The 56,872-nt window shown below is 69.9% G+C and carries 50 protein-coding genes (1 of these 50 only partly in view); 24 read left to right on the forward strand and 26 right to left on the reverse strand.

Features of this window, described 5'->3' with window-relative positions; translation table 11 throughout:
• On the reverse strand, positions 1-235 hold the 5' portion of the coding sequence (gene sfsA / locus FV233_RS00320) for a DNA/RNA nuclease SfsA (protein WP_147896285.1). 479 nt of this gene lie to the left of the window's left edge; the window shows 235 of its 714 coding nt (coding positions 1-235); it begins with the start codon at positions 233-235; its stop codon lies beyond the left edge, outside the window.
• 164 nt (positions 236-399) lie between these two features.
• Between sfsA and FV233_RS00325 the strand changes: the two genes are divergently transcribed.
• A complete protein-coding gene (locus FV233_RS00325) occupies positions 400-1,140 on the forward strand; it encodes a molybdopterin-binding protein (protein WP_147896286.1) in 741 nt (246 codons plus the stop codon).
• 41 nt (positions 1,141-1,181) lie between these two features.
• Positions 1,182-2,051 carry a formate/nitrite transporter family protein gene (locus tag FV233_RS00330; RefSeq protein ID WP_147852905.1) on the forward strand — a complete coding sequence of 290 codons (870 nt, stop codon included), beginning with the start codon at positions 1,182-1,184 and terminating at the stop codon, positions 2,049-2,051.
• A gap of 48 nt (positions 2,052-2,099) precedes the next feature.
• Here the strand turns inward: FV233_RS00330 and FV233_RS00335 are convergent, their stop codons facing one another.
• A complete protein-coding gene (locus FV233_RS00335; RefSeq protein WP_147896287.1) occupies positions 2,100-3,380 on the reverse strand; it encodes an NAD(P)/FAD-dependent oxidoreductase in 1,281 nt (426 codons plus the stop codon).
• 366 nt (positions 3,381-3,746) lie between these two features.
• On the opposite strand from FV233_RS00335, the gene FV233_RS00340 reads away from it, so the two are divergent.
• Positions 3,747-5,702: a Hint domain-containing protein gene (locus FV233_RS00340; RefSeq protein ID WP_147896288.1), complete on the forward strand. Its 1,956-nt coding sequence runs from the start codon at positions 3,747-3,749 to the stop codon at positions 5,700-5,702.
• Positions 5,703-5,725: 23 nt separating this feature from the next.
• Entirely contained in the window at positions 5,726-6,049 is a 324-nt protein-coding gene (locus FV233_RS00345; protein WP_147852908.1) for a hypothetical protein, read from the forward strand.
• A gap of 117 nt (positions 6,050-6,166) precedes the next feature.
• Here the strand turns inward: FV233_RS00345 and FV233_RS00350 are convergent, their stop codons facing one another.
• From FV233_RS00350 to FV233_RS00380, 7 genes are all read right to left on the reverse strand, one after another.
• The gene (locus FV233_RS00350) at positions 6,167-6,652 is read right to left on the reverse strand and encodes an ATP F0F1 synthase subunit B (protein WP_187277584.1); all 486 of its coding nucleotides are present in this window, start codon (positions 6,650-6,652) and stop codon (positions 6,167-6,169) included.
• A gap of 16 nt (positions 6,653-6,668) precedes the next feature.
• A complete protein-coding gene (locus FV233_RS00355; protein WP_147852910.1) occupies positions 6,669-7,247 on the reverse strand; it encodes a F0F1 ATP synthase subunit B' in 579 nt (192 codons plus the stop codon).
• 149 nt (positions 7,248-7,396) lie between these two features.
• The gene (locus FV233_RS00360; protein WP_007566773.1) at positions 7,397-7,624 is read right to left on the reverse strand and encodes a F0F1 ATP synthase subunit C; all 228 of its coding nucleotides are present in this window, start codon (positions 7,622-7,624) and stop codon (positions 7,397-7,399) included.
• Between the two features lie 107 nt (positions 7,625-7,731).
• Positions 7,732-8,487, reverse strand: coding sequence for a F0F1 ATP synthase subunit A (locus tag FV233_RS00365; RefSeq protein ID WP_147852911.1), 756 nt, complete (start codon positions 8,485-8,487; stop codon positions 7,732-7,734).
• 73 nt (positions 8,488-8,560) lie between these two features.
• The gene (locus FV233_RS00370; protein ID WP_147852912.1) at positions 8,561-8,935 is read right to left on the reverse strand and encodes an AtpZ/AtpI family protein; all 375 of its coding nucleotides are present in this window, start codon (positions 8,933-8,935) and stop codon (positions 8,561-8,563) included.
• A 188-nt stretch (positions 8,936-9,123) separates the two neighbouring features.
• Positions 9,124-9,768: a DsbA family protein gene (locus tag FV233_RS00375; RefSeq protein WP_147852913.1), complete on the reverse strand. Its 645-nt coding sequence runs from the start codon at positions 9,766-9,768 to the stop codon at positions 9,124-9,126.
• 116 nt (positions 9,769-9,884) lie between these two features.
• Positions 9,885-10,367, reverse strand: coding sequence for a DciA family protein (locus FV233_RS00380; RefSeq protein ID WP_147896289.1), 483 nt, complete (start codon positions 10,365-10,367; stop codon positions 9,885-9,887).
• A 127-nt stretch (positions 10,368-10,494) separates the two neighbouring features.
• On the opposite strand from FV233_RS00380, the gene mutY reads away from it, so the two are divergent.
• Entirely contained in the window at positions 10,495-11,835 is a 1,341-nt protein-coding gene (mutY, locus tag FV233_RS00385; RefSeq protein ID WP_147896290.1) for an A/G-specific adenine glycosylase, read from the forward strand.
• 128 nt (positions 11,836-11,963) lie between these two features.
• Here the strand turns inward: mutY and FV233_RS00390 are convergent, their stop codons facing one another.
• Positions 11,964-13,154, reverse strand: coding sequence for a site-specific DNA-methyltransferase (locus FV233_RS00390; RefSeq protein WP_281407986.1), 1,191 nt, complete (start codon positions 13,152-13,154; stop codon positions 11,964-11,966).
• A gap of 613 nt (positions 13,155-13,767) precedes the next feature.
• On the opposite strand from FV233_RS00390, the gene FV233_RS00395 reads away from it, so the two are divergent.
• The 5 genes from FV233_RS00395 to FV233_RS00415 all read left to right on the forward strand — a co-directional run bounded on the left by FV233_RS00395 (position 13,768) and on the right by FV233_RS00415 (position 18,298).
• Positions 13,768-14,079, forward strand: a complete 312-nt coding sequence (locus FV233_RS00395; RefSeq protein ID WP_238260327.1) for a septal ring lytic transglycosylase RlpA family protein — start codon at positions 13,768-13,770, stop codon at positions 14,077-14,079.
• 119 nt (positions 14,080-14,198) lie between these two features.
• Positions 14,199-14,513, forward strand: a complete 315-nt coding sequence (locus FV233_RS00400; RefSeq protein WP_147854969.1) for a polyhydroxyalkanoic acid system family protein — start codon at positions 14,199-14,201, stop codon at positions 14,511-14,513.
• A gap of 80 nt (positions 14,514-14,593) precedes the next feature.
• Complete coding sequence (locus FV233_RS00405) at positions 14,594-14,830, forward strand: hypothetical protein (RefSeq protein WP_147854970.1); 237 nt, start codon at positions 14,594-14,596, stop codon at positions 14,828-14,830.
• A 71-nt stretch (positions 14,831-14,901) separates the two neighbouring features.
• On the forward strand, positions 14,902-16,704 hold the full coding sequence (locus FV233_RS00410; RefSeq protein ID WP_147896293.1) for an ATP-binding cassette domain-containing protein: 1,803 nt from the start codon (positions 14,902-14,904) through the stop codon (positions 16,702-16,704).
• Positions 16,705-16,807: 103 nt separating this feature from the next.
• Positions 16,808-18,298 (forward strand): carboxypeptidase M32, encoded by a 1,491-nt coding sequence (locus tag FV233_RS00415; protein ID WP_147896294.1) that lies wholly within the window; start codon positions 16,808-16,810, stop codon positions 18,296-18,298.
• A 341-nt stretch (positions 18,299-18,639) separates the two neighbouring features.
• Here FV233_RS00415 and FV233_RS00420 read toward each other — a convergent pair whose 3' ends face one another.
• The 4 genes from FV233_RS00420 to katG all read right to left on the reverse strand — a co-directional run bounded on the left by FV233_RS00420 (position 18,640) and on the right by katG (position 27,647).
• Entirely contained in the window at positions 18,640-22,116 is a 3,477-nt protein-coding gene (locus FV233_RS00420; protein WP_147896295.1) for a YhaN family protein, read from the reverse strand.
• Between the two features lie 9 nt (positions 22,117-22,125).
• Positions 22,126-23,364 carry a DNA repair exonuclease gene (locus FV233_RS00425; RefSeq protein ID WP_147896296.1) on the reverse strand — a complete coding sequence of 413 codons (1,239 nt, stop codon included), beginning with the start codon at positions 23,362-23,364 and terminating at the stop codon, positions 22,126-22,128.
• A 308-nt stretch (positions 23,365-23,672) separates the two neighbouring features.
• Entirely contained in the window at positions 23,673-24,692 is a 1,020-nt protein-coding gene (locus FV233_RS00430; protein WP_147896297.1) for a helix-turn-helix domain-containing protein, read from the reverse strand.
• A gap of 633 nt (positions 24,693-25,325) precedes the next feature.
• Positions 25,326-27,647 (reverse strand): catalase/peroxidase HPI, encoded by a 2,322-nt coding sequence (gene katG, locus FV233_RS00435; RefSeq protein ID WP_147896298.1) that lies wholly within the window; start codon positions 27,645-27,647, stop codon positions 25,326-25,328.
• 436 nt (positions 27,648-28,083) lie between these two features.
• Here katG and FV233_RS00440 point away from each other — a divergent pair, with 436 nt between their 5' ends.
• On the forward strand, positions 28,084-28,863 hold the full coding sequence (locus tag FV233_RS00440) for an endonuclease/exonuclease/phosphatase family protein (RefSeq protein ID WP_238260325.1): 780 nt from the start codon (positions 28,084-28,086) through the stop codon (positions 28,861-28,863).
• On the opposite strand, the gene FV233_RS00445 is transcribed toward FV233_RS00440, so the two are convergent.
• The 3 genes from FV233_RS00445 to FV233_RS00455 all read right to left on the reverse strand — a co-directional run bounded on the left by FV233_RS00445 (position 28,781) and on the right by FV233_RS00455 (position 31,537).
• The gene (locus FV233_RS00445; RefSeq protein ID WP_147896299.1) at positions 28,781-30,217 is read right to left on the reverse strand and encodes a phospholipase D-like domain-containing protein; all 1,437 of its coding nucleotides are present in this window, start codon (positions 30,215-30,217) and stop codon (positions 28,781-28,783) included. The genes FV233_RS00440 and FV233_RS00445 overlap by 83 nt on opposite strands.
• Positions 30,218-30,283: 66 nt before the next feature.
• On the reverse strand, positions 30,284-30,598 hold the full coding sequence (locus FV233_RS00450) for a hypothetical protein (protein ID WP_147896300.1): 315 nt from the start codon (positions 30,596-30,598) through the stop codon (positions 30,284-30,286).
• Positions 30,599-30,718: 120 nt separating this feature from the next.
• Entirely contained in the window at positions 30,719-31,537 is an 819-nt protein-coding gene (locus FV233_RS00455; protein WP_147896301.1) for an enoyl-CoA hydratase, read from the reverse strand.
• A gap of 197 nt (positions 31,538-31,734) precedes the next feature.
• On the opposite strand from FV233_RS00455, the gene FV233_RS30075 reads away from it, so the two are divergent.
• Positions 31,735-31,890, forward strand: coding sequence for a DUF5993 family protein (locus tag FV233_RS30075; RefSeq protein ID WP_187278022.1), 156 nt, complete (start codon positions 31,735-31,737; stop codon positions 31,888-31,890).
• Between the two features lie 12 nt (positions 31,891-31,902).
• Positions 31,903-32,544: a disulfide bond formation protein B gene (locus FV233_RS00460; protein WP_147896302.1), complete on the forward strand. Its 642-nt coding sequence runs from the start codon at positions 31,903-31,905 to the stop codon at positions 32,542-32,544.
• Between the two features lie 24 nt (positions 32,545-32,568).
• Here FV233_RS00460 and FV233_RS00465 read toward each other — a convergent pair whose 3' ends face one another.
• A complete protein-coding gene (locus FV233_RS00465; RefSeq protein WP_147896303.1) occupies positions 32,569-33,051 on the reverse strand; it encodes an AMP-dependent synthetase in 483 nt (160 codons plus the stop codon).
• A 272-nt stretch (positions 33,052-33,323) separates the two neighbouring features.
• On the opposite strand from FV233_RS00465, the gene FV233_RS00470 reads away from it, so the two are divergent.
• On the forward strand, positions 33,324-33,797 hold the full coding sequence (locus tag FV233_RS00470) for a hypothetical protein (protein WP_147896304.1): 474 nt from the start codon (positions 33,324-33,326) through the stop codon (positions 33,795-33,797).
• Between the two features lie 4 nt (positions 33,798-33,801).
• On the opposite strand, the gene FV233_RS00475 is transcribed toward FV233_RS00470, so the two are convergent.
• Positions 33,802-34,491, reverse strand: coding sequence for a uracil-DNA glycosylase (locus FV233_RS00475; protein WP_147896305.1), 690 nt, complete (start codon positions 34,489-34,491; stop codon positions 33,802-33,804).
• 224 nt (positions 34,492-34,715) lie between these two features.
• Between FV233_RS00475 and hemH the strand changes: the two genes are divergently transcribed.
• Positions 34,716-35,798, forward strand: a complete 1,083-nt coding sequence (gene hemH / locus FV233_RS00480; protein ID WP_147896306.1) for a ferrochelatase — start codon at positions 34,716-34,718, stop codon at positions 35,796-35,798.
• Between the two features lie 94 nt (positions 35,799-35,892).
• Positions 35,893-36,051, forward strand: a complete 159-nt coding sequence (locus FV233_RS30080) for a hypothetical protein (protein ID WP_187278023.1) — start codon at positions 35,893-35,895, stop codon at positions 36,049-36,051.
• 247 nt (positions 36,052-36,298) lie between these two features.
• Here FV233_RS30080 and FV233_RS00485 read toward each other — a convergent pair whose 3' ends face one another.
• Positions 36,299-37,210, reverse strand: coding sequence for a peptidylprolyl isomerase (locus tag FV233_RS00485; RefSeq protein WP_147896307.1), 912 nt, complete (start codon positions 37,208-37,210; stop codon positions 36,299-36,301).
• A 249-nt stretch (positions 37,211-37,459) separates the two neighbouring features.
• Between FV233_RS00485 and secA the strand changes: the two genes are divergently transcribed.
• The 7 genes from secA (at position 37,460) to FV233_RS00520 (ending at position 50,374) form a co-directional block, all read left to right on the forward strand.
• The gene (gene secA, locus FV233_RS00490; RefSeq protein ID WP_147896308.1) at positions 37,460-40,357 is read left to right on the forward strand and encodes a preprotein translocase subunit SecA; all 2,898 of its coding nucleotides are present in this window, start codon (positions 37,460-37,462) and stop codon (positions 40,355-40,357) included.
• A 12-nt stretch (positions 40,358-40,369) separates the two neighbouring features.
• A complete protein-coding gene (gene bioD / locus FV233_RS00495) occupies positions 40,370-41,041 on the forward strand; it encodes a dethiobiotin synthase (RefSeq protein WP_147896309.1) in 672 nt (223 codons plus the stop codon).
• Between the two features lie 405 nt (positions 41,042-41,446).
• Positions 41,447-43,393, forward strand: coding sequence for a KUP/HAK/KT family potassium transporter (locus FV233_RS00500; protein WP_147896310.1), 1,947 nt, complete (start codon positions 41,447-41,449; stop codon positions 43,391-43,393).
• Positions 43,394-43,532: 139 nt separating this feature from the next.
• Positions 43,533-44,933 (forward strand): adenosylhomocysteinase, encoded by a 1,401-nt coding sequence (gene ahcY / locus FV233_RS00505; protein ID WP_147855052.1) that lies wholly within the window; start codon positions 43,533-43,535, stop codon positions 44,931-44,933.
• A gap of 395 nt (positions 44,934-45,328) precedes the next feature.
• Positions 45,329-47,878, forward strand: coding sequence for a PAS domain-containing sensor histidine kinase (locus tag FV233_RS00510; RefSeq protein WP_147896311.1), 2,550 nt, complete (start codon positions 45,329-45,331; stop codon positions 47,876-47,878).
• A gap of 73 nt (positions 47,879-47,951) precedes the next feature.
• Entirely contained in the window at positions 47,952-49,184 is a 1,233-nt protein-coding gene (locus FV233_RS00515) for an MFS transporter (protein WP_147896312.1), read from the forward strand.
• A 131-nt stretch (positions 49,185-49,315) separates the two neighbouring features.
• The gene (locus tag FV233_RS00520; protein ID WP_147896313.1) at positions 49,316-50,374 is read left to right on the forward strand and encodes a nucleotidyltransferase domain-containing protein; all 1,059 of its coding nucleotides are present in this window, start codon (positions 49,316-49,318) and stop codon (positions 50,372-50,374) included.
• Between the two features lie 24 nt (positions 50,375-50,398).
• Here FV233_RS00520 and tolB read toward each other — a convergent pair whose 3' ends face one another.
• The 4 genes from tolB to tolQ all read right to left on the reverse strand — a co-directional run bounded on the left by tolB (position 50,399) and on the right by tolQ (position 54,323).
• The gene (gene tolB / locus FV233_RS00525) at positions 50,399-51,757 is read right to left on the reverse strand and encodes a Tol-Pal system beta propeller repeat protein TolB (RefSeq protein ID WP_147896314.1); all 1,359 of its coding nucleotides are present in this window, start codon (positions 51,755-51,757) and stop codon (positions 50,399-50,401) included.
• Positions 51,758-51,822: 65 nt separating this feature from the next.
• Positions 51,823-53,124: a cell envelope integrity protein TolA gene (gene tolA, locus FV233_RS00530; protein ID WP_147896315.1), complete on the reverse strand. Its 1,302-nt coding sequence runs from the start codon at positions 53,122-53,124 to the stop codon at positions 51,823-51,825.
• Positions 53,125-53,134: 10 nt separating this feature from the next.
• Positions 53,135-53,581 (reverse strand): ExbD/TolR family protein, encoded by a 447-nt coding sequence (locus tag FV233_RS00535; protein WP_147854680.1) that lies wholly within the window; start codon positions 53,579-53,581, stop codon positions 53,135-53,137.
• Positions 53,582-53,606: 25 nt separating this feature from the next.
• Positions 53,607-54,323: a protein TolQ gene (gene tolQ, locus FV233_RS00540; RefSeq protein ID WP_147854681.1), complete on the reverse strand. Its 717-nt coding sequence runs from the start codon at positions 54,321-54,323 to the stop codon at positions 53,607-53,609.
• Between the two features lie 328 nt (positions 54,324-54,651).
• Between tolQ and FV233_RS00545 the strand changes: the two genes are divergently transcribed.
• Positions 54,652-55,440 (forward strand): aldolase/citrate lyase family protein, encoded by a 789-nt coding sequence (locus FV233_RS00545; RefSeq protein ID WP_147896316.1) that lies wholly within the window; start codon positions 54,652-54,654, stop codon positions 55,438-55,440.
• Between the two features lie 9 nt (positions 55,441-55,449).
• Here FV233_RS00545 and ybgC read toward each other — a convergent pair whose 3' ends face one another.
• Complete coding sequence (gene ybgC, locus FV233_RS00550) at positions 55,450-55,896, reverse strand: tol-pal system-associated acyl-CoA thioesterase (protein ID WP_147854683.1); 447 nt, start codon at positions 55,894-55,896, stop codon at positions 55,450-55,452.
• Between the two features lie 146 nt (positions 55,897-56,042).
• Positions 56,043-56,768 (reverse strand): DUF4142 domain-containing protein, encoded by a 726-nt coding sequence (locus FV233_RS00555; protein WP_147896317.1) that lies wholly within the window; start codon positions 56,766-56,768, stop codon positions 56,043-56,045.
• Between the last annotated feature and the right edge of the window lie 104 nt (positions 56,769-56,872).

Consider the following 56,872-nt stretch of genomic DNA (forward strand, 5'->3'; position numbering starts at 1 on the left):
ATTGCGGGCCGCCCGGCAGGTCGGCCTCCACCAACTCCCAGGTCAGCGGCAACTTACGCGCGGGATTGCTCGAGCGGGAGAGCAGGACCGGCCGACCCGGCTCGTTGAGGCCGAGCATCGCACCGGGATTGGGGCAGTGCGCGGTGACGAGGCCGTCCGCGGTTTCGATGTCGGCGAGGAAGCGCTTGTAGCGCTGCACCAGCAGACCGGGCGCGAGCGGCGCGGCGAACAGCATCGGGGGATATCTCCGGGTTCGTGTGGTCCGGGCCGGCGGCCGCGCTATCTGCAGAGCATCCACCGTCAAAGGTGTCACCGCTGCGGCGGCGAGACCGTTGCGCGCGGGATACCGTCGGCCGGACCGCGATCCGGCCTCGACCTGCTCCTCGCCGACAGAGTTCCATGGACCAGCCTTCCGATCCGATCACGGCCGCGATCCTCGTCATCGGCGACGAGATCCTATCGGGGCGTACCAAGGACAAGAACATCGGCACCATCGCCGATTTCCTCACCGCCGCCGGGATCGACCTGCGGGAGGTGCGGATCGTGCCCGACGAGGCCGCGATGATCGTGGAGGCGGTGAACGCCCTGCGGGCGCGCTACACTTACCTGTTCACCACCGGGGGGATCGGCCCGACCCACGACGACATCACAGCCGATTGCGTCGCCCAGGCGTTCGGGGTCGGCATAGACATCGACGAGCGGGCGCGGGCGATGCTGCTGGAGCGTCACAAGCCCGAGGACCTGAACGAGGCCCGCCTGCGCATGGCGCGGATCCCGTTCGGCGCCGACCTGATCCCCAACGCGGTGTCGAAGGCCCCGGGCTTCCGCATCGGCAACGTCCACGTCATGGCCGGGGTGCCGAGCATCATGCAGGCCATGCTCGATGCCGTCGCGCCGACCCTCAAGGGCGGTGCCGCGATGATCTCCGAGACCATCGAGGCCGTCGGGCTCCCCGAAGGCCAATACGCAGGCGAACTCGGCGAGATCGCCAGGGCCCGGCCGGCCGTGTCGATCGGCTCCTACCCGGCGCTGACGCCGGAGGGGTTCCGCAACCGGATCGTCGTGCGCAGCCGGGATGCGCAGGCCCTGGCGGAGGCGAAGGCGGTGGTCGAAGCGCTCGTGGCGCGGCTCACGACCTGACTCTCTCACGTTCGGTCGCGTGGCGTCAGGGAGCTGAACGGATGATCCAGGATCAGAGGGACCGGGCCGACAAGGAGGCGCGGCGGGACGAACTGCTGAAGGAGGTCTCCGAGATCGGCCGCCCGGATGCCTACGTGCTTCACGAGGTGATCCGGCTGGAGGGCGACGAGGAGTTGCGCCGCCACGGCATCGCCCTGTTCCTCTCCGCCTTCGCGGCGGGACTCAGCATCGCGCTGTCGCTGATCGTGCCGGGCGTACTCAAGAGCCACCTGCCCGAGGCCGACTGGGCCAAGATCGTCACCACGATGGGCTACGCCGTGGGCTTCCTGGTCGTCGTGCTGGGGCGCCAGCAGCTGTTCACCGAGAACACCATCACGCCGATCCTGCCGCTGCTGCACGACCGGACGGTGAAGACGGCGTTCCGGGTGGTGCGGCTCTGGCTGATCGTCCTGTGCGGCAATATCCTCGGGACGCTGGCCATCGCCGCGGTGCTCGCCAACGCTGGCGCGTTCGAGCCGCCGGTGCTCAAGGCCTTCGCGGAGATCAGCCACGACGCCATCGCGCACGGGTTCTGGTCCACCTTCGTGAAGGCGGTGTTCGCCGGCTGGATGATCGCCCTGATGGTCTGGTTCCTGCCCGCCACGGGCAGCGCGGCGCCGTTCGTGATCCTGCTGATGACCTGGCTGGTCTCGCTGTGCGGGCTCGCCCACATCGTCGCCGGCTCCGTGGAGGCGTTCTACCTGCTGATCACCGGCGCGGCCTCGCTCGAGGATTACGGGTACCGGTTCTTCCTGCCGACGCTGCTCGGCAACGTCATCGGCGGCGTCACCCTGGTGGCGGTGCTGAACTACGGCCAGGTCGCCCCGCAGGTGGAGGAGACCAAGGAGGTCGAGGGCGAGCGCCCCGACTGACCGGACGCGCGCACTCACGCCGAGCCGATATCCACTTGCGCGCGGAGGCTAATCGAGGCTCACCGGCGGGCTGATCAGGTGATCGAGGTCGTCGAGGATCCAGGTCATCGTCCCGCGCAGCGGGCCGTACAGGCCGATCTGGTGCTGCCGGTACAGCAGATCGTGCGTGAGCCGGGCCGAGAGGCCGTTCAGGCGGCCGCCCCCGAACGTGTAGCGCCCGAGGGTGCCCCACCCGTTGAAATCGGCCAGCGAGACGATGGCGCCCTTCTCGACATACTGGAACGGCGGCAGGTCCGCCGCGACCGTGTCGCCCCGGGCCAGCGCCCGACCGAGATGCAGCGCGAGGTGTTGAGCCTGCTGCCGCGCCGCCTGGGCCGTGGCCGGGACCGGTTTGCCGGTCTTGCTGTCAACGAGGCTGGCGCAGTCCCCGAGCACGACGATCGCCGGGTCCCGGGCCGTGCGCAAGTCGTCACCGACCGTGAGCTGGCCGGTCCGCGACCGCTCCAGCCCCTCGACGGTGCTGAGCACGTCCGGAGCCTTCACGCCGGCGGCCCAGACCTTCAACCCGGCCGAGATGCGGCTGCCATCCTTCAGGGTGAAGCCCGACGCGTCCGCGCCCGTCACCATGGCGCCGGTCCGCACCTCAACGGCGAGGTCGGACAAGGTGCGAGCGGTCGCCCGGGAGACCCGCTCCGGGAAAGCCGGCAGGAGGCGCGGACCGCTCTCGATGAGGGTCAGGCGCAGCCGGCGCGGCAGGTCGGGAGAGCCGTAATCCGAGGCCAGGTTGATGGCGTGCTTCAGCTCAGCGGCCAGTTCGACGCCGGTGGCGCCGCCGCCGACGATGGCGATCTCGAGCCGATCGGGACTGTCGAGCCGGGCCAGCAGGTGGCGCCGCAGGTGCCGGTGGAACGATTCAGCCTCGGTGAGGTCATCGATGGTCAAGCAGTGCTCGGCGACGCCCGGCGTTCCGAAGTCGTTGGCCCTGCTGCCGATGGCGAGGATCAGGAGATCGTAGTCGAGGTCGGCTTCCGGCCGTCCCTGCGCCGCCTCGACTGAGAGCCGCACCCGGCGGGCCGAACGGTCGATCCCGATGAGGGTCCCGGGTTGGAACCGGAAGCCGTTCCGGCGCGCCTGCGCGAAGAAGTCGACCTTCTGCCGATCGGGCCGGGCGGTGCCGGCGGCGAAGGTATGCAGCATCGGCTTCCAGACATGGGACAGGCTGCGATCGGCCAGCACGATTTCGGCTTTGCCACCGCGGCCGAGGCTGGTGGCCACCTCGATCCCTGCAACCCCACCACCGACGATCACGATCCGCGCCTTGTCCGCCATGCCGTCTCCCGGAATTCTCGTTCCCGGTGAACGCAGTGCCGGCAGCGATGTTCGCGACCCGCTGTCCGGACATACTGTGCCGTCCGCCGCCTCCGCGGGAATGGATCGGTCGACGGGAGAATGCGGGCGTAGACCCACCGAACACGCTGTCGCCGCCTGGCATCGGGACCGTTGCGCGGCGATCCGGAATAGCCCCACCGACGCCGATCCCCGATCGAAATGCGGCCCGGCGTCAGACGTCCCTCATCGCCGCCCGGGAGACGCCGTGTAACGCCTTGTTTACCATTTGATCATTGTTAATGACCAATGCTAAACGCCAGAAAAAGCGTTCAATAGCGGACAACCTGCCTAAAAGGGGCGGCCTGAATGGTTGATCTCACCGGCTATCGGCTGACGTTCGACGACGAGTTCAATAACCGCAGCATCTCCCGGACCGGTGTCGGAACGACCTACGCCGACACGCGTGCCGAGTGGCGGACGACCGATGACAGGTCCGATATCGGGTTCGGGCGTTCGTCCTTCGTCGATCCGTCCTCGGGCTACGATCCGTTCAGCGTCCAGAACGGGACGCTGTCGATCACGGCGGTGCCGGACCGGACCCCGTACGGCTATCCCGGAAGCTGGGAATCGGGGCTGATCACCACGCAGAGCAACTTCTCGCAGACCTACGGCTACTTCGAGATCCGGGCCGACTTCTCGAACGATTCGAACGCGTGGGATGCGTTCTGGCTGCTGCCGAACCAGCAGAGCCCGCAATCGAGCGCCACCAATGGTCACCAGGAACTGGACGTCGTCGAGCATTACGGCAACGACGACCGGAGCGTCTACAGCACGATCCACACGACCGATCCGCAGAACGGCATACCCTGGCAGACCAATCGGCAAGTCGTCACCGGTCTGAACAATCCGTCCGGCTATCACACCTACGGAATGAATTGGCAGGCGGACAAGATCAGCTTCTATGTCGACGGCCAGCTGACCGGATCGCAGATCACGCCGTCGGACCTGCACAGCCCGATGTACCTGATCGCCGACCTAGCGGTCCGGAGCGAAGGGACCGCCACGGGAAGCCCGATCACATCGACCATCGACTACATCCGGGTCTACTCCAACAGCACGAACGCGGTCGCGGTCCCACAGGGCCGGGTTTCGTCTCCGGATGGGTACGATCCTGGCCTCTACGGCTCCACCGCCGCCCGTTCGGGCTCCACGACAGGGGTCGGGTCGTCACCCATCAGGGGAGGGGCAGCCGCGTCGTCATCCCTCTCGGGTCCCGCAGCATCGTCGCCGACATCGGTCTCGGGTCTTCCAGCGTCGCCGCCGACATCCGGCGCGGCGACATCATCGCCCGCGACAGGTGCGGCCGCGGCGCCGGCCGGCGCGGAGGCCACGCCCGGATCGCCGCCATCAAACACTCCGGCGCCGTGCTACTGCACCGGCACCCGCATCCTCACAGAACACGGCGAGGTTGCAGTCGAGGATCTACGGGTCGGTCAGCAGGTCGTGACCGCCTCGGGGCAGCTGCGACCGATCCGATGGATCGGCACGCGCCGCTACTCCGGCGCCACCGCGCCGCGAGCGGACTGGCCTGTCCGGATCAAGGCCGGTGCCCTCGCAGACGGCGTACCCATCCGGGACCTCTGGGTCTCGCCGGACCATGCGCTCCATCTGCACGGCCTGCTCGTCGCCGCCGGTCATCTCGTCAACGGCCGGTCCATCACGCGCGGTGAGGCGGTGGCCGACCTGACCTACTGGCATATCGAACTCGACGCGCACGACATGCTGCTGGCCGAAGCCGCACCGGCCGAGAGTTTCTTCCCTGCAGCCGGCCTGCGCGCGCGTTTCGACGGCGGCACGGGCCGGCCGGGAATGCGCCCGGCGCCCGCGGCCTATGCCGAGCGCGTGGAGGACGGTCCGTTCCTGAAGGCGCTCGTCCGCCGTCTGATCCAGCGGGCCGGCCTGTCGGTGGATGAGCCGGGCTTCGGCGACATCCGCGGCAGCCTGGATGTGTGCGAGATCCGCAACGGCGACCTGCGCGTCGCCGGCTGGGCCCAGGATACCGCGCATCCGAGCGGACCGGTCTGCCTGGACGTCCTCGTGGACGGCGTCGTGGTCGCCATGATGCTCGCGGAGATCGACCGGCCCGATCTCGGCGCGGCCGGGATCGGCGGAGGGCGGCACGGGTTCGACCTGGGTCTGGACGTGCCGCTCGCGGTCGGCGTCTCCCATACCGTGTCGGTGCGCCGCTCGGCCGACGGAGCCGTGATCGGCGCCATGCGGCTCGACGCAACGGGTGAATGGAGCCGGGCGCAGGTCGCCTGACGCCGGAAAGCGACATCATGACGATGCGCGGTAGTATCGACGTGCTCAGCCATCGCCGCATCGTCGGCTGGGCGTGGGAGACGGATGCTCCGGACGTTCCGGTTGCGATCCTGGTGGCGGTCGAGCGGCGCGTCCTCGGTCGCTGCCGGGCCGACCTGTTCCGCGAGGACCTCGCCGTCGAAGGCATCGGCACGGGCCGATGCGGTTTCGCGCTGGACCTCCCGGTCGGGCTGCTCTCTCCGCGCCAGGATCACGCGATCAGCGTGCGGCGTGAGGGTGACGGCGCGCACCTGCCGGGCTCGCCCTACGTGCTCCCGGCGACGCTCCGGATCGTCCGCACGCCATGACGACCCCGCCACCCCGACGACAGGGCCGGGTGGCAGCCACGAAAGGGCACCCGGGGCATCCGAACGAAAAAAGCCGCCCGGAGGCGGCTTCTCGTCGGCGCGGGATGTCCGCCGGGATCAGGACCGCAGGCGGGTCCGGACCTCGCCGAGGCTGGAGCGGATCAGGCCCTGCGCCGCGTCGCCCTGCATGCGCTCGCGCAGGATCGTCTCGGAGACCTTCACGGCCGCATCGGCAGCGGCCGCCCGAACCTGGGCCTCGGCCTGGACCTCGGCCTGTGCGATCTTGGTCTCGGCGGCCTTGGTGCGCCGGGCCAGGAAGTCGTCCAGCTTGCGATGGCCTTCCTCGGCGGCGCGCTTGGCCTCCTCGCGGGCGCCGGCGATGATCGACTCGGCTTCCTTCTCGGCCTCGGCGCGGCGGCGCTTGTAGTCGGCCAGCACGGTCGCGGCCTCCTCGCGCAGGCGCTTGGCCTCGTCGAGCTCGTGACGGACGCGGGTCGCGCGACCGTCGAGGCCCTTGGTCATGGTCGCGAAGGCACCGGCCTTCCAGGCGATCCCCATGAAGATGACGAACGCGACGGCGACCCAGAATTCGGCTTCGAGCAGCATCGTGGGTTCCCGTTCAGTGTGCGGTGGCGTCGAGGGCGCGGTCGAGGGTCGCCGGATCGGGCGCCTGGCCCGTCAGGCGCTCCACGATCGCTGCCGCGGTCTCGCCGGCGATGCTGCGGACGTTGCCCATCGCAGCCTCGGTCCGCGTGCGGATCGTCGCCTCGGCGGACGAGAGCTTCGTGTTCAGGTCGGCTTCGAGCGCCTTGCGCTTGGCATCGGCCTCGGCGGCCAGCTCGTTCCGGGTGGTCTGGGCGATGTCGCGGGCCTTGCCCTGCGCATCGCGGAGCGCGGTCTCATAGGCCAGTCCGGCGGCATCGGCCTCGGACTTCATGGCCTGGGCCTGATCGAGATCGGTCCGCAGGCGCTCTGCGCGGGCGTGCAGGATCGCCTGGATCCGCGGCAGCGCGACCTTGTCCATCAGGTAGTAGAGGAGACCGAAGGCCAGCGCGAGCCAGATCAGCTGCGACAGGAACCCGGAGGTCTCGAAGGGCGGGAAGGCGCCGCTATGCGCTTCCGTGTGCTCGACATGGCCGGGCACGAGCTGCGTGTCGGCGCCCGGGGGCGGCGTGGTGAGGGGATTCGGCTGCGCCATGAGACCGCTACACTGACACCGTTCGCACAGGTCACCGCCGACGCGGTGACGGAAGAAGGCGGACGCCTCGTTCGCGAAGCGCCCACCCGTTGGTCGGGCGGTGAGAGCCCGGTGGAGGCCGCGGCGTCCGCGGCCTCCGAGCGCGTCGATCAGACGGCGAAGAGCAGCAGCAGCGCGATGAGCAGCGAGAAGATGCCCAGCGCCTCGGTCAGGGCGAAGCCCAGGAGCAGCGTGGCGCGCTGGCCGTCGGCCGCGGAGGGGTTGCGAAGGGCGCCGGCGAGGAACTGACCGAACAGGTTGCCGAGGCCGATGCCTGCACCCGCCATGCCAAGGCAGGCGAGGCCGGCGCCGATGTACTTCGCAGCGACGGGATCCATGATAACTCCTGAGGTCTCTTCAGATCGAAACGTGCGGTGACGTTCGCGGCGGGTGGAGCCGGCCAAGTCCGGAGGCCGGGGTGAAGCTGAGCGGCCGGGGCGTGCGCCTAGTGGCCGGGGTGGAGAGCGTCGTTGAGGTAGATCGCCGTCAGCGTCGCGAAGACGTAGGCCTGAAGCGCCGCAACGAGGAACTCGAGAGCGGTCAGCGCGATCGTCAGGAACAGCGGAAGCGGCGATAGCACGCTCCAGGCACCCGCGAGAAGAAGCTGGACCACGAAGAACGCGAAGATCTTCATCGCGATGTGGCCGGCGAGCACGTTCGCGAACAGACGCACCGACAGGCTGATCGGCCGCGAGATGAACGAGATGATCTCGATCGGCACCAAGATCGCAAGCAGCGGCTTCGGCACGCCCGACGGCACGAACAGGCCGAAGAAGTGGGTGCCGTGCTTCATGACGCCGAAGATCACCACGACCGAGATCACCAGGGCGGCGAGGCCGAAGGTGATGATCAGGTGGCTGGTCACCGCGAACGCGTACGGGATCATCCCGAACAGGTTCAGGATCAGCACGAACATGAACAGGGAGAAGACCAGCGGCATGAACCGCTTGCCGCCGTCGCCGGTCGCCTGGTGCACCGTGTCGGCGATGAACTCGTAGAAGATCTCGGCCAGCGACTGCATCCGCCCCGGCACCACCGAGCGCGACGCCGTCGCCACGATCGTGATCAGGGCGATCACGCCGACGGCGGCGAACATGTACAGGGCGGATTGCGTGAACGCGAGTTGCTGATGGCCGATATGGCCGAGCGATACGAGCGGCTTCAGCTCGAACTGATGGATCGGGTCGATCGTGACCGCCATTCCCGCTTCCGCCCCTCTTGATCCGGCGCATCGACAGCGTCGATCGCCTCAAACCCCTATCGACCGGCGCGCCTTATGGCTCTTGCCGATCGTCTCGTCCGGGACGCGCGCCGGCAAAACCAGACACCCGCATCACGTTGTAGATCCCCGCCACGAACCCCAGCATGAGGAGGACGATCAGGCCCCAGGGTTTCGTCCCGAAGACATGATCGACGATCCAGCCGAGTATGCCCCCCGCGATCACCCCCGCGACGAACTCCGTGGAGATCGTCATGGCCTGACCGAGCGAGGAGGGCCCGGTACCCCGAGGCCGCAAGGAAGGATCGGGAGCGGCCTGCGGACGCTTCCGTTCGATCTGCGTCTCGAGACGTCTGAGCCTCGCGGAGAGTTCGCTGTCCGTCGGCGTTCCCGCGGCCTCTTTCCCATCCCTGGAATCGTCGCCGCTCACGGCTGAAACTCACAGGGCGGGAGGATCTGAAACCGGCTGGACGCCCCCATCAAGCGGGCGCACCATAGTTTCGCCTATCTTGGGTGTCAAGGCGACGTCGATACATAGTAAGTCTTTGAACCGTATGCTGTTTTCAGGCTCTTGCCCAGGCTGGGCGGTGGTGCTTCGCGCATCGACCGCCGCGACGATCAGGCACCGATGATCGGCTTGATGACCTTCTCCATGCCGTCGATCGTCATCTCGCCGGTGTAGCGCTCGCCGTTGATGAAGAAGGTCGGGGTAGAGTCGACCTTCATGACGTCCAGCCCGCGCTGCTTCACGGCGTTGACCGCGCCGTAGACCTTCTGGTCCTTCAGGCAGGCCTCGAAGGTATCCTTGGTGTAGCCGGCCTGACGGAGCATCTGCTCCAGCGCGTCGACGGGCTTCTGGGTGAAGGCCCAGGCCGGCTGCTGGTCGAACAGCAGGTCGGTGATCGGGTAATACTTGGCCTCGCCCTGGCAGCGCGCCAGCATGAACGCGGCGGTGGCCAGCGGGTCGAGGGGGAATTCGCGCAGGGTGAAGCGCACCTTGCCGGTATCGATGTAGCGCTCCTTGAGCACCGGCCAGGTGGTGCGATGGAACGCGGCGCAGTGCGAGCAGGTCATCGAGGCGTATTCGATGATCGTGCACTTGGCGTCGGCCGGGCCGAGCCAGACGTCGCCGAGGGGGCCCGGCTGCATCAGGGCGGCCAGATCGGCGTTCTGCGCCCAGGCCGAGCGGGCCAGATAAGGCAGGGCCAAGCCGGCGCCGAGCGCGAGGCCGGTGAACTTGAGAGCGTCGCGTCGCGTGGTCATGGGCAGGCTCCGCCGGATCTGGTCGGTCTTCGCGTCTTTAATCTTGGCGTCCCGATGCGGGTACTCGGGCGCGGCTTTCCTGGCAAGATGACGCAATCGCCGCTGAAACCGGCGGGTCAGCGCTCGGGCCGCGTGGCCACCGCGGCGATCCCGAGGCGGTCCAGGGCGGCGCGCAACCCGTCATCCTCGATCGCGGCCACCGCGCGCTTCACCTCCACGGCCCGGGACGGGTCGATGCCGGTGCGCGGCGCCGGCCGGCCGCCGCGGCCGACCCGGTCCTGCTGCAGCACGAGGCGCGAGACGCAGGCCCAGCCGTAATGCGCGTTGATGCGCTGGATCACCACGGGCGCGAGATGCTGGAGCTCGATCGCGAAGACGCCCTCGACCCGGACCACGAGCGTGCCGGATTCCGGCGCGTCGGCCTCCTTGCGGCGGCGCTTGGGCCATTCGAGCTTCGAGGGCCGGCAATAGCGTGCCAGCCGCTCGCCCACAATCTCCGGCCAGGCCGCCAGGATATCGGTCGACGCGAAGCCCTGCGCCGCGAAGGCGGGCCCGATGCAGCTCTCGATCAGCTCGGCCAGCGGTTTGACGCGCGCCATGGTGCTCTGGGCCTCGCCCCCGGATGAATCGCATCACGGTAGCGCAGCTTCGTTTAAGAAGGGAGCACCGCCCCGGCGTCGGGCGGGCCTATGATCGCCCGGCCCCTCCGGGTATGCAGCCTGGCCCATGCCGACCTGTTCAGCCACGGATTCCGGGTCCGCTTCCGGACCACGCGCCGACGACCTGCTCGCCTGGTACGACCGGCACCGGCGGGTCCTGCCGTGGCGCGCGCTCGCCGGCGAGGTGCCCGATCCCTACCGGGTCTGGCTCTCCGAGGTGATGCTGCAGCAGACCACGATCGCGGCGGTGCGGCCGTATTTCGAGCGCTTCCTGACGCGCTTTCCGGATATCGACGCGCTGGCCGAAGCCCCCGAGGAGGTGGTGATGTCGGCCTGGGCCGGGCTCGGCTATTATTCCCGGGCCCGCAACCTCCACGCCTGCGCCAAGGCCGTCGCGGCGGCGGGCCGCTTCCCCGACACGGCCGAGGGCCTGCGCAAGCTCCCGGGCATCGGCGCCTACACGGCCGGAGCGATCGCCGCGATCGCGTTCGAGCGGGCGGAAGCCGCGGTCGACGGCAATGTCGAGCGGGTGCTGAGTCGCGTGTTCGCCGTGGAGGCGCCGCTGCCCGGCAGCCGCCCGGAGATCCGTCGGCTGACCCAGGCCCTGGTGCCGCACGACCGGCCGGGCGACTTCGCGCAGGCGCTCATGGATCTCGGCGCGACGATCTGCACGCCCAAGCGCCCCGCCTGCGCGCTCTGCCCGTGGATGCTGCCCTGCGAGGCCCGGGCACGCGGCACGCAGGACACGTTCCCGCGCAAGATCAAGGTCGCCAAGGGGGCGCTGCGCCGCGGCGCGGCCTTCGTGGCGATCCGCAGCGGCGACGAGGCGGTGCTGCTGCGGACGCGTCCGCCGGAGGGTCTGCTCGGCACCATGGCCGAGCCGCCCGGCAGCGCCTGGGAGCCGGATTACGACGTCGCCGCGGCCCTCCTGGACGCGCCGATCGACGCCCGTTGGAAGCGCCTGCCGGGCCTGGTGCGGCACGGATTCACGCATTTCCCGCTGGAGCTGACGGTGTTCTCGGCGCGGGTCGCGCTCTCGACCCCGACGCCGCCCGGCATGCGCTTCACCCCGCGCAGCGCGCTGGAGGACGAGCCGCTGCCCGGCCTGATGCGGAAGGTGCTGGCCCACGCCTTCGACCCGAAGCCGGAGCCCGAGAAGAAGCCGCGCGGCCGCTCGAAGAAGGAGCCACCGGCGATGCCGCTGCTCGCGGCCATGGAGGCGCCGATCTCGATGGCCGATCCGGAGCCGCGGCCGAGCGTGCGCGCGGTGCCCAAGCCGCGCCCAAAGCCGGCACCGGAGCCGCCGCCGGACATGGACGACTTTTTGGATGGCGAGCCTGAGGCAGTGCCGGTCCCGGTGCGCGCCCGGCCACCGACGCGTCGGCCGGGCGCGGCGCGGCGGCGTTGACCGGGTTCCCAAAGGGCTCAGCCCTTTGGTGGGGCTTGGGGCGAAGCCCCAAGGTGTTCGCAGGGCTCTGCCCTGCACCCGCCAAAGGGCTCCGCCCTTTGGGATCCCAGGACCGATACGGGGAGGGCTCAGCCGTTCGCCATCGCCTGCCGCAGGCCGGCCCGGTAGCTGTCGATCACCAACGGCTTGCCCGAACGCTCGACGTGCCAGAAGGTCCAGCCGTTGCAGGCCGGAAGACCCTGGACCAGGGCGCCGATCTTGTGGATCGAGCCGATGACCAGGCCGTTGTCGAGCTGGCCGTCCGGACGCACCGTGGCGCGGAAGCGGCGCCGCTCGTCGGTGACGATCTCGCCCGGGCGGATATGCCCAGCCTCGATCACCGAGAGGAACGGCACCCGCGGCTCGGCGCGCTTGGTCGGCGCCACCATGAGGGCCGCCTTCGACAGCGGCTGGACGGCGGCGATCCGCTCCATCGCGGCCTTCGCGTAGGTGGCCTCGCGCTCGATGCCGATGAAGCGGCGGCCGAGGCGCTTGGCGACAGCACCGGTGGTGCCGGTGCCGAAGAACGGGTCGAGCACCACGTCGCCGGGATTGGTCGCCGCCATCAGGGTGCGGGCGAGCAGGGCCTCGGGCTTCTGGGTCGGATGGACCTTGTGGCCCTCCGCATCCTTCAGCCGCTCCTCGCCTGTGCACAGCGGAATGAACCAGTCCGAGCGCATCTGGAGGTCTTCGTTGCCCCCCTTCAGCGCGTCGTAATGAAAGGTGTAGCCCTTCGAATCCGCAGAGCGCGAGGCCCAGATCAGGGTCTCGTGGGCATTGGTGAAGCGCTTGCCGCGGAAGTTCGGCATCGGGTTGGCCTTGCGCCACACGATGTCGTTCAGGATCCAGTAACCGAGATCCTGCAACGCGCTCCCGACCCGGAAGATGTTGTGGTACGACCCGATCACCCAGAGGGTCGCGTTCGGCTTCATCACCCGGCGACAGGCGGCGAGCCATTCGCGGGTGAAGCTGTCGTAGGCCTCGAAGGTCGCGAACTTGTCCCAGTCGTCGTCGACCGCGTCGACACGGCTCTGGTCCGGACGCAGCAGGCCGGCGTCGCCGAGCTGCAGGTTGTAGGGTGGGTCGGCGAACACGCAGTCGACGCTCGAAGCCGGCAGCGCGTTCATGGCCGAGATGCAATCCCCGACCAGAACTTGGTCAAGGGGAAGGGAACGCTGGGCGGGTACGAGACCCATCCGTGGCGCCGATGCGGGCCGCCCGGCACGCGAGACCTGTTTCCGGGCGACGGCATCGGCAGCCACGGTACGCGGGGAAGCCATGGCAAACACCGGTTACGCGACTGACCGGCAGACCATGCGTCGGACACGGTAAAGGCCGGGTTTTCGAATTCGCCGGCCGCGCGTCCCGTTCTGGGGCTGCACTTTTTGCCTACCGCCCAGGCCGCCAGTCTTTCCGCAGAAAAAGCCACCCCTCGACGCGCGCCTAGAGGCGCGACGTCAGTTGCCGTAGCTCGGCTTTGCTGACGGAGTGCCGGCACCGAACCGCCCATTCTTATGGCAGCGCTCCGAACGACAATTGTCGGGTCCGGACGGCATCCGCGTCCAGCTGAGCGGGATACAGGGTCACACCCCACGCAGGGCTTAGGAATTATAGCTGATCGTGGGACCGATGTGGCATCTCTTGCCAGCACTTGCCGATGACCGCGAACGACTGTCGTGTCTGCAAATCGAAGACATCCGGGAAATATTGAGATACAAAACGGGATGTAATCTGCATGACCAGCTCAAAACTGGCTAAAATGTGACCCGCAGCATGCCCGAAAGGCTGCCTTATTCCGGTCGATTTCTGAAACGACTTGCGCCGCCCCGGAAACAACAAGGGAATACGGGAAGAATGACATCTGGATTCGGTAAGTTCGTGGCCACCGTTGGAATGCTGTCTGCCATCGTCGGAACGACCCTCCCGGCTGCCGCCCAGAGCGGCGGGGCCTCCTGGTACGGGAGCGGCCATCGCACCGCGAACGGTGAGCGTTTCAACCCCAACGGACTGACCGCTGCCCATCGCAGCCTGCCGTTCGGAACCCGGGTCCGCGTGGAGAACCGCAGGACCGGCCGCTCGGTGGTGGTGCGCATCAACGACCGCGGCCCATTCGTGCGCGGCCGGATCATCGATCTCTCGCGGGGCTCGGCGCGTGCCCTCGGCATGGGCGGCACGAGCTACGTCTCGCTTCAAGTCCTGAACTGAAGACCTGGCGTTGACGGCTTGCAGGACGAGCCTGTCCTGAAGCCCTGCGGCCTCCCGACGTTGTCTGCGGCATCGGGAGGCCCCATGTGCTGCGAAAGCAGTCCGGACCCAGCCGCCCCATGCCCAAACCCCTGATCGTCGACATCCCGCACGACCTCGGCCGCGACGAGGCCAAGCGGCGCCTCGAGCACGGCACCGACCAGGCGCGGGCCTTCCTGGCCAAGAGCGGCGTCAGCGTGGACCAGCTCGCCTGGACGGGCGACCGCCTCGATTTCGGGGTCTCGGCGATGACCCAGAAGATCGGCGGCACCATCGATGTCGGCCCCGAGAGCGTGCGCCTCGAGGTGAAGCTGCCGTTCCTGCTCGCCCTGTTCGCCGAGAAGATTCAGAAGGTGGCGAGCAAGGAGGGCAATCTCCTCCTCACCAAGAAGTAGCACGCCGGAACCGGAGCGGCAGGCCCTCGTTGCCGCCCGAACGGTGCAGCCCAGCACCGCGGGCCATCTGGAGGACAGCCGTGCCAGACTTCACCCTCGCCGATCCCGGCCAAGTGCCCGAGGTTCCGCCGCAGCCCACGCCGGTGCCGGACGCTCCCTACGAGCCGCCGCAGGCCCCGACGCAGCCGCCCGGTCCCGAGATCCCCGGGAACACCCCGGCCGAGGCGCCCGGCATTCAGCCGCCGGAGATCCCGGTGAACGATCCCGGCCCGCCGGAGATCAGCCCGCCCACCGGGCCGGCCAACCCGATCGCCTGAGCGCGTGTGCCGCCCCGCCCCGCGGGGCGGCACCGTTTGAACCGGAAGCCCGGCGCTGCCATAAGCCCGGCATGGCCGCTCCCCCGCTTCTGACCCTCCAAGATATCGCGCTGACCTTCGGCGGTACTCCGCTGATCAACCGCGCCGACCTCACCATCTCGCCCGGCGAGCGGACCTGCCTGGTCGGGCGGAACGGCTCGGGCAAGTCGACGCTGATGAAGATCGCCGCCGGCCTGGTCGAGCCGGACAAGGGGCGGTTGTTCCTGCAGCCCGGGACCACGATCCGCTACCTGGCGCAGGAGCCGGATTTCTCGGGGTTCTCCACCACCCTCGATTTCGTCGAGGCCGGATTGCCGCCGAACGAATCCACGTATCGGGCCAAGTACTTGCTGGAAAGCCTCGGCATGACCGGGGCGGAGGATCCGGGCAAGCTCTCGGGCGGCGAGGGACGGCGCGCGGCGCTGGCCCAAGCGCTGGCGCCGGAGCCCGACGTGCTGCTGCTCGACGAGCCGACCAACCACCTCGACCTTCCGGCGATCGAGTGGCTCGAAGCGGAGCTGCGCGGAACCCGCGCCGCCATGGTCCTGATCAGCCACGACCGGCGGTTTCTCTCCGCGTTATCGCGCGCCACGATCTGGCTGGACCGCGGGGAAACACGGAGGATCGAGCAGGGATTCTCGAATTTCGAGGCCTGGCGCGACGCGTTCTTCGAAGAGGAGGAGCGCGACCAGCACAAGCTCGACCGCAAGATCGTCGCCGAGGAGCATTGGCTGCGCTACGGCGTCACCGCGCGGCGCAAGCGAAACGTCCGCCGCCTCGGCAACCTGCACGAGCTTCGCCAGAATCGCCGCGAGGTCCGCCGCCCGGTGGGCAGCGTCAGCATGCAGGCCTCGGAGGCCGAATCTTCCGGCAGCCTCGTGGTGGAAGCCCGGGACATCGCCAAGGCCTACGGCGAGCGGACCATCGTGGACGGGTTGTCGCTGCGCGTGATGCGGGGCGACCGGCTCGGCATCGTCGGGGCCAACGGCGCCGGCAAGTCGACGCTGATCAACCTTCTGATGGGCCGGCTCGCCCCCGATTCGGGGCAGATCGTGCTGGGCACCAACCTGATGCCGGTGGTGCTCGATCAGGCGCGGGCGACGCTGGAGCCCGGGATGACCGTCACCGAGGTGCTCACCGGCGGCCGCGGCGACAGCGTCACGGTGAACGGCCAGAGCCGCCACGTCATCGGCTACCTCAAGGACTTCCTGTTCACCCCCGAGCAGGCCCGGACCCCGGTCTCGGTGCTGTCCGGCGGCGAGCGCAACCGGCTGTTGATCGCCCGCGCGCTGGCGCAACCGGCCAACCTGCTGGTGCTGGACGAGCCGACCAACGACCTCGATCTGGAAACCCTGGACCTGCTCCAGGAGATGCTCGGCGACTACCAGGGCACGCTGATTCTGGTCAGCCACGACCGCGACTTCCTCGACCGGGTCGCCAGCAGCGTGCTGGTCTCGGAAGGGGCGGGCCGCTGGATGGAATATGCCGGCGGCTACAGCGACATGCTGGTCCAGCGCGGGCAGGGGGTCGAGGCCCGCACGGTCACGGCCAAGAAGGGGTCGCGCGAGCGCCAATCCACCGCGCCGGCCCCGCAGGCCTCCGCCAAGCCGAAGCTCGGCTTCAAGGATCAGCACGAGTTGAAGACGCTCCCGGCCCGCATCGCGAAGCTGGAAGCGGCGATCGGCCAGCTCAAGACGGTCCTGGACGATGCCAACCTCTACGCCCGCGACCCGGCCCGGTTCGACAAGGCCACCGCCATGCTGGCCCAGGCCGAGACCGAGCTGTCGCAGGCGGAGGACCGGTGGCTGGAACTGGAGATGCTGCAGGCGGGGTGAGGCCCACACTTAACACCATCAAGGAATTATATCCTAATGATCGGTGCCTGCAGAGCGTATGCTGGCACGCGTCGATCAGGAACCGACCGGGACGGATGATCGCATGACCGCCTACCAGATCCTCGAACAGCGTTTCTCCCGCCTGGCGGCCCTGGAAGGGGCGGCCGGTATCCTCGGTTGGGATGCGCAGACGCTGATGCCCGACGGGGCGGCCGAGGCGCGGGGAGACCAGCTGGCCATCCTGCGCGGGCTGGCGCACGAGATCCTGACGGCGCCCGAGACGCGGGGAGAGATCGACGCGGCCGAGGCGGCGGGCGGGCTCGATCCGTGGCCGGCCGCCAACCTGCGGGAGATGCGGCGGACCCAGGCTCACGGCGCCGCCGTGCCCCGGGATCTGGTCGAGGCCAGCTCGCGGGCGGTGTCCCGGTCGGAGATGGTCTGGCGCGAGGCGCGGCGCGACGCCGACTTCGCCCGGCTGGCGCCCTACCTCGCCGAGGTCTTGCGGCTCCAGCGCGAGATCGGGCAGGCCAAGGGCGCGGCGCTCGGGCTCGATCCCTACGACGCGCTGCTCGACAGCTACGATCCCGGCATGCGCCGGGCGGTGATCGACCCGCTGTTTTCCGATCTCACGAGCTGGCTGCCGGACCTGATCGCCCGCGCCCGGGAGATCCAGGATTCCCGCCCGGCGCCGCTGCCCCTGGAAGGCCCGTTCGACGTGGGCACGCAGCGCGCCCTCGGCCTCAAGCTGATGAGCGCGCTCGGCTTCGACTTCACCCGCGGCCGGCTCGACATCAGCCTGCACCCGTTCTGCGGGGGGGCCACCGACGACGTGCGCATCACCACGCGCTACGACGAGGCCGATTTCGGCCGCGCCCTGATGGGCGTGCTGCACGAGACCGGCCACGCCCTCTACGAGCAGGGCCGCCCCGCAGCGTGGCGGCACCAGCCGGTGGGGGCTGCCCGGGGCATGAGCCTGCACGAGAGCCAGTCGCTCATCGTCGAGATGCAGGCCTGCCGCAGCCGGGCGTTCTTCACCTACCTGGCACCGCTGCTGCGGGAGGCGTTCGGCCGCTCCGGGCCGGAATGGTCGCCGGAGAACCTGCACGCGCTGAACACCCGGGTCCGGCCGGGCTTCATCCGGGTCGACGCCGACGAGGCGACCTACCCGGCTCATATCCTGCTGCGCTACCGGCTGGAGACTGCGATGATCGCGGGCGACCTCGCGGTGGCCGACTTGCCGGGCGCCTTCAACGACGGCCTGCGCGACCTCCTCGGCCTCACGGTTCCCGACGACCGCCTCGGCTGCCTGCAGGACATCCACTGGCCGAGCGGGGCGTTCGGCTACTTCCCGACCTACACGCTCGGCGCGCTCGCCGCGGCCCAGCTGTTCCGGGCGGCCCGCACGGCGGAGCCCGCCCTGCCGGGCTGCCTTGCCGAGGGCGACTTCGCACCGCTGCGCACTTGGCTGCGGGCCAACGTGCACGAAGTGGGCAGCCTCCTCGGAACGGATGATCTGCTGGTGCGGGCGACGGGGGCGCCGCTCGGGACGGCGGCGTTCCGGGCGCATCTGGAGGCACGGTATCTGCGGGGCTGAACTCTCCACCGCGGCAAGGGCCTGAACCCAACGAGCACCTTCTCCGCGAGGACAGCGCGCCTTCCTTAGGCGGACCGGGGCATTCAAGGGACGAAACGCCCCTGCTGCAGCAATTGAGGGTTCAAAAACCGCACGATCCCCCGCCTCGCCATCCCGGGGCCACGCAGGGGAGCCCGGGAACCATAACCGCCGACCCTTGAAGGACTTGCGCGGTCGGCGGCTCTGGATTTCGGGATCGCCTACGGCGCCCCGGCATGACGGAGAGATTTACTCCCCGCCGTTGTGGCGGCCGTCGCCAAGGGAGTTGCCGGACGGCCGCGCTCTTCGGTCAAAACCGCCCCCTACAGCTCCAAAACGTCCACCGCGTCCCCCAGCCGGTCCCGGGCGATCTCGGCGACGTGACGGTGGTGGGTGAACAGGATCGGCTGGACGCTGGCGCCGATCTCGGCCAGCGCGTCGAGGCCGTATCCGGTCCGGGCCTCGTCGAATGTCGAGAACAGATCGTCGCCGATGAAGGGGGCCGGCTCGGCGCGCCCGGCGTAATCCTCCAGGTAGGCGAGGCGCAGGGCGAGGTAGAGCTGGTCGCGGGTACCCTCGCTCATGCCCTCGATCCCGACCAACCCGCCGCCCGCGCGCTGTCCGGCGAGCTTCGGGGTGTCGGCCTCGTCGTAGGTCTGGGCCAGCCCCGCGAAGCCGCCGCCGGTGAGGGCGCGGAACAGGGCTCCGGCCCGGGCGACGAGCGGATCCTGCTGGCCGGCCCGGTGCCGGGCCACCGCCTGGCCGAGCATCAGGCCGGCGAGCCGCAGCACCGCCCAGGAGCGGGACGCCGCCTGCAGATCCGCCTCGGCGGCCTTGCGCTCGGCGGCGGCCAGTTCGGCGCCGCTGCCGCCTTCCAGCTCCGCCCGGCGCCGCTCGGCGCGGTCGCGGTCGGCGTAGACGACCTGGCCGCGCTCCGCCTGCTCTTCGGCCTCCATGGCGAGGCGGGCGAGTTCCGCCTCGACCGCTTCCGGGGGCAGGGCGTCGAGGCCGGCGCGGATCTCGGCTTCCGGCAGGCCGTCGGCGGCGCCCGCGAGGCTGCCACGCAGGCGCAGGCGCTCGGCCCGGAGCGCCTCCCGGGTGTTCAGCCGCCCGAACACCGCCTCGATCCCCGCGATGGGCGCCTCGGCGAGGTCCGGCATGGTCTGCGCGATCTGCCGGGTCAGCGCGGCCCGGGCGGCGGCGTGCAGCCCGGCGGCGGCGCGTGCCGCCCCCTCCGCATCCGCCAGGCGCCGGTCCAGTTCGGCGCGGCGGGCCGCCCGGGCCTGCGCAGCGACCAAGCGGTCATGCAGCGTGCGGACGGCCCCTGTCGGCGGCGTGCCGGCGAGGTCGGGGGCCAACGCTTCGACCAGGGACGCGGCCGTGACCCGGAACGCCTCCCGGTCGCGCCGCAGGCCCGCCGCCCGGCGCTGCAGGTCGGCGCGGGCCGTGAGGCGGTCGGGCACCGCGCGCCACGCCTCCAAGGCGCTCTCGGCCTCCTCGGGACGGGCGCTCGCAGCGAGGCCGAGGGGGCGCAGAGCCTCCGCCCATTCGGCCTGCCAGGCGGCCCGGCGGCCCTCGGTCTCGGAAAGGGCCACGTCCAGCCTGTCGGCGGCCGCCGCGGCCGCGCGGAGCAGGCCGCCGGTCTGGAGGTTGGCCTCCCACCGGCTTGCCAGGGTGGCAACCCGCGTCTCCAGCCGCTCCAGCGCCTGCCCGACATCGAGATCGGGGGCGGGATCGAGGCCGGCCCGGGTAAACAGGGCGGCGAGCGGCGCCCGGGCGGCCTCGATCCGGGCCGACAGCCGGTCCCGCTCGATCCGCTGCTCGGCCAGGCGCTGCTCGGCCTCGATCAGGTTTTCGGTCTCGGTGAGCCAGGCCGCCATCTCGGCCGGCGGGCCGGGGACGAGACCGGCGGGCCGCCACGCTTCGTGCCAGGCGGCCTCGCCCTCGGCGATCTCATGGGCGATCGCGGCGAGCACCCGATCCGCCGCCGCGCAGGCGGCGTCCTCGGCGGCGAGGCGGTCGAGGTCGGCGGCGTGGGCCGCGACCCGGGCGGCGTCGGCGGCGCGCGCGTCGGCCAGGCGGTCCGCCTCGAACAGGGCGCGCTCGTAGGTCGCGATCGCGCCGGGCTCGGCACTGCGCCCGGCCGCGAGGGCGTCGCGCAGGGGCGCGAAGCCGGTATCGCGGGCCGTCCGGGCGGCGTCGAGCCGCTCTTGGGTGGCGATCGGCCGGCCGGCCTCGCGCTCGCGCAGGCGGTCACGGGTGGAGGTAGCTTGGCTGTGCGCCGCGTCCCGGCGGTCGGCGGCGCGTTCGTGCTCGCGCCTTTTGCCGTCGAGCAGGGCGCGATAGCGTGCCACCGTGTCGGCGGCCGGCAGGGGCAGGCGGACCAGGGCGGCGGTGTCGGCCACCGGCGGCGACAGCCGGCCGGCCTGGTTGCGCAGGAGCGCCGTCTCCCGACGGATCGCGGTGTCCAGCGCCTCGTGGGCGGCGATGCGCTCGTGCAGCTTCGCGAGCGGCTTCAGGTCCTCGCGCAGCGGCGTCGGATCGTGGGTGGCACCGGCCGCCTCGACCTCCCCGGCCAGCCGGTCGCGCTCGGCCCGGGCGGCGGCGCCGTCGCGGGCGATCTGCTCCTCGGCGGCAGCCAGGGTCCGGCCGTCGCGGATCAGGCGCTCGACCCGGGCGCGGGCGGCGTCGGTGGGCTGTCCGGCCTCCAGGGCAGCGAGGTCCGGGACGCCGATCCGGGCGCGCAGGCGCTCCAGGTCGAGCCCGACCTTGTGGGCGTCGCCCTCGATCCGGGGCAGGTCGGTGCCGCCCTTCTCGAACTCCTTGGTGCCGCTGAACGCCGCCAGGATGTCTTCGGCGTGCAGGATCAGCTCGGGCTCCACGGGCACGGAATCGGCCTCGCCGCGCGCCCGGGTGAGGGCGGCGTCGGTCCGGGCCGCCTCGGCCTCGGCCGTGCGGCAGCCTTCGAGGGCGGCGCCCAGGCGCTCGATCCAGGCGATATCCGCCTCGGCCAGGTCGGAATCGGCGGCGATCCGGTGGTCCAACACGTCGATCTCGGCGACGATCGGCCGGGCGCGCTTCAGGCGCTCCAGCCGGGCGCGCTCGGTGGCGATGCGCTGCGTCCCGGCCCGGAGCGCGTCGAGCTTCTCTGCGGCGGCGGCGATCTCGTCGTTGAGCGCGCGCCAGTCCCCGGACCGCAGGCCCTTCTCGCGGATCGCCTTGCGGGCGGTCTCGTGCCGCTCCAGGGCCTGGTAGAAGGTCCGGTGCTTGGCCTGCCGGGGCGCGAAGATGCCCTCGGCCTCGGCGTCCAGGGCGGATTGGAGCTCGGTGAGGCCGCGCAGGCCGGAACCGGCCGCGAACAGGCTGGCGCCGACCTCGCCCTCGACATCGACCATCTCGCGCCCGCCCGCCCGCAGGCTGCCGGCATCCAGCCCGAACGCGCGGCAGAACACGGTGCGGGAGATGCCGCCGAGGAACGGCGCCAGGGAATCGTCGGGCAGGGGCGCCTCGTCGGCGTCGATCAGGGTCCGGGTGTTGCCCTTGCGGCGGCGGAACGCCAGGCAGCGCCCGTCCGCTGCCTCGACCTTGGCGCCGAGCCGCAGCAGGGGCATGTCGTGCAGGAAGGCGTACCGGGTGGTCTTCTCGAAGCCGAACAGGAGGTCGGTCACCGCCGCCAGCGCCGTGCTCTTGCCGGCCTCGTTGGCGCCCAGCACCACGTGCAGGCGGGCGTCGGGCCGGAAGGTCACGGTCCGGTCGGTGAAGGCGCCGTAGCGCTCCAGGGCGAGGCGGATCAGCCGCATGATGCGCCCTCAGCAGTGCCGGCCGCCGAGGCGGCCCAGGATCAGCGCCTCGGCCTCGGCGCAGAGCGCGTCGAACTCGGCCTCCAGGTCGGCCTCGGCCGCCGCGGTGGCGGGCATCCGGGCGCCGATCTCGGCAAGCGCCGCCTTGGCGCGGATGCGGAAATCCGGGTCGCGGTCGAGGTCGGCCAGAAGTGCCGCCGGGTCGATCGCCGCCCCGGAGGCGTCCACGGTCGCGCGGGGCCGGCGGGTCTCGATCTTCAGGCGCTCCAGCCAGATGTCCTCGTGCAGCCGGTGGGCGGCGGCCTGGATCTCGGCGGTGACGCCCTCGCGGTCGGCCGACAGCGCGTTGTGGGCCGGGGTCGTGCCGGCGAGGTGGACCCGCACCAGCACGAGGCGCCGGGCCGCCACCTCCGCCAGCGGCCGCAGGGCGGATTCCACGATCGCGAGGGCTGTGCTCGTGTCGGCGGCCGCGCCCAGGTCGACGGTGACCTGCTCGAACCGCGCCCGATCGAGGGGGAGGCGGCTGAGGCCGGTGACCCGCCCGTCCGCGACCTCGACCAGGACCGCACCCTTCGCGCCGCATTCGCGCACGCTGCGGCCCTGGATGTTGCCGGGGAACACGATCCAGGGATCCCGGGACAGCTCGGCGTACTCGTGGATGTGGCCGAGCGCCCAGTACTCGTAGCCCCGGGCGGTGAGGTCGGCGATCGAGCAGGGCGCGTAGGTCTCGTGGGCGGCGTGGCCGGTGCAGGAGGTGTGGAGGATCCCGAGGTTGAACCAGCCGGGCAGGGCGGCCGGGTAGGTCAGCGACAGGTTCTCCTCCACGGCCCGGGCCTGGAAGCTGCGGCCATGCACGGCGACCCGCACGGCCTCGAGGCGCAGCGTCTCCGCCCGGGCCGCCGGGAACACGTGGACCGAGGGCGGCAGGGTGATCGAGCGGGTGATCACGCTCTCGGCGTCGTGGTTGCCGCGGACCAGCAGGGTCGGGATGCCGGCCCGGTCGAGGCGGGCGACTTGGCGGGCGAAGAACAGCCCGATCGTGTTGTCGGCCCAATCGCCGTCGTAGATGTCCCCGGCCACCACCACGAAGGCGACCCGCCGCTCGATCGCCTGGGTGACCAGATCCTCGAAGGCCTGCCGCCCGGCCGTGGCGAGGCGCCGGGCGAGTTCCGCGTCGCGGGTCGCGAGGCCCGAGAGCGGGCTGCCGAGGTGCAGGTCCGCCGCGTGGATGAAGCTGAAGCCCGACATCGGTCTCCGTGGAGCAATCGGTGAGCGGGGGTCTTAGGCCGCCGGGGCGTGCGGCCTCAAGCGCGGTGCTCCGATTGCTGCACAGGCACGGGGCGCATGCGACGGTCTCAAGAGCTGACCGCGATCAGCCTCTGACCTTGTTGATGTCCGAGACGGGGGATGTCCGCCCGTCCGCCGCTGGGCAAGAAACGCCTTCGGAGATCGTCCGGGGCCTCCGCCGGCCCCTGGGCGGGGGGCCGGAACAGCACCTGCGAGAGGCGGCCGCCGCCTCACGGCGTCGATCCATCCGGCCCGCCTCCGTGCGGGCATCACGTTTCGCGCAGCCACTTCCAGACGTGTTGTGCCGTCCCCTGACCGCCGATCCGTTGGGCCACCCGGCGCTCGCCACGCCAGGCCTGCGGTGGGGCGCCGTAGCGGTTGCGGAAGCTGCGGCTGAGCTGCGAGATGGTGTTGAACGCGAACACCTCGGCCAGCCGGCTGATGGTGCGCCGCTCCATCGGGTCGGCCAGGGCATCACGCACCGCCGCCAAGCGCTCGCCCTGCACGAAATGCATTACGCCGCCCTCGGGCTCGAACAGCCGGTAGAGCGTGGACCGCGAGACCTGCATCTGCCCGGCGATGAATTCGGGCGATAGCATCGGCCGCGACAGGTTTTCCTGCACGATCGTCCTGGCGAGGGCGAGGAGCGCGCCGTTGAGTTCGCGCCCGTCCAGCACGTCCGCGGCCGGCGAGGGATCGAGGAGCCGGTGCAGGAAGGCCACGAACTCGTCGGCGAGCGCCGGGGCCTCGTTGGCGCGCGTGGTCGGCAACCGCCGGTAGATGTCCGAGATGCGGGCGGCCAGCAGCCGGTTGCGGGCTGCATCGAAGAGCAGGCCGTGCGCCTCGAGCGGCAGACCGTGGAGTCGCGTGCTGGGTACGGCGATGCCGATCGCGTCGGCTCGGTCGAGCATGCCGTCGAGCAGATGACGGCGGCCGATCAGGGTCACGGTGCCGGCCGAGGCCGAGACCGGTTTGCCGCCGACCGTGCCCTGGAAGCGGCCGGATCGGTAGAGCTGGACGATGTAGTGGTCGGGACCGGCCTCGACGCGTCGGCGGTCCCGCTGGAGCCGCTGGGTCGAGAGCCGCGTGCGATGCGCCACGAGGTCGTCGATCGGGTACGCGATGTTGCTGCCGAACGGCAGCGGGGCGGATGGCGTGGCAGGACTGACCGCGTACATCGGCGCAAGAAGGGTCCGCCATCGCTCGAAGGCTTCCCCGGGTGGCAAGCCCGAGGTCGTCAGGAGGAAGTGCGGCAGACCCGGCTCAGCCGTCGTGTCGTCTGCACTCAAGGGACAGATCCATCGCCATCCGACCCGTGCGACAGGAGAGATTGAGCATTCGGCCCCTGGTGGAGCAACCTAAATGCGCGTGTGTGCTCCGCGGAGGGCGAAAGTGTCGCAAGCAGGGCGGATGACCGCTAGCGGCGGCATCCAAGTCTGCATCGACGGCAGGATCGGGTTGGGTCCGGTGCGCCCGCTGCGGATCTCCCCCGGTCAGCGACGGGTCGTACAGGTCGATAGATCCATTTCCCGTGAGTCCATCCCCGATACGCGACAACCCGCGCCGTCATCCCGGGGCGCCGCAGGCGAGCCTGGGATGACCGTGCGTGTCAGCACGGGACGGTTGTTCAATTGAAGAAGACTGAGCCGCCCTCCTGAGAAGAGATCGAGTTTCCAACCTGTGCGACCCGTAGCCGGCAAGCGATGGCCAGTCGTTTGCCGATCCGGAAACGGAAGCGCCGTCCCGGGATCCGCCCCTTCGACTAGCCCGATCCTGGCCTGAAACGATGATGCAGACGTGTCCCGTCCGTTCGCACGGACGAGGCAACGGTGCCGTCCCACCGGCTTCGCCGTCACCCGTGGGGTGTTGCCCCCGTCCCACCGAATGGTGCGACGGGGGCACGCGATGCTGGGCCGCGTCGATCAGGCCGCCATGGACCCGTAACGGCGGTGCCCCTTCACGTCGTAGCGATCGAGCATCATCACCTTGTCCCAGACCCGCACGAAGTCCGCCACGAACCGCTGCTGGCCGTCGCGGCCGGCATAGGCGTCGGCGATGTTGCGCAGCTGCGCGTTCGCCCCGAAGACGAGGTCGTTGCGCGTCGCCTCGAACCTGGCCTGCCCGGTCTCGCGGTCCTTGAGGACGAAGGACGTCCCGTCCGAATCGACCTTCTCCCAGACCAGGTTCGTGTCGGTCAGGGTCCGGAAGAAGTCCGTCGTCAGCACGCCAACCCGGTCGGTGAAGATGCCCTGGTTCGATCCGTCGTGGTTGGCGTTGAGGGCCCGTAGGCCGCCCGTCAGCACCACCCATTCCGGCGCGGTCAGAGTCAGCAGGTTGGCCTTGTCGAGGAACATCTCCTCCGGCGACAGGCGCGGTGCCATGTCCCTGAACCCGCCGTCGACGTAGTTGCGGAAGCCGTCGACGAGGGGCCTCAGCCACTCGAACATCTCGATGTCGGTGAGGTCCTGCGTGGTGTCGACCCGGCCGGGCGTGAACGGCACGCGCGTCTCGACGCCCGCGTCCTGGGCAGCCTTCTCGACGGCGGTACAGCCGGCGAGCACGATGAGGTCGGCCAGCGAAACCTGCTTGCCGTCGCCGCGCCCGCCGTTGAACGTGGCCATGACGCCGCGCAGCGCCTCGACGACGGGTGCGGCCCGGCGGTTGACGGCCCAGTCCTTCTGCGGAGCGAGGGCCAGACGGCCGCCGTTGGCGCCGCCGCGCTTGTCGCTGTCGCGATAGGTCGACGCCGCCGAGAAGGCGGTGAAGGCGAGGTCAGAGACCGGGACGCCCGTGGCCAGGATCACTTGCTTCAGGGCGGCGATCTCGGCCTCCCCCACCGGGGCGTAGGCGGCATCGGGAATCGGGTCCTGCCACAGCAGGCCGTCCTCGATCGTCACCTCCGGACCGAGGTAGCGGTGCTTGGGGCCCATGTCGCGGTGGGTGAGCTTGTACCAAGCCTTCGAGAAGGCCTGCGTGAAGGCATCGAAGTCGGTGAGGAACTTCTCGCAGACCTTGCGGTACTCCGGGTCGACCTTGAGGGCGATATCGGAGGTCATCATCATGAGCGGGTGCATCTGACCCGCGACGTGGGCGTCGGGGGTTTTGGGCGCATCCGGGTCCTTCGGGGTCCATTGCAGGGCGCCGGCCGGGCTCTTGGTCTGCTCCCACTCGAACTTGAAGAGGTTCTCCAGGTAGGCGTTGTCCCACTTGGTGGGATCGGGGGTCCAGCTGCCCTCGATGCCGTTGGTCATCGTGTCCTTGCCGACACCCGTGCCCTTCGGGTTGTGCCAGCCGAGCCCCATCGCCTCCATCGGCGCCATCTCCGGCGGCGGTCCGATCTCCTTGGCGGGGGTCATGCCGTGGCTCTTGCCGAAGGCGTGGCCGCCGGCGATCAGCGCCACCGTCTCCTCGTCGTTCATGGCCATGCGGGTGAACGTCACCCGGATGTCGTTGGCCGAGCCCTGCGGATCTCCGTTCGCGTAGGGCCCCTCGGGGTTGACGTAGATCAGCGCCTGGTGAGAGGCGGCCAGCGGGTTCTCCAGGTCGTAGTCGGCGTCGCCGTTCTTGCCGCGCCAGCGCTGGTCGCGGTTGACCATCTCGTCGAAGCTCGACACCGCGCCCATCTCGACGACTTCGGGACCCCAGTAGGTGGCGTCGTCCGCCTCCCAGGCGTCGAGACGTCCGCCGGCGAACCCGTAGGTCGGCAGGCCCATGATCTCCAGGGCGCAATTGCCGGTGAGCACCATCAGGTCGGCCCAGGACAGGGCGTTGCCGTACTTGTGCTTGAGCGGCTGCAGGAGGCGGCGCGACTTGTCGGTGTTGCCGTTGTCCCACCAACTCGAGATCGGCGCGAACCGCTGCATCCCGGTGCCGGCTCCGCCCCGCCCGTCCGCGATGCGGTAGGTTCCGGCCGAGTGCCAGGCCATGCGGATCATCTGCGGGCCGTAATTGCCGTAATCGGACGGCCACCATGCCACCGACGACGTCAGGAACTGCTTGATGTCGCTCTTGAGCGCATCCAGGTCGATCGTCCGGAAGGCGTCGGCGTAGTCGAAATCCGGCCCCAGCGGATCGGCCGCGAGCCCGTTCTGGTGCAGGAGCTCGACCCTGAGCCGGTGCGGATACCAGTTCTCCAAGGCGGGACGGCTGCCGAAGGCCCCGCCGACGCGGTCGCCGCCGAACGGGCATTGACCCGCCATCGGGTACGATTCGGTATTGGTTTTGTCGATCGTCGTCGTGTTCATCAAGATCCCCCTTGGCGCAGGACCGGCGTCACTGGACCCCTCGGTCCGCCGGGCTGTCGCCGACAGCAGCGATCGGCGTGCCGCTCTCACGACCGGCCGCGCAGGAACGATGCTGCACTGCAGGCGACATCAGTCGCCCGCCCCGAAAATCAAGGTGCCGGCGTCACCCATACGGGCACGCCGGCGGACCGCACGCCTAGGAAGACGCGCCTCACGATCGCGCGAGTCGATGGCGCGCAATCGAAGCGTCGGCCGCCATTCGGCCGATCGCCGTTGCCGACCGGCCGGACGACGGGCGTGGCGACGGTCATGACGCCGCGCAGCTGCCCGAGGCAAAAGCCGATTGGCCTCGGACCCGAGCGAACGCCCGAGCCTCCGGCGCGTTGAAGCGCGGCGGTGGCGACGGAGCCCCCCGGTGAGGTACGAGTCCGGCCCGATGAACAGCTTCGCCCATCCGGACCGCTCCGGCCTCGCCTCGGCCCTCCCGATCCGGCCGGCCGAGCGCAGCCGCAGGCCGTTCAAGATCGTGAGCTGGAATCTGCTCCGGCGCACCGGCGCGGCGGTGGACGACGTGGCCGCCCTGGTCGCCCAGGAGCAGCCGGACCTGCTGCTGATGCAGGAGGCGACCCGGGCGATCGGCTTCCTGCGCGACCGGATCGGCGGCCATTACGCCTGGGCGCCGCTTCCGGGGCGGATCCACGGGCTCGCCATGTGGAGCCCGAAGCCGTTCGCGACACCGCCCCGGGTGATCGAGCTCCCGGCCGGCGCCCTGGTGCACCGGGTCTGCCAAGTGCTCGATCTCGGCGAGTTCGGCGTCGCCAACGTCCACCTGTCGCACGGGCAGATGCTCAACCGCCGCCAGCTGCGCCGGATCGTCGGCGAATTGCCGCCGCGGGCCGCGGTGCTGGGCGATTACAACATCGTCGGGCCGGCGCTGATCCCGGGCTTTCGCGACGTCGGCCCGCGGAGGCCGACCCACGCGATGGTCGACGTGCTGCCGTTGCGGCTCGACCGCTGCCTCGCCCGCGGCCTGATCTGCCACGAGCACGCGGTGCTGCCGCGCGGGCCCTCGGACCACAAGCCGATCGTGGTCCACCTCGGGCCGGCGCCGGAGGCGCACGCCCCCGCGCGCTTCAAAGGTATGGCAGCAGCAGTCGCACGCCTGCGTCGCGCAGACGGGTCGGCAGGGCGCGGGCGGCGAGAGCCTCACGGCTGAGGCGTGCCTCCATCTTGCCGCGCATGAACGTGTCGAGCTGGGCCGCCAGATCCGGGTCGATGATCTCGACGTTCAACTCGAAATTGAGCCGGAAGCTGCGCATGTCCCAGTTCGCGCTGCCGACGAAGCACCAGACGTCGTCGACGACCATCGCCTTGGAGTGATCGAACGGCGGCTCGTCGAGCCAGACCCGCACGCCGGCCCGGAGCAGCGGGTCGAGATGCGCCCGGGTCGCCCAGTCGATGAACGGATGGTCGCTCACCCGCGGGATGATCAGGTCCACGGTGATGCCCCGGGTCGCGGCCTGGGCGAGGGCGCCGGTCACCAGCTCGTCGGGCAGGAAGTACGGGGTGACGAACCGGACGGTCCGGCGGGCGCAGGCGAGCGCCTGGAGGATCACCTGCTCGATCTTCTCGACGTCGGCATCCGGCCCCGAGGTGACGACCCGGGCGACGCTGGTCCCGACCGGCGCCAGGTCGGCGACCCAGGGCTCGGAATCGAGGATCTCGCCGTCCACGAAGGCCCAGTCGGCCGCGAACGCCACGGCGAGTTGCTCGACCACCGGCCCCCGGAGCCGGTAATGCGTGTCGCGGATCGGGTGCTCCGGCTTCAACGCCACGCGGTTCGGCTGCGAGATGTTCAGCCCGCCCGTGAAGGCGATGCGCCCGTCGATGATCAGCAGCTTCTTGTGCGAGCGCAGGTTGAGGAACGGCATCCGCCAGGGCAGGGCGGAGTGCATGAACAGGGCCGCCGGCACCCCGAGGCTGGTCAGGCGATGATAGACCGGCGCCCGGAAGTAGCCGCCGCCGATCCCGTCGATGATCACCCGGACCTTGACGCCGCGGGCCTGCGCCTCCGCCAGCGCCGTGCAGAATTCCCGGCCGACGGGATCGTCGCGGAAGATGTAGCTCGACAACCCGATGCTGGCTTTCGCCGCGCGGATCTCCGCCAGCATGGCCGGGTATCCGGCGTCGCCGTTACGGAACATCTCGACGTGGTTGCCCGAGAAGGCCGGCAGGCCGGTGATGCGCCGGATCGCCCGGTCGAGGGGCCAGAGCGTCTCCGGCACCACGGCATCGTCGGTGTCGGGGAGGTTCGTCGCGTCGGAGGGTTTTGTGCGCAGCTTCCGGGCGCGGCGCGAGACGCGGTTGATGCCGAAGGTCAGGTAGAGGGCGGTGCCGAAAATGGGCGAGAGCCAGGCCAGCCCGATCCACCCGACCGCGACGCTGACCCGGCGCTTGCGCAGCAGGGCGTGCAGGGTGACGCCGAGCGCCAGGGCAATGCCGATGAGCGCCGCGACATCCGCCCGCAACAGGGCGGTGGATTGCAGCCATCGATACAGCGCGTCTTCCAAGGTCTCGGCATCCGGTTCGTGTCAGACGCCGCCGGATATAGCCGAAGGAAACGAGCGCGAGCGGATTTAATAGGCGCGCAGGGGCGGCAGCGCGCCGTTATCGGCGGCACCGAGGGGCCGGGCACACCGGTAGGGGCCGCTGCCGTCCAACGCCGCGTACAGGATCCGGCCGCCGTCCGCGATGCAGCGCGCCTTGGCCTCGGCATAGGGCCGGTGGAAGCTCCAGATCGTGATCATCGGCCCGACGGTGCCCAGGCAGACGCCGCCGAACAGCAGGGCCGCGGCCCAGGTCGCACGATCCGGCCGCGGACGCGGCGGCCGGGGCGGCGGCATGGCGCCGACGAAGGCGAGCGTCAGTCCGAACAGGTCGAGGGTGCTCATCAGCCGTTCCGCGAGGACGTGCCGAGACCGGCAGGACAGGGTGTGCCCTCATCCTAGGGCAGGGCACGGCCGGAGCCTACGCGTCGCGCGGCACGGGGCCTGCGTCGTATCGCGCCGGGCTCAGGGCTCCCAGCGCGGCGTCCGCTTGGTCAGGAACGCGTCGATGCCCTCCTGGGCGTCGGCCATCATCATGTTCCGGGTCATGACCTCGGCGGTGTAGCCGTAGGCCTCTTCCAGGCCCATCTCGATCTGGCGGCCGAACGCCTCCTTGCCGACCGCGAGCACCCGTCGGGCCTTCCCGGCGATTTTTTCGGCCATGGCGGCCACCGCGCCGTCCAGTTCCGCGGCCGGCACGGCGCGGTTGACGAGGCCGATCCTGTAGGCCTCCTGCGCGTCGATCGGCTCGCCGACCAGCAGCATCTCCAGGGCGGCCTTGCGCGACACCGCCCGCGAGAGCGCGACCATCGGGGTCGAGCAGAACAGGCCGATCTGGACCCCCGGCGTGGCGAACCGGGCCTCCTCGGTGCAGATCGCGAGGTCGCAGGTGGCGACGAGCTGGCAGCCGGCCGCGGTGGCGATGCCGTGGACCTGGGCGATCACCGGTTGCGGCAGGCGCGTGAGGCTCAGCATCAGGCGGGCGCAGGTGCGGAACACCGCCTCGGTCGCCGCCCGCGAAGGATCGGCGCGCATCTCCTTGAGGTCGTGGCCGGCGCAGAAGGCCGGGCCGGCGCCGCGCAGGATCACCACGCGCACCCCGGCATCCTCCCGGATCGCGTCGAGTTGCTCCTGAAGGGCGCCCATCAGGGCCATCGACAGGGCGTTGCGCGCCTGGGGGCGGTTCAGCGTGAGGGTCGCGACGCCGGCGGCATCGTGGCGCAGCAGGACGGGGGCGTCCGGGACTGTCGCGTCGGACGGTGCTAAGGTCACGGCTGCGGTCATCGACGTCTCCCGGTGCCGGCCGCCCTTGCGCTCTGGGCCGGTCGCTTGGCCGGAGGGTAGCAGGCCGCACGCGGTTTCGCGATGGCACCCGGCCGGCAAGGCGGCTTCACGAAAGGTTCGACCGTTACCCAGGCAGGCTCCTATGGTGACGCCGAGGCCGCGACGGTGCGCGGCGTCCTTGCGCGGAGTCGACGCCCATGATGGTGCTGCCGTTCATTGGGTTCGCGGGAAGCGCGGCCGCCATCCTGGCGGGGCGGCGCAGGATCGCCCTCGGCCTGTGGCTGGTGTCGCTGGCCGGCACCATCGCGCTGTTCGGCGCCCATGCCACCTCGACGCTTCAACTCGACTTCTGAACGGGCCTCGCCATGACCGCCCACCAGGTTCGAACCCTCAACGCCCTCGGGTTGCTCGGCTGCTGCGCCATCCTGATCGTCGCGTTCGGGTACCAGTTCCGCCTCGGCGAATTGCCGTGCCCGCTGTGCCTGCTGCAACGGTCTGCCTTCGCGGCGGCAGGGATCGGCTTCGCGCTCAGCGTCCGCTTCGGCCCGCGAACATCCCATTACGGCGTGGTGATCCTGAGCGCGGTCACCGGCGCCGGCATCTCCGCCCGGCAGGTCGCCCTGCACGTCGTCCCCGGGACCGGCGGTTATGGTTCGACGCTGTTCGGTCTGCATTTCTACACGCTCGCCCTCATTGCCTTCGCGGCCATGATCGTCGGCGTCGGCGTGCTGCTTTTGGGCAATGGGGCCGCCGACCGGGTCTCGCAGGACCGAGTTGAAGAGGTCGGCGCCTTCGGGACGGCTTGCCTGCTGCTGTTCCTTAGCGTGATCCTCGCCAACGCCGTGTCCACGGTGGCGGAATGCGGTGCCGGCCTGTGTCCGGACGATCCGTCCCGATACGAGGCGCTCGACGACTGGCTGGCGCGGTTCAGGTCGCGTTGGGGAGGCGACCGAGGCCGTGGCCCGAACGGCCTTCCGGGGGGAACAGCGGTCACGCGGCGCGGTTGATTCCCCTCGGTCCGTTAGCGCCCGTCAATCCTGCTCGGCCAGGGCGAGATCCAGGCTGGCGAAGTCCGCACCGGGACCGTTCCACCACACGGAGGGGTAGGCGGGCAGCCGCCCCATCACGCCGGCGTAGGCCTCCGCCAGGACGGTATCGACGATCACCAGCGTGGCGGCCGAGAGGGCCAGGCTGTCGGCCAGGGCCTCGCCGCGCCGGCTGCCGTCGATGGCGGCGACCCGGATCCCGAGCCGGGCCAGGCCGAGCCGCATCGCCTCGGACTGGCCGAGGTCGCGGACCAGGAGCGCGACGGTCGAGCCGGCCCGGAGGCCTTCGCCGTAGGCCCAATGCGCGACCCGGTTGGGGCAGATCGCCGGGGCGGCCTGCAGATGGGGCGGACGCCTCTCCCCGGAAGCGCCGCCGGAGCGGAGGCGCCGGTCGGGATCACGGGTGGCCGGATTGGAGACCGGCGTCGGGACCGGGACATCTGCGACAGTGGAGTTCACGCCAAACATACGCTGCGAACCGCCTGGATCTGGATAAACGGTGGACCTTGGCGTGACGCGCGCCGGTTAACACTCTGTCTCACGATCGCAGATCATCGGAACACTGGGCTGTTTTCCGGGCCGCAGGCGCCTGCGACTGCGCCTATGCCGAATCGATGATGAACGGCCGACCGCAATTTGAATGCGAATTCGGTCGCATTGGCGATGTGCTCGGTCCGGCCTATGTCCGGCTCCGCGCGGGCGGCCCGGAAGAGGTCGCCCCGGACCGAGGAACACGTCCCATGAACCGCCCCACGCGCCGGGTCGCCCCCTACGCCACAGCCCTCACCCTGACGCTCGCCGCCGCGACGTTCGCCGCCCTGCCGGCGCGGGCGCAGATCCGGAACGCCCCGTCGCCGCGCGCGCTCGAATTCGCCGCCTACATCTTCGCCGCCTCGAACGTCTGCGGCTACCGCATCGGCAACGCGGCTTTTGAGGGTCTGCTGGCGAAGCAGAACGTTCGGGTGGACGACGTCCAGCCGCGCGGCCCGTTCGGCAACCGCGTCCAGACCATGTTCACGCTGATGTCGAACCAGATGGCCCAGAACCGCGATCAGGCCTGCATCGCGGTGGCCGGCGAGTACGGGCCCGAGGGCTCCATCACCAAGAACGTCCTGTTGCCGGCCGGTCAGGCCGCCGACGCGCCGGCTCCGGCGGAGGCCGTCAAGCCCGCAGAGCCCGCCAAGCCGGTGGAGCCCGTCAAGCCGGCGCAGTGACCGGTCAGCCGAGGCGCCAGTCGATCGGCGTCACCCCGCGTTCGGCCAGCCAGCCGTTGGCCCGGCCGAACGGGTCCGAGCCCGGGAAATCCCGGGCTCGGTTGAGCGGCGAGGGGTGCCCGCTCTCGAACACGCCGTGGCGCGCCGCATCGATCAGCGGCACCCGGGCGCGGGCCTGAGCGCCCCAGAGCAGAAAGACCGCCGGCTCCGGACGCGCCGAGACCGCCGCGACGGCCTCGTCGGTCAGCGCCGACCAGCCATAACGCAGATGCGCACCGGCCTTGCCGGCCTCGACGGTGAGCGCGCTGTTGAGGAGCAGTACGCCCTGCCGGGCCCAGGGCGTCAGGTCGCCGCCGGCGGACCGTTCGGAGCCGGCCTCGGCCAGGATCACCCGCAGCGAGGCCGGCAGGCGGCCGGAGCCCACGTACGAGAAGGCGAGGCCGTTGGCATCGCCCGGTGTCGGGTAGGGATCCTGCCCGAGGATGACCGCGCGGACCGCCGGCAGCGGCGTCTCGGCGAGCGCCCGGAAGATGTCGGCCGGGGCCGGCAGGACCCGCGCGCCCGCGGCGATCCGGGCATCGACCCGGGCCGCGACGGAGTCGGCCGCGTCGCCGGCGAAGAACGGCAGCGCCAGCCACGGAGACCCGGAGGCGCGGAAAGCAGCCAGCGCGGCGGCCACGGGGGTGTCGGACATCGGGTCTCGCGGTTGCGGGCCGGGACGGCGGTGGCTAGGGAGGAACGGACGACCATGCATGGCACGTCCGGTGCAGCATGTCGCAGCCGGCCTTCGCTCGGCGGCGCGGCACCCTACATGGGATCGCACCTGACACCGGGAAGCCTCCGGCCCAAGCGCGTGCGCCGGCTGCCGGGTATCTGAAGCCAGAAGAAGGACTCGGCGCGCGGCGCCGGAACGCTGCCATGAACGAACGCGTCGAACCCGCCGCGCTGGCGGAAGGCCGGCCCCTCGCCACATCGGTCCCCGCCGCGGGCGGCTTCCCGGCCGACCACCCGAAGGTCGCATGGGGCCGCGTCGGCGTCCTGCTGATGAACCTCGGCACCCCCGAGGGCACCAGCTACTGGCCGATGCGGCGCTACCTCAAGGAGTTCCTGTCGGACCGGCGGGTCATCGAGGTGCCCCGGCTGATCTGGTGGCCGCTGCTCAACCTGATCATCCTGACCAAGCGCCCGGGGCCGAAGGGCCGCGACTACGCCAGCGTCTGGAACAACACCCGCAACGAGGGGCCGCTCAAGACGACCACCCGCGGCCAGAGCGAGCGCCTGCAGGCCGCGATGGGGGATTCCGTCGTGGTCGACTGGGCGATGCGCTACGGCAAGCCGGAGGTGGCCGACCGGCTCCAGTCGCTGCTCGACCAGGGCTGCGACCGGATCCTGCTGGTGCCGCTCTACCCGCAATACGCCGCCGCGACCTCGGCCACCGCCTGCGACCAGGCGTTCCGCGCCCTGATGGACATGCGCTGGCAGCCGACCGTGCGGGTGTCGCCGCCCTATCACGACGATCCGGTCTACATCGCCGCGATGGCCGATTCGATCCGCGAGGGCCTGGCCAAGCTCGACTTCGAGCCCGAGGTGATCCTGACCTCGTTCCACGGCGTCCCGCGCAGCTACCTGCTCAAAGGCGATCCCTACCATTGCCAGTGCCACAAGACCGGGCGCCTGATCCGGGAAGCCCTGGGGATGTCGCCCGAGCGCATGCGGGTGACGTTCCAGTCGCGCTTCGGCAACGAGGAGTGGCTGAAGCCCTACACCGACGAGACCGTGACGGAGCTGGCGAAGTCCGGCGTGAAGCGGATGGCCATCGTCGCCCCGGGCTTCACGGCCGATTGCCTGGAGACGCTGGAAGAGCTCGACGGCGAGAACCGCCACTATTTCGAGGGCAACGGCGGTGAGCGCTTCGCCTACATTCCATGCCTGAACGACTCGGATCTGGGCATGAAGGTCATCGAGCACGTGGTGCGTCGCGAGCTTCAAGGCTGGCTCTGACGCGAAAGCAGCCCGACACCGCTTGCGGACGGCCCGGACCGGCCTATCATCCACCGAAGCTGGACAATTCTCAGATCCGGCGTCGGAGGATCACATGGCCTTCTTCATCGGGATCGCGTGTCCGTGGCTGCTGATCGCGGTACTCGACCGGATCGCCGAAGGCCGCCGCACGGCCGAACTCGCCGCGCTCGGGGTGACCGCACCGGTGGCGCCCGCCCAGTCCGCTTACCTGCATCCCGACCGGCCGTATTGAGGATCCAGGCGTCCGGAATCACCGAACGTCTGAGAATGCGAGAGTTCTCTGGTCGTTCGACCACCCTCCTTGTCATCCCGGGGCTGCGAAGCGGAGCCCGGGATCCATAAACGCAGGTTGAGCAGACCTTGCGCTGTCGGCGGCTCTGGATTCCGGGCTCGCCCGCGGCGCCCCGGAATGACACGGTGATGTATCCGGTCCCCTCTCCTAACCGGAGGAGGGGGGAACACCTTTTGTCCGTACCGGCTCACGGCTTCTTCGTCTCCGGCGCCAGCTGTGCGGCGGCCGGCGCCGCGTCGGTCCGGTCGATCTTGGCCTCGGCGCGCAGCTTCAGGATCATGTCCTGCTGGGCCTTGCGGACGATGTGCTGGTCGATCTGTTCCTTCAGCTCGTCGAAGGTCGGCTGCGGCTTGGTCCGCTTCTCCTCGACCTTGATGACGTGCCAGCCGAACTGGCTCTTCACCGGGTCGGAGACCTGGCCGGGCTTCATCGCGAAGGCGGCGTTGGCGAAGTCCGGGACCATCCGCTCCTTGGTGAACCAGCCGAGATCGCCGCCCTCGGCCTTCGAGCCGGGATCCTTCGAGGCCTCGGCCGCGACCTTGGCGAAATCCTCGCCGCCCTTGATCCGGGCCGCGATCTTCTTCGCGTCGCCCTCGTTGTCCACCAGGATGTGGCGCGCGTGCACCTCCTCCTCGGGCTTCATCAGCTTGACGGTCTGATCGTAGATCGCGTGCTCGGCCTCGGGGGTCACCGCCCGCTTGGCCTCCTGCTCCAGGTAGTCGTCGAGCAAGAGCTTGTCGCGGAAGTAGGCGAGCTTGCGCTTGAACTCCGGCGTGTCGCCGATCTTGGCGGCCTCGGCGGCCTGCGCGCCGACCCGCAGGTCGACCATGTAATCCACCAAGAGGGACTTCTTCTGCGCTTCGTCCACGCCCGGGAGCGACAGCGCCGGGTCGTCGGACGCGATGGCGAGGTCGCCCTGGGTGATCGGCTTGCCGTTGACGCTCGCAACAACGGTGTCGGGGCTCGGGGGCGCGGTGTTCGCCGCCGGCGTCGCGGTCTGGGCCGGGGCCGCCTGGGGAGCCTGCGCCAACGCGAGTCCGGGCATCGCGAGCATCAGGGCGAGCGCGCTCGCGCGCCGGAGGAGGGCGGTGTTCGGCATGCTGGCGTGGTCCTCGGCTGACGTCTCGTCGCCGCCCCTGTCGAGGCCGGGCGGCGGGCCGCGGCACAGGTGGCGCGCGTCGCGCGAGAAGGCAAGCGCTGCCGTTTCGGCCTTCCGGCGCCCGGCCTGTTGGCGCCGCCCTCTTTCAGGTGCGTCGGCGGATGTTTACCTCTATAAGCCCGGCCAACTCCGCCAAGGCCGGCCCGCCACGCTTACCCGTCGGCGGGCTCGCGCGTCTGCAGGTCAACGATGCTCGGCTCGATCGCCAAGAAGATTTTCGGCTCCTCCAACGACCGCCGCGTCAAGGGCTACCGCCCGCGGGTGGCGCTGATCAACGCGCTGGAACCGGAGATCCAGGCCCTGTCGGACGACGCGCTCCGGGCGCGGACCGACATGCTGAAGGCGGAACTGGCCGCCGGCAAGAGCCTCGACGACATCCTGGTCCCGGCCTTCGCCACGGTGCGCGAGGCGGCCAAGCGGGTCTTCGGCCAGCGCCATTTCGACGTGCAGCTGATCGGCGGCATGGTCCTGCACGAGGGCGCCATCGCCGAGATGAAGACCGGCGAGGGTAAGACCCTGGTGGCGACGCTGCCGGTCTACCTGAACGCCCTGGAGGGCAAGGGCGTCCACGTCGTCACCGTGAACGACTACCTCGCCGCCCGCGACGCGGAATGGATGGGCCAGCTCTACCGGTTCCTTGGGCTCACCGTCGGGACCATCGTGCACGGGCTCGACGACGAGCAGCGCAAGGCGGCCTACGCCTGCGACATCACGTACGGCACCAACAACGAGTACGGGTTCGACTACCTGCGCGACAACATGAAGTACGAGCTGTCGCAGCTCGCCCAGCGGGGACACAACTTCGCGATCGTGGACGAGGTGGACTCGATCCTGATCGACGAGGCCCGCACGCCGCTGATCATCTCCGGGCCGGTGGACGACCGCTCAGAGCTGTACGTCTCGGTCGACGCTATCATGCCCCGGCTGGTGCGCGAGCATTACGACCTCGACGAGAAGCAGCGCACGGTTTCGCTCACGGAAGCCGGCAACGAGTTCGTCGAGGTGACCCTGCGCGAGGTCGGCCTGCTCAAGGACGGCGACCTCTACGACGCCCACAACGTCAGCCTCGTCCACCACGTGAACCAGGCCCTGCGCGCCAACACCCTGTTCACCCGGGACAAGGACTACATCGTCAAGAACGACGAGGTGGTGATCATCGACGAGTTCACCGGCCGCATGATGCAGGGCCGGCGCTACTCGGAGGGACTGCACCAGGCCCTCGAGGCCAAGGAGCGCGTGACGATCCAGCCCGAGAACCAGACGCTGGCCTCGATCACGTTCCAGAACTACTTCCGCCTCTACGGCAAGCTCGCCGGCATGACCGGCACGGCCTCGACGGAAGCCGACGAGTTCGCCGAGATCTACAAGCTCGACGTGGTCGACATCCCGACCAACAAGGAGGTCGAGCGCGTCGACGAGGACGACGAGGTCTACCGCACGGTCGCCGAGAAGTACGAAGGGATCATCGCGGAGATCGACAAGGCGCATAGCCGCCACCAGCCGATCCTGGTCGGCACCGGCTCGATCGAGAAGTCCGAGCACCTGGCCGAGATGCTGAAGAAGGCCGGCTACACCCTGCTCGACTATTCCTATCCGAACGCGCTCACCGACGTCTACAAGGCCGCCCGCGAGGGCCGGGTGACCAAGCGCTTCGCCGTGCTGAACGCCCGCTTCCACGAGCAGGAGGCCTACATCGTCGCCGAGGCCGGCGTGCCGGGCGCGATCACCATCGCCACCAACATGGCCGGCCGCGGCACCGACATCAAACTCGGCGGCAACCTCGAGATGCGGATCGAGAAGGAGCTGAGCCAGCTCCCGGACGGGCCGGAGCGCGACGCCGCCATCGAGGCGATCAAGGCGGAGATCGCCGACAACCGCGCCAAGGTGCTGGCCTCGGGCGAGCCGGCGGACCCGGAAGCCGGCCGCAAGAAGGCCCTGCCGGGCGGCCTCTACATCATCGGCACCGAGCGCCACGAATCCCGGCGCATCGACAACCAGCTCCGGGGCCGCTCCGGCCGCCAGGGCGATCCGGGCCGCTCGAAGTTCTACCTGTCGCTTCAGGACGACCTGATGCGGATCTTCGGCTCCGACCGCATGGACGGGATGCTGCAGAAGCTCGGCCTGGAGCAGGGCGAGGCGATCATCCACCCCTGGATCAACAAGGCGATCGAGAAGGCGCAGCAGAAGGTCGAAGCGCGCAACTTCGACATGCGCAAGAACGTGCTCAAGTACGACAACGTCATGAACGACCAGCGCAAGGTCGTGTTCGAGCAGCGCCGGGACTTCATGGCCCAGGAGAGCGTGCGCGAGACCGTCGACGAGATGCGCGAGGGCGTGATCGACGACTTCGTCGCCCGCTACATTCCGCAGAACGCCTACGCCGAGCAGTGGGACGTCGCGGCCTTGCGCGAACAGGTTCTTGAGGTGCTCAACCTCGACGCGCCGGTGGAGGAGTGGGCCAAGGAAGAGGGCATCGCCGACGAGGAGATGCGCGAGCGTCTGCTCAAGGCCGCCGAGACCGCCTATGCCGAGCGGGCCGAGAAGAACGGCACCGAGATCACCGCCTATATCGAGAAGCAGGTCCTGCTCCAGACCCTGGACCACCTCTGGCGCGAGCACCTCGTGACCCTCGACCACCTCCGGCAGGTGATCGGCTGGCGCGGCTTCGCCCAGCGCGATCCGCTCAACGAATACAAGTCCGAGGCCTTCGACCTGTTCAACAGCCTGGTGACGTCCCTGCGCGAGCAGGTGACGGCGCAGCTCTCCCGCGTCGAGATCGTGCACCAGCAGCCCGATCAGCAGCAGGGCTTCCCGGGCGGCACGCCGGAGCTGCCGCAAATGTTCGCCCAGCATCTCGACCCGGTCACCGGCGAGAACGAGATGGATTACGGCGAGCGCGGCTCTGGCAGCGATGGCGGCGGCGGTCCCGCCTACGGCTACGCCGCGCAGGGCCTGTCGGTGGACGGCGCGGTGCTGGAGCGCGACCCGAACGATTCCGCCACCTGGGGCCGGGTCGGGCGCAACGAGCCGTGCCCGTGCGGCTCGGGCAAGAAGTACAAGCACTGCCACGGCACGTTCCAGGCCTGAGGCGGCTGACACATGGCCGCCCGCACGGTCTTCGTCGCCGGCGCCGGCACCGAGATCGGCAAGACCTACGTCACCGCGGCGCTGACCCGGCGCCTGCGGGCGCAGGGTCGGCCGGTCCGGACCCTGAAGCCCCTGGCGAGCGGCGTGCCGCCTCTGAGCGATCCGGCCTTCGCGGAGAGCGACACCGCCCGCCTCCTCGACGCGCAGGGCCTCGCCATCGAGGACGAGACGGTCGAGGCGTGCTCCCCCTGGCGGTTCTCGGCCCCGCTCGCGCCCGATCAGGCCGCCGCCCTGGAGGACCGGGCATTGGACCTGTCCGATCTCGTCGGATGGTGCCGGGGGCAGGTCGCCCGCACCGAGGAAACCTTGATCATCGAGGGGGTCGGCGGGCTGATGAGCCCGGTCACCGACCGTGCCACCGGGCTCGACTGGCTCAAGGCGCTCGACGTGCCGGCGCTGCTGGTCTCCGGCAGCTATCTCGGGGCGATCAGCCACGCGCTCACCGCCTGCGAGACCCTGCGCCTGCACGGCGTGCCGCTGCTGGCCATCGCCGTCAGCGAGAGCGAGGGGGCGCCGGCACCGCTCGCCACCGTGGCCGCGTCGATCGCCCGCCATGCCGGCGTTCCGGTCTTCGGCCTGCGGCGCGGACAAGCCTGCCCGGAGGCGCTGGCTGAGTTGGTGTGACCGGGGCGGGTCCGAAGGGAAACGGGCGGAGCGGAGCAGTGCCGGTTATGCGCCGTCCCTTTCCCGGGCGGATGCAGCGTCAGCGGAATGCAACCCGGGACCCAGCACAAGACGACGCGAAGCGCCTGCTTGCACCCGGAGTTCCACGGGCGTGCCGCTGCGCGGCGCATTCTTCTGCTGGGTCCCGGATCACCTTCCACTGACGTTCCAGGCGTCCGGGAAAGGGGCGTGGCTCATGCCCGAGATCGGGGAAGCCATCGAAGAACGGATGCGGTTTCCGGTTGATCGTTCGGCCGTGGCGAGCCGTTCTCGAAAGCCTATCCGGCTGCATCGGCTTCCACTTCGACGGACGGCGCTCTACCTGTCCGGTCAGGGCGAACGATTTAATCCCGCGGGAGACGTGCGTTGAGTCAGTCCCTTGCCCCCGCGGCGGCGCCCGATGCTCAAGCCCGGGCAGGCGACGACGCCGCGTCCCAGAAAAGCCGCCTCAAGCCCGCCCTCGTCTTCGGCGCGCTCGGCGTCGTCTACGGGGATATCGGCACCAGCCCTCTCTACGCCTTCAAGGAAGCCGTGAAGGCGGCCACCGCCGGGGGCGCCTCGGTCCCGGAAGCCGCCACCGGCGCGGTGTCGCTGATCCTGTGGTCGCTGATCCTGATCGTGTCGCTGAAATACGCGGTGCTGATCCTACGTGCCGACAACAAGGGTGAGGGCGGCATCGTCGCCATGCTGGCGCTGCTCGGCGCCCGGCAGGCCCGGCACGGCACCTGGAAGGCGGCGCTCCTTGTGGTCGGGCTGATCGGTGCCGCGCTGCTCTACGGCGACGGCGCGATCACCCCGGCGATCTCGGTGCTCTCGGCCATCGAGGGGCTGAAGGTCGACGCGCCGTCGCTCGGGCACTTCGTGGTGCCGATCACGATCGCGATCCTGGTCGTGCTGTTCTCTGTCCAGCACAAGGGCGTCGCGGTGATCGGCCGGGTGTTCGGACCGGTGATGCTGGTCTGGTTCGTGGTGCTGGCGACCCTGGGGATCGTCGGCATCCTCGACAAACCCGAGATCCTCGCCGCGCTGAACCCGCTGCGCGCCGTCGACTTCATGCTCCATGCCGGCTGGCACGTGAGCTTCGCGATGCTGGGCGCGGCCTTCCTGGCGGTCACCGGCGGCGAGGCGATGTACGCCGATCTCGGCCATTTCGGCGCGATGCCGATTCGGGTCGCGTGGTTCGTCCTCGTGCTACCGGCGCTGGTGCTCAACTATTTCGGGCAGGGCGCCCTGCTGCTCGCCGCGCCCGACGCGATCGAGAACCCGTTCTTCCGCCTGTGCCCGGATTGGGGCCACTACCCGCTGATCGCGCTGGCGACGCTCGCCACTATCATTGCCTCGCAGGCGATCATCTCGGGCGTGTTCTCCCTGACCCAGCAATCGGTGCAGCTCGGCTTCCTGCCGGCCATGCGCATCGTCCAGACCGCGAAGGAGGAGCGCGGCCAGATCTATGTCCCGATGGTGAACTGGCTGCTCGCCGCCGCGACCCTGGTGGCCGTGGTGGTGTTCGGCTCCTCCGACGCGCTCGCCGGGGCCTACGGCATCGCGGTCTCGATGCTGATGGCCATCACCACGCTGCTGGCGGCGCTGATCGCGCTGCGCTGGGGCTACAACCCGATCCTGGTCTTCGCGGTCAACGGCGTCTTCCTGGCCATCGACACCGTGTTCTTCGCGGCCAACAGCGTGAAGATCCTGGAGGGCGGCTGGTTTCCTCTGGTGCTGGCCGGCTTCGTCGCGCTGATGATGCTCACCTGGAAGAAGGGCAACGAGCTGGTCGAGCAGGCCCGGGTCGCGCTACGCCAGCCGGAGGACGCGTTCCTGGCCGGGCTCCAGCACCGCGAGCTGCTGCGCCTGCCCGGCACCGCGGCATTCCTGTCGGCGGCCGAGCACGGGATCCCGCTGCACCTGTCACGCTTCGTCGAGCGCAACCACGCCCTGATGGAGCGGATCCTGATCATCACCGCGCTCTACGAAGAGACCCCCACGGTCCCGGTGGAGCAGCGCGCCCACGTGACGATCCTGGCGCCGGACTTCTACCGGGTGATCCTGCGCTACGGCTTCATGGAGGAGGCCTCGATCCCGGAGGGGCTCGCCTGCGCGGTCGCGTCCCGCCACCTGCCCGCCAACGTCGTCGACGACATGACCGTGTTCGTCGGGCACGAGACGATCATCCCGAAGGACGACCATCTCGGCATGGCCTCGTGGCGCGAGAACCTGTTCGCCTTCATGCAGCGCAACGCCGAGCGCACCGGCGCCTTCTTCGGCGTGCCGACCCGCCAGGTCGTCGAGGTCGGCACCGAGATCGAGATCTGAGCGGGCGAAAACCACGGGCCGCGGCCGCCCCACAGCTTGGAACGCATAAAGACATGTTTATGTCTTGATTGCTTCGTAGCGTCCGAAGTGGTAGGGCCTGGCCCCGAACCGCAACGCGAACACACGGAACCGCCGACTCATGGCCAAGGATTATATCGTCAAGGACATCGGGCTGGCCGATTACGGCCGCAAGGAGATCTCGATCGCCGAGACGGAGATGCCGGGCCTGATGGCGGTCCGCGAGGAGTATGGCGCGGCGCAGCCCCTGAAGGGCGCCAAGATCGCCGGCTCGCTCCACATGACGATCCAGACCGCCGTGCTGATCGAGACCCTGAAGGCGCTCGGCGCCGACATCCGCTGGGTCTCCTGCAACATCTACTCGACCCAGGACCACGCCGCCGCCGCCATCGCGGCCGCCGGCATCCCGGTCTTCGCCGTGAAGGGCGAGACCCTGGAAGAGTACTGGGACTACACCTCGCGCCTGTTCGACTGGCATGGCGGCGGCATGCCGAACATGATCCTCGACGACGGCGGCGACGCCACCATGTTCGTCCACCTCGGCCTGCGCGCCGAGAACGGCGACACCGCCTTCCTCGACAAGCCGGAGAGCGAGGAGGAGGAGGTCTTCTTCGCGCTGCTCAAGAAGAAGCTCGTCGAGAAGCCGAAGGGCTGGTTCGCCGGCCTCGCCGACAGCATCAAGGGCGTCTCCGAGGAGACCACCACCGGCGTGCACCGCCTGTACGTGCTGGCCAAGGAGGGCAAGCTCCTCTTCCCGGCGATCAACGTGAACGACTCGGTGACCAAGTCGAAGTTCGACAACCTCTACGGCTGCAAGGAGTCGCTGGTCGACGGCATCCGCCGCGGCACCGACGTGATGATGGCCGGCAAGGTCGCCATGGTCGCCGGCTTCGGCGATGTCGGCAAGGGTTCCGCCGCCTCGCTGCGCAACGCCGGCTGCCGCGTGCTCGTGTCGGAGATCGACCCGATCTGCGCGCTCCAGGCCGCCATGGAGGGCTACGAGGTCGTGACGATGGAGGACGCCGCCCCGCGCGCCGACATCTTCGTCACCGCCACGGGCAACAAGGACATCATCACCCTCGATCACATGCGGTCGATGAAGGACCGGGCGATCGTCTGCAACATCGGCCACTTCGACAACGAGATTCAGGTCGCCGGCCTGAAGAACCTCAAGTGGTCCAACATCAAGCCGCAGGTGGACGAGATCACCTTCGCGGACGGCCACCGCATCATCCTCCTGTCGGAGGGCCGCCTGGTGAACCTCGGCAACGCCACGGGTCACCCGTCCTTCGTGATGTCGGCCTCGTTCACCAACCAGACGCTGGCGCAGATCGAACTCTGGACCAACACGTCGAAGTACCAGAAGCAGGTCTACACCCTGCCCAAGACCCTCGACGAGAAGGTCGCGGCCCTGCACCTGGAGAAGATCGGCGTGAAGCTCTCCAAGCTGCGCCCCGACCAGGCCGCCTATATCGGCGTCTCCGAGTCCGGCCCGTTCAAGTCCGAGCATTACCGCTACTGAGCCGGCTCCGGCCGGCGACGCCTCCGGTTCGGCGCGCGAGCCAAACCGGAGGTTGAATTCCTGACCGGCCCGAGAAGGGCCGGGACGGCGTTCGCCCCCTCGATCATCGACCGAAATAGGGCCCGGCGCGCTGCGTCGGGCCCTTTCGTTTGTCAACCCGTTTGAGCGCCAACGCACTGTGTCTTCTGAGTGTCGTTAACGGATGATTGTGAGCCCTCGGCGTATAGCCACGCTTCGTTCCCCTTCCGGCTGGATTCCGCCGCACGGTAAGGTGCAGTCGAATCTTAGATCGGTGGGTCCGCGAGGGTTCGAGAGAATCGTCGCGGGGACGGTGCGTTTCGCGCCGCGCGGTTGCACGCGCATGTCGGATCGCCAGGGGTGGGGGCAGGGCTATCATGGGTGTCGGTCGTGCCGCGCACGTTCGAATCTGCGTGGGTGCGCTCACATTGACGGCGGCGAGCGCTGCGCTCGCCGAACTGCCCGAGACCGCGACCACGCACGCGCCGCGTGAGATGCACAGCGTCGCCGCCCTGGCGATCTTCGGCGGCCTCGTCGCCTTCGCGGTGATCCTGTCGCTGCTTCACCTCTACGAGCGCGGGCGCTGGACCCGCCGGGAGCGGGAGCTGGCCGGCGCCCTCGACGTGCTCCGCGGCGCGCACGACCGCGCCGAGATGCTGCTCAACGCCGAGCGCCAGGTCATCGTCACCTGGGACCGGCGCAGCGAGCCGGTGGTCGAGGGCGACATCAGCCTGGCGATCTACGGCGAGCGGCCGACCTCGGGCTATGCCCGCCGCGTCCTGGCCTTCGGTACCTGGCTGGTCGCGTCAGACGCCGCCGCGGTCGAGGCCGCGGTCGAGACCCTGCGGGCGCGGGGCACGAGCTTCTCCTTGAGCCTGCGCACCCAGACCGGGCGCAGCATCGACGCCCACGGGCAGGCGGTGGCCGGCCGCGCGCTGCTGCGCCTGCGCGAGACCAGCCATGAGCGCTGCGAGATCGCCGACCTGCGCGCGACCCTGGACGAGACCCGCCGCGGCCTGTCGGCGCTGGCCGGGCTCCTCGACGCGATCCCGCAGCCGGTCTGGCGGCGCAACCGCGAGGGTGGGCTGAGCTGGGTCAACGCGGCCTACGCGGCGGCCGTCGAGGCCGAGACTCGCGAGGCCGCTCTCGACGGCGGCGTCGAGCTGTTCGACCGTCCGGCCCGCGAGGCGATCATCCGCGACGAGGCGGCGCGCGCCGCCGGCCTGACCCGGACGGTGCCGCGGCTCTCGGCCGTGGTGGCCGGCAGCCGGCGCATGCTCGACGTGTTCGAGACCACCCTGGACAGCGGCCGGGTCGGGATCGCCATCGACGTCTCAGAGCTTGAGAGCGTCCGCGCCGACCTGCAGCGCCAGATGAACGCGAACGTCCGCACCCTGGACCAGTTGCCGACCGCGGTGGCGATGTTCGACGTCTCGCAGCGGCTGATCTTCCACAACGCCGCCTACCGCCAGCTCTGGGACCTCGATCAGGCCTTCCTCGACAGCCGCCCCTCCGACGGCGAGATCCTCGACCATCTCCGGGCCGAGCGGAAGCTGGAGGAGCAGGCGGATTTCCGCGGCTGGAAGCAGGGCGTGCTCGCCGCCTACCGGGCCGCCGAGGCCAACCAGAGCTGGTGGTACCTGCCCGACGGACGAACGCTCCGCGTCGTGGCCGACCCCAACCCGCAGGGCGGCCTGACCTACCTGTTCGACGATGTCTCCGACAGCCTGAACGCCGAGACGCGCTACATCGCCCTGCGCCGCCTCCAGGCCGAGACCCTCGACACCCTGGCCGAGCCGGTGGCGGTGTTCGGGGCCGACGGGCGGATGACGCTCGCCAACCGGGCGTTCTGCACGGTCTGGCGCCTCGATCCGGCGACCGTCGAGGAGCGGCCGCATGTCGATGCCGTCATCGCCGCCTGCCGGTCGCTCGCACCGGCCGAGGAGCCGTGGCTCGACATCCGCGACGCGGTGGTCGGCCTCGAATCGCGCACCGCCCAGTCCTGCCGCCTGGAGGTGGTGGACGGCACGGTTCTCGACTGCGCAGCGCAGCCGCTGCCCGAGGGCGCGACCCTGCTGACCCTGATCGACGTCACCGCGAGCGTGAACGTCGAGCGGGCGCTGACCGAGAAGAACGACGCGCTCGAGAAGGCCGCGCAGCTGCGCGACACCTTCGTGCACCACGTCTCCTACGAACTGCGCTCGCCGCTCACGAACATCATCGGCTTCACGCAGCTGCTCGGGGACGAGACGGTCGGTGCGCTCAACGACCGCCAGCGCGAATATTCTGACCACATCATGCGCTCGTCTGCGGCGCTGCTGGTCATCATCAACGACATCCTCGACCTCGCCTCGATCGATGCCGGCTCGCTGGAGCTTCAGCGGGAGGAGGTCGACGTGCAGACCACGATCGAGGCCGCCCTGCGCGGCATCGAGGACCGGTTGGCCGAATCCCACATCACCCTGGCCCTCGACGTGCCCGAGGATATCGGCAGCGTCCACGCGGACGGGAAGCGCATCCGCCAGATCCTGTTCAACCTGCTCTCCAACGCCGTCGGCTTCTCGGATGCCGGGCAGCGGGTCGAGGTCCGCGCCCGCCGGGACGCGCAGGAGCTGATCCTGAGCGTGCGCGACCACGGCCGCGGCATGCCGCCGGAGATCGCCGATTCGGTCTTCAACCGCTTCGAGAGCCACACGCTGGGCACCCGCCATCGCGGCGTCGGGCTCGGCCTGTCGATCGTGCGGTCCTTCGTCGAGCTCCATGGCGGGCGGGTCCTCCTGGAGACCGCGCCCGGGGCCGGGACCCAGGTGACCTGCATCTTCCCGCTCTTCCCGTTTGACGGGTCGCATCGCGAGCATCCCGAACGACGACCCGCCACGGCCCCGACCGTGATCGCCGTGCGCAAGCCGGGCCTGGCGGTCCACTGAGGCCGACGGCGAGCGGGGCGATCCGTTTTCGCGCCGGGCTTGATTAATCCCCCGGCCGGGCTCAGCAGGGCGCATGTCCGACACAGATCGTTCCGGCTGGGCCGTCTTCGGTATCGGGGACTTCCGGCTGTTCGGCTCGGCTCGCTTTCTCACGGGCCTCGCGTATCAGATGCAGGCGGTGGCGATCGGCTGGTTCGTCTACGACCTGACCCATTCCGCGCTGGCGCTGGGCCTCGTTGGGCTGGCGGGTTTCCTCCCCGCGGTGATCTGCGCCCTGATCACCGGCCACGTGGCGGACGCCTATGACCGCCGCCTCGTGGGCGCTGCGGCGTTCGGACTCCAGAGCCTGGCGAGCTTCGGCCTGCTCGCCTACGCGCTGGCCGGCCTCCAGGCGATCTGGCCGATCTACGCCCTGGTGATCGTTGTCGGCACCGCGCGGGCCTTCGCCAACCCCGCCCTGCAGGCGCTGCTGCCGACCTTGGTACCGGGGCCGCAATTCGGCTCGGCCATCGCATGGAACGCCTCGCTCTGGCAGAGCGCGTCGGTCATGGGCCCGGCGCTCGGCGGCCTGCTCTACGCACTCGGGCCGTCGGTCGTGTTCGGCGGCGCGGCGGCGAGCTTCGCGCTGGCGAGCGTCCTGACCGGGCTGATCCGGTTCCGGCCCGCTGCCGTGACCGAGCGGCCGCCGATCACCTGGGCGGCCCTCTCGGCCGGCATCGGCTACATCCGCTCGCAGCCGGTGGTGCTGGGGGCGATCAGCCTCGACCTGTTCACCGTCCTGCTGGGCGGCGCCACCGCGCTCCTGCCGATCTATGCCGGCGAGGTGCTGCATGTCGGCCCGCTGGGGCTCGGCGCGCTCCGCAGCATGCCGGCCTTCGGGGCCGTCACCATGGCAATCCTGCTCGCCTACCGGCCCTTGCGCCGTCATGCCGGGATCCGGATGCTCCGGGCCTGCGCGCTGTTCGGTGCGGCCACCGTCGTGTTCGGCCTCTCGACCTCGCTGGCACTGTCGATGGCCTGCCTGTTCGTGACCGGCGCCGCCGACATGATCTCGGTCTACGTCCGCCAGACCTTCGTACAGGGCGAGACCCCGGACGCCATGCGCGGCCGGGTCTCGGCGGTGAACACGGTGTTCATCGGCGCCTCGAACGAACTCGGCGAGTTCGAATCGGGCGTGCTCGCCGCTGCGATCGGGGCGGTCCCGGCAGTGGTGGCGGGCGGCGCCGCGACGATCGCGGTCGCGCTGCTCTGGGGCCGGTTCTTCCCGGCCTTGCGGGCGCGGGACCGGTTGCAGGTGAAGGGATAGCGGCCGGCCATTATCCCTTCGAGGCCAGTATCACGATTAGAAAGGGATAATGCATTCCCTTTCAACATCTTGCGCCGGACGTGACATGTGCTATCAAACCAAGCCCGTCGAAAAGGGCTTGGAATCGAGCCATGCTGTTCACCGACTTGAATGGCGATCAAGCCCGACAGACGATCGACACGGAGCAGGTCTTCGGGGCCTACGTTGCGGCCCGCACCGAGCTCGATCACCGCTATGTGGGTTCAATGGCTTGGAAGACGGTGGGCTCGCATACGTACCTGTATCGGAAGCGACAGGGCGTCTGGAAATCTCTCGGTGCCCGCTCGTCCGGCACGGAGGAAATCCACCGCGGCTACCATGAAGGCCGCGCGGATCTGCAGGATCGAATCGCAAACCTCTCCGCCCGCATGGACGCGATGGCCCCGGTCAACCGCGCGCTCCGACTCGGGAGAATGCCCATCATCGCGGCCCGTGTCCTGCGCCGCCTGACTGAGACGCGGCTCTACGGTCCCGTCGTCGGGGTCGTCGGTACCAACGCCCTATACGCCTATGAACGCCTCGCAGGCGTTCAGATTGCAGGCCCGCAACTCGCGACGGGCGACATCGATCTGCTGTACGACGCCCGAAAAAGCCTGCGCCTCGTTGCGCCGGAGGCGGTGGCAGGCGGATTGCTGGCCGAACTGCGAAAGGTCGATCGCTCGTTTACGGTCATCGGAAATCCTGGCTTCCGCGCCGTCAACCGAGACGGTTACTTGGTCGATCTGATCATGCCGGCCGGGAAGGATCCGATACGGCCTCCGGTTCGCAATCGCATCGGATCGGCCTCGGATGAATTGCAGGCGGTCGAGATCGAGGGGCTCGCGTGGTTGGTCAACAGCCCGAAGACCGCCGTCACGGCGATCGATGCAAGGGGCTATCCGGTGCAGATGTGGGTAATCGACCCGCGCGCCTTCGCGCTCCACAAGGCATGGCTCTCAACCAGGGGCGACCGCGATCCGCTGAAACGAACGCGCGATGCCGCGCAGGCCGATCTCGTCGCGTCTTTGATTCGGACGCGGCTGCCCCGATTGCCGTTCGACGACCCTGCGCTCAGAGCCCTCCCGCGCGCCCTGCGCGATCTGGCCGATACGATCGGCAAGCCACCGGCGCCCGAAGATGCCGACGCTAAACGGTCGGAGCCCGACTGGTAGCCGGGCTCCATAGTCCCAAACGCCTCAGCGCCCGGCCAGCAGTGGCGACCAGGTCGGGTCGGAGGCGTAGGACGGCGTCGGGATCGGCTGCTCGACCTTGCCGGTGATGTCGACCATGAACAGCTTGCCGCCGCCCTGGCCGCCCGGGTCGCGGAAGAACAGCACGTACTGGCCGTTCGGCGCGAAGGTCGGCCCCTCGTTGTGGTAGCCCTCGGTCAGGACGCGCTCGCCGGTGCCGTCGGGCTTCGACACGCAGATGGCGAAGCCGCCGTTGCGCTGGCGGGTATAGGCGATCAGGTCGCCGCGGGGCGACCACGCCGGCTGCGAGGCCGAGCCCGCCCCGAAGGTGATGCGGTGTGGGTTCGAGCCGTCCGCGCCCATCACGTAGACCTGCTGCGAGCCGCCGCGATCCGATTCGAACGCGATCTGCGAACCGTCCGGGGCGTAGGTCGGCGAGGTGTCGATCGCCATGCCGTTGGTGACCGAGCGCTGGGCCTTCGTGGCGATGTCCATCGTCACGATGTCGGCGTTCCCGCCCTGCTGCACGCTCATCACCAGGCGACGGCCGTCCGGCGAGAAGCGCGGGCTGGCGCTCATCGAATCGACGTTCCCGAGCGCCTGGCGGGCGCCGGTCTCCAGGTTGATCACCTGGACGCGCGGCTGGTGCCCGGTGGCCTGGGACATGAACGCGATGTCCTGCGTGGCCGGCGAGTAGCGCGGCGCGACGATCGAGGTCTCGCCGCTGGTGATCGCCCGGACGTTGGCGCCGTCCTGGTCCATCACCATCAGGCGCTTGCGCCGGTTCTCCTTGGGGCCGCTCTCGTCCACGAAGGCGATGCGGCTGTCGAACCAGGGGCCGAGGCCGGTGATCTTGGTGTAGACCGCGTCCGAGATCAGGTGGCCGGTGCGCCGGGCGTTGGCGGTGTCGGTGCCGTATTGCTGGCCGGTCATCTGCTGGCCCGAGGTTACGTCCCAGAGACGGAACTCGACCTTGAGCTTGCCCGAGGCGTCCCGCGAGACGCGGCCCGTCACGAGACCCTGCACGCCGGTGGCGCGCCATTTCTCGAAGTTCGGTGCGGCGTCGAAATTCGGCTGCTCGGGGAATCGGGCGTGGTCGAGGGGCGTGAAGTAGCCCGAGCGGCGCAGGTTGTTGGTCACCACGCCGGAGACGAGGCCGCCGAGGCTCGGGTCGCCGCCGAAATCCGCGATGGCGATCGGCAAGGGCTGGAAGTTGCCGCCGCCGATACGCAGCTGCAGCTGCGCCTGGGCCGGGGCCGCGAAGCCGACGGCGACCGTCAGCAGCGCGAGAAACGCGACGATGGGCGCGATCAGGCGCGCGGCTGAGGGCGCCGGAAGGCGCCCGGCGGAGGAAGTGCTGTGCATGGGTCGGATCCGAAGTGGCGATCAGACGGGGAGGCGGGTGACGGCAGGCGGCGCGGGTGGCGATATCAGGTCGCCGTGAATTCGAACTCCGCGTTGATGGCCTTCCAGTCGTTGTAGTACGGCGCGTAGGTGGCCGGAATGTTATACGGCGCACAGCGGCGCACCGCCCGGAGCGCGGCCTGCGCGATCGACTGGTCCACCCCGCTGGAACCGCCCCGCATGATCCGCGGCTCGGTGCTGAGCGAGCCGTTCGGGTTCAGCCGGATGTCGAGCACCGGCAGCACCACCCCCTGGGCGGCGCCCGGAGGCGCGGAGTAGCAGCGCTCGATCTGCTGCTGCAGCAGGCCGACCAGCGCGTCGCGCAGGGATGGCGACAGGCGCTGCGCGGTGCCGGTCGCGGCGCCCAGGGCCGCGACCTTCTGCACCGTATGGCCGGTCGCGCCGGTCGATTGCGACGGCGCCTTCGAGGCCAGCACCGAGCGGATGTCGCCGGCGTTGAACTTGTCGGCGAGCTCGGCCTGCTTGCGCGCCTTGGCCTCGCCGTCGGCCTTGGCCTTCGCGTCCGCCATCGCCTTGGATTTCGCCTTGGCGGCGGCCTCGGCCTTGGCGGCGGCTTCCGCCTTCTCGTGCGCGGCCTTGGCCTCGGCCATCTCCTTCTGGCGCTCGGCCTCTGCCTCGGCAGCCTTCCGGGCGGCTTCCCGGGCGGCCTCGGCCTTGGCGGCATCCGCCTTGGCCTTGGCCTCCGCCTTCGCGGCGGCGGCCTTCGCGGCTGCAGCCGCGGCTTCCGCCTCCTGCCGCTCGATCAGCTTGTCGAGCTGCTCGCGCTTCTCGGCCTCGGCCTTGGCGGCCGCCTTCGCCTCGGCCTTGGCCGCCGCGGCCTTCTCGGCGGCGGCGGCCTTGTCGGCCGCAGCCTTCTCCGCGGCTTTCTCCGCGGCCTTCTCAGCCGCCTTGGCGGCAGACTTCTCGGCCTCGCGCTTCTCCTCGGCGGCCTTGGCGGCTTTCGCCACCTCCTGCGGATCCGGCTCGGCGCGCAGGGGCATCTCGTCCGCGTTGGCGAGCTTCATCTCGGCCGTGCGCTTGGGCGCGGTCGGCGCGTCGGTCTTGGCGTTCTCGGGCTCGCGATCCTCGACCTTCTCGGCCTGGCGGTCGGCCCGCGGCTGGGCGTTCGGCATCGGCTTGTCGGCCTGCCGCTCGCCCTTGGTGATCTCGGAGAACTGGTTCTCGGTGATCACCTCGACGGGCACGCCCTCCTGCGTCTCGGGCAGGGCCGGGGCCGCCACGCTGAACAGCGCGAAGGCCAGCAGCGCCACGTGGGTGCCGGCGGAGATCCAGACACCCGGTTCCTTGCGGTCGAAGTGGAACTCCACGGTCCGGACCCTACTGATGCTCTGGCTCGGTCACGAGGGCGACCTTCTTGAAGCCGCCGCCGGTCACGATCGCCATCACCTGGGCGACGCGGCCGTAATCGACCCGCTTGTCGCCGCGAACGAACACACGCTCCTCGGTGCCGGTCTTGGCGGTCTCGAGCAGCTTCGGGATGATCGTGTCGTCGGTCAGCTCGTCCTCACCGAGGAAGACCTGGCCGGTCTGCCGGATCGAGATCGTCACCGGCTTCACGTCGGAATTGAGCGGCGAGGCCTTCGATTGGGGCAGATCGAGGGGCACGCCCACCGTCATCATCGGCGCCGCGACCATGAAGATGATCAGCAGCACCAGGACGACGTCGATGAACGGCGTCATATTGATCTCGTTGATCGGCCCGCCGCGCCGGCCCCTGCGCCGCCGCCGCTTGCCGCCGTGGGATGCGCCCGCCGCCATGCTCATGGATCAATCTCCTGGATCGGCCCGGTCAGGCGGCGAGCGAGAGGCGCTCGTCGATCTGGCGCGAAAGGATCGCGGAGAACTCGTCGGCGAAACCCTCCAGCCGCGATTGCGACTTCGAGACCTCGGCCTGGAGCTTGTTGTAGGCGAGCACCGCCGGGATCGCGGCGAACAGGCCGATCGCGGTGGCGAACAGCGCCTCGGCGATGCCGGGGGCGACGACGGCCAGCGAGGTGTTCTTGGAGGCCGCGATCGAGGTGAACGCGGTCATGATGCCCCAGACGGTACCGAACAGGCCGATATACGGGCCGGCCGAGCCGATCGAGGCCAGGAACAGCAGGCGCGATTCGAGCCGCTCGACCTCGCGCTGGATGGTGACGTCGAGCTGCTTCTCGATGCGCTGGGACAGGGACTGCACCTGACGGCCCGAGCCCTCGAACGAGCGCTTCCACTCGCGCATGGCGGCCACGAACACCGCCGCCAGCCCGGTGGCCGGGCGGTCGTTGAACGAGCGGAACAGCTCCTCCAGGGAGCGGCCGGACCAGAACGCGTCCTCGAACGCGTCCATCTCGGCCTTGGTGCGCCGGAACAGCAGCGTCTTGTCGACGATGATCGTCCAGCACCAGATCGAAGCGCCGAGCAGCCCCACCATCACGATCTTCACAACGAAGTGGGCCTGCAGGAACAGCCCGAGCAGCGTCATGTCGGCGACAGGCGCGGCCTGCATCGCGTCGGCTGGGTTCATCCGTCGAGGTCTCCTGCTCCGGATCGCGATGCGCCGGGCGAGGCCCGCGTCCGCCGGATCCGTGAGCGATATCAATGCTATCGTCCGCGAATCTGTCGAAAGTAAGGGCCGTCTTCACCCCGTAATCGGGCGGCATCGCACCGACTTCGTTAAGGGCGCGACAGGGTTAAGGATCGGTTTCGATCGGGGCGATCCTAGGGCATTCCAGGACATCGGCCGCGGTATGGGTCGCGTGGCGCCCGGCCGAGACTGGACCTCGCGAAACCGGGCCCGTTATTCTCATCCCTACGGCGAACCCGTCGCCGCGAGCCTCAGTCCAGGACGTGTCATGACCCTGCCCGTTCCGAGCCTCCACGGCCTGCTGCCCGCCGAGCCGGCCCGATTCCTCGGCTGGTCCTGCATCGCCGACCCGACCATCGCCGGAGCCCTGGCGCGCTCCGGCTTCGACGCCGTGCTCCTCGACCAGCAGCACGGCGCGCACGATTACCACTCCTGTTGTGCGGCGATCATCGAGGTGGCGCTGGCCGGCAAGCCGAGCCTGGTGCGGATCCCGGTCGGCGACTTCGCCATGGCGTCGCGGATGCTGGATGCCGGCGCCGCGGGCATCGTCGCGCCGATGATCAACAGCGTGGCGGACGCGCAGGCGCTGGCGGCCGCCACCAAATATCCGCCGGTCGGCCAGCGGAGCTGGGGGCCGGATCGCGCCATGTGGATGTCGGGCCAGAGCGACGCGACCGAGTTTCTCGCCGGCGCCAACGCCCGGGCGCTGACCATCGCCATGTGCGAGACCGCGGAGGCGATCGACGCGCTGGAGCCGATCCTGGCCCTGCCGGGCATCGACGGCATCCTGGTCGGCCCGGCCGACCTGTCGATCGCCCTGTCCAAGGGAAAGGCCATCGACCCGGCCGGCGCAGCGGTCACGGCCGCCCTCGGCGAGATCGTGCGCAAGACCCGGGCTGCCGGCAAATTGCCCTGCGCCTTCTCGCCGTCGCCCCTGCGGGCCCGGGAGATGGTCGCGATGGGCTTCCAGCTGGTCTCGGTCGAGTACGACGCGATGACCATCGTCAACGCCTTCGCCAAGCTGCTGCGCGACGCCGACCCGACGCGGGTCGCCTGACCGGACGCGTCAGGCTTCTCCGGACGGGGCGAGCAGCCGGCGCAGGGCCTCCGGCAGCCGGATGGCGCGGCCGTCGCGCACGCAGGCGACCGTGACGTCGGCGGCGACCAGCAGATCGTCGCCGCGCCGCACCTCCTGGGCGAGCTGCATCGAGGCGCCGCGCAATTGCCGGGTCCGGGTCACGATGGTGAGCTGGTCGTCCATGCGGGCGGGGCGGATGAAGTCGAGCGCCATCCGCCGGACCACGAAGACGAGGCCGCGGGCCTCCCGGTGCAGATCGGATTGATCGCCCGCCAGACCCCGGAGCAGCTCGGTCCGGCCGCGCTCCAGGAAGCGCAGGTAGCTGGCGTGATAGACGAAGCCCGAGAAGTCGGTGTCCTCGTAGTAGACGCGCACGCCCAGGCGATGGGGGGCGTCATCCGTCGGCGCGCCGGTGGGGGAGGTCTGTGCGCTCATCGAAAATCGTCTACGGCATGTTGCGGCCGCGGGGGAAGCAGCCGCCACGCCTCGCGCCGGGTGTTGGGGGATGAACCCGATACCCCTCCGACACGACGAGGGCCGCCCTGGGGCGGCCCTCGCGTGGTCAGGTCTGGACTGAACGATCAGCCGCCGATGCGGGCGGCCAGGCTCGCCGAGTGGGCGTGCTCGTCGGCGATGTAGGGCAGCGCCTCGCTGGCGAAGCGGCGGCCCTGGGCGCTGTCGCCCGACTTGGCGTAGGCGTCATAGAGCGCCAGGGTCTGAGCGTCGGACCGGGCCTGCTGATCGATGTAGGCGCGGTCGAAGGACCGAGCGTTCCGAGCCGACTGCAGCTGGGACAGGCGGGCCTGCCCGCGCTCGCCGAGGGCGACGCGACGACCCGGCTCGGTCGGGCTGTTGTCGACGATGCCGACCGCGCCGAGCGCGCCGCCGACGATGCTGGTGCCGAGGTTCGCCGCGATGGTCACCGGCGCCAGAACGAAGCCGACCGGGTTGCTCAGGTCGGTCTTGATGCCCTGGTTGTCAGAAACGACCGTGCCGTTGCGCGACAGCGAGGTGTTTGGCGGCAGGAGAGCCTCGGTGGTGGCCTTGCGCTCGACCAGCACGCGGTTGGCGTAGTTCCGGACGCGCGGGTTGCGCGAACGCTCGAGGGCGATGCGGCTTGCCTCGATGCTGGCGGCGTCCGAGCGCAGCGCCTCGGCGCGGAAGGCGGGGGTCTCGGTCGCGGCGGCGCCGACGCCCTGCTGGTTGGCGAAGGGCAGGATGCGGATCGGAAGCGCGTCCTGCGCCAGCACCGGGGTCGAGAGCGCGGCAGCGGAAAGGCCGAGGACGGCGAGCGTGAGTGTCTTCATGGAAGAAGGAAGTCCCTGGTGTTCTTATTGATGGCTCAAGGATCCGTCGGGATACAGTGACAAGAGCCACAGTCCCGCGATCCTGCCGGCGCCACGCAGACTGG

This window comes from Methylobacterium sp. WL7 (assembly GCF_008040085.1).
In the GTDB taxonomy this organism is placed as follows: domain Bacteria; phylum Pseudomonadota; class Alphaproteobacteria; order Rhizobiales; family Beijerinckiaceae; genus Methylobacterium; species Methylobacterium mesophilicum.

Excerpts from the sequence above, each read along its gene's own strand:
- FV233_RS00410 (WP_147896293.1), top strand. The coding sequence starts at position 14,902 with ATGGCCGCTCCCCCGCTTCTGACCCTCCAAGATATCGCGCTGACCTTC.
- FV233_RS00420 (WP_147896295.1), bottom strand. The coding sequence starts at position 22,116 with ATGCGGCTGATCCGCCTCGCCCTGGAGCGCTACGGCGCCTTCACCGAC.
- FV233_RS00470 (WP_147896304.1), top strand. The coding sequence starts at position 33,324 with ATGAACCGCCCCACGCGCCGGGTCGCCCCCTACGCCACAGCCCTCACC.
- katG (WP_147896298.1), bottom strand. The coding sequence starts at position 27,647 with ATGAACACGACGACGATCGACAAAACCAATACCGAATCGTACCCGATG.
- ybgC (WP_147854683.1), bottom strand. The coding sequence starts at position 55,896 with ATGAGCGCACAGACCTCCCCCACCGGCGCGCCGACGGATGACGCCCCC.
- FV233_RS00455 (WP_147896301.1), bottom strand. The coding sequence starts at position 31,537 with ATGACCGCAGCCGTGACCTTAGCACCGTCCGACGCGACAGTCCCGGAC.
- FV233_RS00395 (WP_238260327.1), top strand. The coding sequence starts at position 13,768 with ATGCTGTCTGCCATCGTCGGAACGACCCTCCCGGCTGCCGCCCAGAGC.
- FV233_RS00380 (WP_147896289.1), bottom strand. The coding sequence starts at position 10,367 with ATGGCGCGCGTCAAACCGCTGGCCGAGCTGATCGAGAGCTGCATCGGG.
- FV233_RS30080 (WP_187278023.1), top strand. The coding sequence starts at position 35,893 with ATGGCCTTCTTCATCGGGATCGCGTGTCCGTGGCTGCTGATCGCGGTA.
- FV233_RS00555 (WP_147896317.1), bottom strand. The coding sequence starts at position 56,768 with ATGAAGACACTCACGCTCGCCGTCCTCGGCCTTTCCGCTGCCGCGCTC.
- bioD (WP_147896309.1), top strand. The coding sequence starts at position 40,370 with ATGGCCGCCCGCACGGTCTTCGTCGCCGGCGCCGGCACCGAGATCGGC.
- FV233_RS00460 (WP_147896302.1), top strand. The coding sequence starts at position 31,903 with ATGACCGCCCACCAGGTTCGAACCCTCAACGCCCTCGGGTTGCTCGGC.
- FV233_RS00415 (WP_147896294.1), top strand. The coding sequence starts at position 16,808 with ATGACCGCCTACCAGATCCTCGAACAGCGTTTCTCCCGCCTGGCGGCC.
- FV233_RS00335 (WP_147896287.1), bottom strand. The coding sequence starts at position 3,380 with ATGGCGGACAAGGCGCGGATCGTGATCGTCGGTGGTGGGGTTGCAGGG.
- FV233_RS00340 (WP_147896288.1), top strand. The coding sequence starts at position 3,747 with ATGGTTGATCTCACCGGCTATCGGCTGACGTTCGACGACGAGTTCAAT.
- FV233_RS00390 (WP_281407986.1), bottom strand. The coding sequence starts at position 13,154 with ATGGCTTCCCCGCGTACCGTGGCTGCCGATGCCGTCGCCCGGAAACAG.
- FV233_RS00535 (WP_147854680.1), bottom strand. The coding sequence starts at position 53,581 with ATGAGCATGGCGGCGGGCGCATCCCACGGCGGCAAGCGGCGGCGGCGC.
- FV233_RS00545 (WP_147896316.1), top strand. The coding sequence starts at position 54,652 with ATGACCCTGCCCGTTCCGAGCCTCCACGGCCTGCTGCCCGCCGAGCCG.
- hemH (WP_147896306.1), top strand. The coding sequence starts at position 34,716 with ATGAACGAACGCGTCGAACCCGCCGCGCTGGCGGAAGGCCGGCCCCTC.
- FV233_RS00345 (WP_147852908.1), top strand. The coding sequence starts at position 5,726 with ATGCGCGGTAGTATCGACGTGCTCAGCCATCGCCGCATCGTCGGCTGG.
- FV233_RS00365 (WP_147852911.1), bottom strand. The coding sequence starts at position 8,487 with ATGGCGGTCACGATCGACCCGATCCATCAGTTCGAGCTGAAGCCGCTC.
- FV233_RS00425 (WP_147896296.1), bottom strand. The coding sequence starts at position 23,364 with ATGTCGGGCTTCAGCTTCATCCACGCGGCGGACCTGCACCTCGGCAGC.
- FV233_RS00400 (WP_147854969.1), top strand. The coding sequence starts at position 14,199 with ATGCCCAAACCCCTGATCGTCGACATCCCGCACGACCTCGGCCGCGAC.
- tolB (WP_147896314.1), bottom strand. The coding sequence starts at position 51,757 with ATGCACAGCACTTCCTCCGCCGGGCGCCTTCCGGCGCCCTCAGCCGCG.
- FV233_RS00485 (WP_147896307.1), bottom strand. The coding sequence starts at position 37,210 with ATGCCGAACACCGCCCTCCTCCGGCGCGCGAGCGCGCTCGCCCTGATG.
- mutY (WP_147896290.1), top strand. The coding sequence starts at position 10,495 with ATGCCGACCTGTTCAGCCACGGATTCCGGGTCCGCTTCCGGACCACGC.
- FV233_RS00510 (WP_147896311.1), top strand. The coding sequence starts at position 45,329 with ATGGGTGTCGGTCGTGCCGCGCACGTTCGAATCTGCGTGGGTGCGCTC.
- FV233_RS00355 (WP_147852910.1), bottom strand. The coding sequence starts at position 7,247 with ATGGCGCAGCCGAATCCCCTCACCACGCCGCCCCCGGGCGCCGACACG.
- FV233_RS00330 (WP_147852905.1), top strand. The coding sequence starts at position 1,182 with ATGATCCAGGATCAGAGGGACCGGGCCGACAAGGAGGCGCGGCGGGAC.
- secA (WP_147896308.1), top strand. The coding sequence starts at position 37,460 with ATGCTCGGCTCGATCGCCAAGAAGATTTTCGGCTCCTCCAACGACCGC.
- ahcY (WP_147855052.1), top strand. The coding sequence starts at position 43,533 with ATGGCCAAGGATTATATCGTCAAGGACATCGGGCTGGCCGATTACGGC.
- FV233_RS00325 (WP_147896286.1), top strand. The coding sequence starts at position 400 with ATGGACCAGCCTTCCGATCCGATCACGGCCGCGATCCTCGTCATCGGC.
- FV233_RS00515 (WP_147896312.1), top strand. The coding sequence starts at position 47,952 with ATGTCCGACACAGATCGTTCCGGCTGGGCCGTCTTCGGTATCGGGGAC.
- FV233_RS00440 (WP_238260325.1), top strand. The coding sequence starts at position 28,084 with ATGAACAGCTTCGCCCATCCGGACCGCTCCGGCCTCGCCTCGGCCCTC.
- FV233_RS00450 (WP_147896300.1), bottom strand. The coding sequence starts at position 30,598 with ATGAGCACCCTCGACCTGTTCGGACTGACGCTCGCCTTCGTCGGCGCC.
- FV233_RS00475 (WP_147896305.1), bottom strand. The coding sequence starts at position 34,491 with ATGTCCGACACCCCCGTGGCCGCCGCGCTGGCTGCTTTCCGCGCCTCC.
- tolQ (WP_147854681.1), bottom strand. The coding sequence starts at position 54,323 with ATGAACCCAGCCGACGCGATGCAGGCCGCGCCTGTCGCCGACATGACG.
- FV233_RS00520 (WP_147896313.1), top strand. The coding sequence starts at position 49,316 with ATGCTGTTCACCGACTTGAATGGCGATCAAGCCCGACAGACGATCGAC.
- FV233_RS00360 (WP_007566773.1), bottom strand. The coding sequence starts at position 7,624 with ATGGATCCCGTCGCTGCGAAGTACATCGGCGCCGGCCTCGCCTGCCTT.
- FV233_RS30075 (WP_187278022.1), top strand. The coding sequence starts at position 31,735 with ATGATGGTGCTGCCGTTCATTGGGTTCGCGGGAAGCGCGGCCGCCATC.
- FV233_RS00465 (WP_147896303.1), bottom strand. The coding sequence starts at position 33,051 with ATGTTTGGCGTGAACTCCACTGTCGCAGATGTCCCGGTCCCGACGCCG.
- FV233_RS00375 (WP_147852913.1), bottom strand. The coding sequence starts at position 9,768 with ATGACCACGCGACGCGACGCTCTCAAGTTCACCGGCCTCGCGCTCGGC.